The sequence below is a fragment of the Acetobacterium malicum subsp. dehalogenans DSM 11527 genome (assembly GCF_000472665.1).
GTDB classification, from domain to species: domain Bacteria; phylum Bacillota; class Clostridia; order Eubacteriales; family Eubacteriaceae; genus Acetobacterium; species Acetobacterium malicum.
Window position 1 is genome coordinate 1 of the sequence record NZ_AXAC01000037.1, and the last position, 44,195, is coordinate 44,195.

The following is a 44,195-nucleotide window of genomic DNA, read 5'->3' on the forward strand; positions in this document are numbered from 1 at the left end:
ATTCCATATCTCTATTATCCAGGAATAGGGTTCAATATCCAAGTGATTTAAAAAACTAACTAAACACTTTGTGTTTAAATTTATTATACGAGGAGGATACATCGTGAATTTATTTCTGCAACAGCTGATCAACGGGCTTAACGTAGGGAGTATCTATGCGCTCATCGCAATCGGTTATACCATGGTATACGGCATTATTAAACTTATCAACTTTGCCCATGGTGAAATCATGATGTTCGGCGCATATTTTGCATTCATTGCTGCTACCAGCTTTCATTTGCCGGTTTGGGCGGTGCTTTTATCGTCAATGATTATTATGGCCATTATTGGTGTAGCTATTGAATTTATTGCCTATCGGCCGCTTAGAAATGCGCCCAGGTTATCAGCACTGATTACTGCCATTGGTGTGAGTTTGTTTTTACAAAATCTGGCACTGATTATTTTCAAACCAGATCCAAAGGTTATGCCAAAAATATTTCCCGAGACCATTTATAAATTAGGTGAAATCGAAATCAGCTCAACCACTCTGATTACCATAGGTTTGTCATTATTTTTTATGGTTTTACTGGATCTTTATATCCGAAAAACAAAACAGGGTCGTGCCATGCGTGCCGTATCAGAAGACAAGGATGCTGCGATTCTGATGGGTATTAATGTAAATCGAACCATTTCACTTACCTTTGCTGTAGGTTCGGCTTTGGGTGCGCTGGGAGGGGTTCTTTACAGTGTTGCGTATATCCAGGTTTACCCGACCATGGGGGTAATGCCGGGACTTAAAGCTTTTATTGCCGCTGTTTTAGGCGGTATCGGGATCATTCCTGGGGCCATGTTGGGTGGATTTATCATTGGGATGGTCGAAACAATGACAAAAGCATATCTTTCAACAACCTGGGCAGATGCCATCGTTTTTGCAATTTTGATCATTGTTCTTCTTTTCAAACCAACCGGTATTCTGGGTAAAAATACGAGAGAGAAGGTATAGACGATGGATCATAATAAGAAAAAAGCATATTTAGTCAATACAATTGCCGTTGTTGTGCTCTATCTGGTATTCTTTGTGTTAATCCAGACAAAAACCATGAATAACTATTTTGTCGGAATTGCAATTATGACCTGCATTATGATTATCATGGCCATGAGTTTGAATATCGTCGCCGGATTCTTGGGTGAGATGGCTTTGGGACATGCCGGTTTTATGGCCATTGGGGCCTATGCATCAGCCAGCTTTTCAATGGCCTTGATCGATAGCGGATTGCCATTGCCCCATCTGGTCATCCTTATTCTGGCTATGATTGTCGGTGGTATTGTTGCCGGAGTTTTTGGATTCCTGATCGGGACACCGACACTGAGACTACGAGGCGATTATTTGGGGATTGTGACTATCGGCTTTTCTGAAATTATTCGGATCTTCTTTATAAATTTTGGGCCGACCGGGGGAGCAGCAGGATTAAAAGGAATTACCAGACTAGTCAACTTTCACAATGTTTATTGGGTCACAATTGTCATTGCATTTTTAATCTTCACTTTGGGTCGTTCTAAACAGGGCCGCGCGATTATTTCGATCAGAGAAGACGAGATTGCTTCAGAAGCTGCTGGAATCCCAACTACCCGATATAAGGTATTGGCGTTTTCACTGGCCGCGTTTTTTGCAGGTGTTGGTGGCGCTTTGTATGCTCACTACCAATCATTTCTAGAACCCAGCAAGTTTGGCTTTATGTTTTCAATCGAAATGTTTGTTATCGTTGTTTTGGGCGGGCTGGGAAGCTTAACTGGTTCAATCATTTCAGCCATTGTGCTGACGGTGCTGCCGGAAATGCTCCGTAGTTTCGCCGAGTATCGGTTATTGGTATATTCGCTGGTGCTGATTATTATGATGATTTTCCGACCTCAGGGAATTTTCGGACGATCTGAGTTTTCGTTGACAGCCTTTATTGAATCACTGATCCAACGTAAGAATATCAAAAATTCCATTGGCGGAGGTGAAGCATCATGACCGTGTTATCAGCAAAAAATATCACCATGCAATTTGGTGGTTTGACAGCCGTCGATCAATTTAATCTTGAGTTAAGTGCCAATGAACTGGTTGGTTTAATCGGACCCAATGGTGCCGGAAAAACAACGATTTTCAATATGCTTACCGGGGTATACGTACCAACCGTGGGCGAAATCGTTCTTAATGATCAAAGTATTATTAAGAAAACGCCTCACGAAATCGTCAAATTGGGTGCCAGTCGAACTTTCCAGAATATCCGCTTATTTAAAGACCTGACAGCCGTTGAAAATGTAAAAATAGCCTACCATAATTTCATAGACTATAATATGATTCAGGGGATGTTCAGAACAAAAAAATTCTGGGATGAAGAAAAGAAGGCTCAGGAAGAATGTATGAAACTGCTGGATATTTTTGATATGGGCGAGTATGCTGATACACTGGCAAAAAACCTCCCTTATGGCCAGCAGCGAAAACTTGAAATTGCCAGAGCGCTGGCTTCTGATCCAAAAGTATTGATGTTAGATGAACCAGCAGCGGGAATGAATCCCAACGAAACGGCTGAACTTATGGAAACCATCCACTTTATCAGGAATAAATTTGATATTACCGTTTTGCTTATTGAACATGATATGAAATTGGTTATGGGGATTTGTGAACGAATTATTGTTGTGGATTATGGTAAAACTATTGCAGAAGGCACTCCGGATGAAATCAAGAACAACCCTGACGTTATTCGTGCTTATTTAGGAGATTAGGAGGCCGCAGATGCTTAAAGTAAAAGATTTAAATGTACATTATGGGAAAATTCATGCCATCAAGGGAATTAGTTTTGAGGTGAATGAGGGTGAGATTGTTACGCTTATCGGAGCTAATGGTGCCGGTAAAACCACCATTCTTCAAACCATTTCGGGACTGTTAAAGCCAAGTGAAGGAATGATATCCTTTGAGGGTGAAAATCTCAACAAGGTTCCAGCACATCAGATCCCGGTTATGGGAATTGCCCATGTTCCGGAGGGACGGCGAATTTTTGCAGAAATGACAGTTTTTGAGAATCTCCAGATGGGAGCCTATATCAGAAAAGATAAGGATCAAATTCAGGAAGACATGGAAAAAATATTTCTGAATTTCCCGCGACTAAAAGAACGAATCAAACAAATAGCCGGAACCTTGAGCGGCGGCGAGCAGCAAATGCTGGCCATGGGCCGGGCATTGATGACGCGACCCAAGCTGATTCTTCTGGACGAACCATCGATGGGTCTGGCACCGCTGCTGGTTGATGAGATTTTCAACATGATCCAAACAGTTAACGATGCTGGAACTACCGTATTGCTGGTGGAACAGAATGCCAACAAAGCTTTACACATTGCCAACCGCGCTTATGTATTGGAAACCGGATATATTAAACTTTCTGGCAATGCCAGAGATCTGCTGGTAAACCCGGAAGTCCAGCAAGCCTATTTGGGTGGCTGATTGAAAAAACTGTCTCGACAGAGGCAGTTTTTTAATGGGATGCTTCATCTTTGTTAAATTTGACTGCATAACGCCCAGAACTTTCTTAAACACCTTAATTTTCATCCTTGATATGAAAATATACCTATGATATACTGTTAAAATTGAATGTGAATATAATTTATAGTGAAAGATACGGAGGATAACATGAGTGCTACAGTAGAAAGTATTGAAAAAAATATTGCAACCTTAAAAATTGAAATTAGTCCGGAGGAATACTCACAGGCTGTTAAAAAGTCCTATGATAAAAATAAGAAACGTTTTTCGGTTCCTGGCTTCAGAAAAGGAAAAGTGCCTAAACAGGTGATTGAATCTTATTATGGAAAAAACGTATTTATGGAGGATGCTATCGACTTTGCCTTTGCACCAGCCTACACAAGTGCATTGGAGGAAACCGAGATTAAACCGGTAACCCGACCTGATCTTGAGAATATTGAAAAGATCAGCGAGGAAGAGGGCGCTACCTTTATTGTCAAAGTTGGGGTAAAACCTGAAATTAAACTGGGCGAATATAAAGGGGCTGAAGTTGATTCTTTAGAAGCTGTAATCACAGCTGCAGAAATTGCTGAAGAGCTGGCTAAAATGCAGAATCAAAATGCCCGACTGGTTACTTTGGAAACAGGCGAAGTCAAAGACGGCGCGACAGTTACCATCGATTATGAGGGGTTTTTAAATGATGAACCTTTCATTGGTGGAAAAGATACGGATCATGATCTGGTTATCGGCAGTGGAGCCTTTATTCCAGGTTTTGAAGAGCAGTTAATCGGCGCCAAAATCGGCGAAGAAGCAACTGTTAATGTAACCTTCCCGGATGAATACCATGCCGAAAACCTAAAAGGTCAAGCGGTGGTATTTAAAGTGGCGGTTAAGAGTATCAAAGAAAAAGAATTACCGGAGTTAGATGACGATTTTGCCAAAGACACCAGTGAATTTGATACATTGGAAGAACTCAAAGCAGATATTGAGGCTCGTTTAAAAGCTGCTAAAACAGCTGAGCTGAGAAAAGCGGCAGAAATTGCAGCCGTTAATTTTGCGGTGGAAAGCTCCGAAATCGATGTACCCTATTTAATGATTGAAGAAGAAGTAGACAATAATTTACAGAACTTCGAATCACAGATGAAACAACAGGGAATCTCTTTAGACGACTACTTTAAGTTTACCAATGTCAATCGCGATGAGTTCAGAGACAATCTGAAAGAAGATGCGGAAAGAAATATTAAAACTGAATTAATCCTTTCAAAAATAGGTGAAATGGAAGCATTAGAAGCAACGGAAGAAGAAATCGATGAAGAAATAAAAGTATTTGCTGATGCCTATGGTCACGATTTTGAAGAATATAAAAAAGGTCTTCAGGAAAGAATGTTAGACTATATCAAAGCAAATATTATCAGAAGAAAGACAGTGGAAATGCTCGTAGATGCGGCTATTACTAAAATTTCTGAGTAATTATAAAGAAAGCAGGAAAATGTATTCATGCTAACAAGTAAAACAACACAATCGTTAATTTCCAACAACCTGGTACCGATGGTCGTTGAACAGACCGGCCGGGGAGAACGATCATACGACCTGTTTTCAAGGTTGCTGAAAGAACGGATCATCTTTTTAAATGGCGAAATAAATGAAAATCTTTCTTCGCTAATTGTTGGACAATTGATTTTTTTAGAGGCTGATAATGCTGAAAAAGATATCCAGATCTACATCAATAGTCCTGGTGGATCAGTCACTGCAGGTCTTGCGATCTATGACACCATGAACTATATCCGCTGTAACGTGTCCACCATTTGTGTGGGCATGGCGGCATCCATGGGCGCTTTTTTATTAGCTGCTGGCGAAAAAGGAAAACGCTTTTCTCTGCCAAACAGTGAAATTATGATCCATCAACCGTTGGGCGGTGCTCAGGGACAAAGTACAGATGTAGAAATATATGCCAAGCGTCTGATAAAAACACGAGAAAAATTGAATTTAATACTTAGCGAGCGGACAGGCCAACCCCTGGAAACTATTGCTAAAGATACTGATCGCGATAATTTTATGGATCCTGACGAAGCGAAGGCCTACGGATTGATTGATGAGATCATTGTGTCGAGATAGGAGGCTTAAAAATGGCAAGAAATGAAGACAGCATCGAAAATGCTCGATGTTCCTTTTGTGGTAAAAGCCAATCTCAGGTAAAACGAATGGTTGCAGGACCAGGCGTTTATATTTGCAATGAATGTATTGAGCTCTGCGAAGAAATTATGGATGTGGATACCATGCCAGACGATATCGTCTTTGATGATGTCCCCAAACCGAAAGAAATCAAACAAAAACTGAGTGAATATGTGATTGCTCAGAATCGCGCCAAGCGGGCGCTGGCGGTGGCCGTTTATAATCATTATAAGCGGATTACGGCAATGGATGAAAATGATGCTGAAGTCGAATTGCAGAAAAGTAATATCCTTTTAATTGGACCAACCGGTTCTGGAAAAACCCTGCTGGCGCAAACACTGGCCCGGGTTTTGAATGTACCTTTTGCAATTGCCGATGCAACCTCACTAACTGAAGCCGGCTATGTCGGTGAAGATGTCGAGAATATTTTGTTAAAGCTTCTTCAGGCTGCGAATTTTGATGTTGCCAAGGCCGAAAAAGGTATTATCTATATCGATGAAATTGACAAAATAGCCAGAAAAGGCGATAATCCGTCCATCACTCGGGATGTCAGCGGCGAAGGTGTCCAGCAGGCCCTGCTAAAAATTTTAGAGGGTACGGTAGCTAACGTTCCACCTCAGGGTGGACGTAAACATCCTCACCAGGATTTCATCCAGATTAACACAAATAATATTCTGTTTATTTGTGGCGGCGCATTTGATGGTATGGATAAGGTAATTGAACAGCGAACGGAAAAAAGCTCAATGGGATTTGGAGCGGATATTCGCAGTTCCAAAGAAAAAATTGAAGACGATAATCTGAGCTCTGTTCAACCTCAGGATCTACTCAAGTATGGTCTGATTCCTGAGTTTATTGGACGAATCCCAGTAATTGCTTCGCTCGAACATCTGGACGAAGAAGCGCTGATTCAAATATTGACAGAACCGCGAAATGCATTAGTGAAACAATATATAAAAATGTTCCGGATCGAGGGAGTCGAGTTGGAATTTCATCAGGATGCTTTGGTGGCCATTGCTAAAAAAGCGATGGATACTAAAACCGGGGCCAGAGGTCTTAGGGGGATCATTGAGAATATAATGCTTGACATTATGTTTGAAGTGCCTTCAAATGAGCACATCGAAAAAGTTATCATAACCAAAGAAGTTGTTGAAAAGCAAGTTGAACCGATTATGATTTTGGGACAGAAAAATGATCACAAAAATGAAAAGAATGATGTAGTATCTTAGATTTTATTATATGGCCGTTCAAAAGACCAACTACTCTTTGGTATTTATTACCGTGTATTTGAAATTTTGTTCGGCTTTTTTTTAAAAGTTTGGGTATATAACAGACGTAGGCTAAAAAATATATAAACATAGAGAATACCATTTTTAAATAAGAGAGGTAAGGAGTTGATTAATTTGAGTATCGAAAAAAAAGAAATTCCAGAAGAGAATACTGACCATATGGGTATGACTGAACCGGAATTATTTGTTCAGGAAAAAGAAACCTTACCATTAATACCGCTACGTGGAATGAGTGTATTTCCTGGCATGGTGGTTCATTTTGATGTGGGTCGTGAAAAATCTGTTAAAGCGTTGGAAGCTGCAATGGAACGCGACCAAATGGCATTTTTGGTCACTCAAAAAGAAGTTATTAAAGAAGACATCAATCCAGATGACTTTTATAATATTGGGTGCCGCGTCAAGGTTAAGCAATTACTTAAAATGCCGGATAATCTTGTCAGAGTACTGGTAGAAGTACAGGAAAGACGGGAAATCGTTGAATTTGAAAGCTTGGATCCTTATTTTCTGGTAACAACCAGACCAGTACGTTCGGTTTATTATGATACAAAAGAAAATCGAACATTAATTCGAATGATTCGAGAATCATTTGCGAATTATATGAATGTTACCAGAAAGGTTGCCACAGATCTGATTTTGGCAATGGACTCACTGGATGATCCGGATCAGCTTATCGATATTATTGGCGCAAATTTATTCCTCGATCTGGAAGACAGTCAACGTCTGATTCAGGAAACAGACGTTAATAAACGTTTAGTACTGACCTACGAAATTTTAGTCGAAGAAGTGGAAATGATCAAAATCGAACACAATATCGACGAGAAAGTTCGTAGCGAAATGTATAAACACCAGCGCGAATATTACCTGCGTGAACAGATAAAAGTAATTCAAAGTGAATTAGGTGAAGGCGACGTGCAAAATGAACTGGACGTTTATCGGGAACGTCTGGCCGCGCTGGAAGTTCCGGATGAAGTCCGGGATAAGGTTTTGGGCGAACTAAATCGACTAAATAAAGTGCCGCAGGGTTCTTCTGAAGCAGGATTAATTCAAACCTATGTCGAATGGATACTGGATCTTCCCTGGAATACTTTAACTGAAGAAACCATTGATGTTTCAATCGCCCGAAAAATATTAGACGAAGACCATTATGCTTTAAAGAAGGTCAAAGAGCGGATCTTGGAATATATTTCAGTGCTCCAGCTTTCAAAAAGCCTGAAGTCGCCAATCATCTGCCTGGTGGGACCTCCGGGGGTTGGAAAAACGTCCATCGCTAAATCCATTGCCCGGGCATTAAACCGCAAATATGTCCGGATGTCACTCGGTGGAATGCGGGATGAAGCCGAGATAAGAGGCCATCGTCGTACCTATATTGGTGCTATTCCAGGACGAATTATTTATAACATCAAAAAATGCGGAACCAGAAATCCGCTGTTCCTGTTGGATGAAATTGATAAACTGGGACAGGATTTCAACGGTGATCCCGCATCAGCGCTGTTGGAAGTGTTGGATCCAGAACAGAACAATACCTTCACCGATCATTATCTGGAACTACCTTTTGATTTATCCCAGGTATTGTTTTTGACTACTGCTAATTCGTTATCAACAATTCCCAGACCGTTGTTGGATCGTATGGAAATTATTGATGTCAATGGCTATGTGGAAAGTGAAAAGGTTGAAATTGCTCAGCGTTATCTGATTCCCAAACAGTTGGAAATTCATGGACTAAAAAAATCAACCTGTAAATTCAGCGAAGCGGTGATAAAAAATACCATTGAGTATTACACTAGAGAGTCAGGAGTCCGGGAGCTGGAGCGAAAAATTGCCCAGATTTGTCGGGTTGCTGCTAAAGAAATTGTGGAACACAAGAAAAAAAGCATCAGCATAACGCAGAAAAATCTGGTGAAATTCTTAGGAAAGCACCGTTATTCCTTTGATACCGTTGGTGATAAAAAGGAAGTGGGTCTGGTCAATGGATTGGCGTGGACACCGGTAGGGGGAGATACCCTGCAAATTGAAGTGATTGTTGTGGATGGTACCGGGAAAATTGAAATTACCGGACAGCTGGGTGACGTGATGAAAGAATCAGTTAAAGCGGGCATCAGTTATATTCGCTCCCAGGCAAGTGTACTGGGAATCGAATCTGATTTTTATTCAAAAAAAGACATTCATCTTCATGTGCCGGAGGGAGCCGTCCCTAAGGATGGCCCATCGGCAGGAATTACGGTTACAACGGCACTGATTTCATCACTTACCAATAAGCCGGTACCGCAAAATCTGGCAATGACCGGGGAAATAACCCTAAGTGGTCGAGTTTTGCCGATTGGTGGACTACGGGAAAAACTGACGGCCGCCCATCGGGCCGGAATCAAAGAAATTATTTTACCAAAAGAAAATGAAAAAGACCTGGAAGATGTTCCAAATGTGGTTTTGGAGGCTTTACATATTCAGTCTGTTTCAAAAATGAGCGAGGTCACCGAAATCGTCTTTAAACAACTGCAATAGTACGATCGACCAAACTCTCAGGAAATGGAGATATTAATGAAAGTAACAAAAGCGGAGATTGTCATCAGTGCTGTGGCGGAAGCCCAGTATCCGGATGACAATCTACCAGAAATAGTGCTGCTTGGGCGCTCTAATGTCGGTAAGTCAACCTTTGTCAACACCCTGATCGAGCGTCGAAGTCTGGCCCGAACCAGTTCGCAACCGGGAAAAACCCAAACCATGAATTTTTATCGGATCAATGATCTGTTTCATTTTGTGGATATGCCTGGTTATGGCTATGCTAAAGCATCAAAAACGGAACGGGAAAAATGGGGAAAAATGATTGAGAAGTATCTGCGCAATCGGGAAAACGTTGCGATGATTTTCCAACTGATTGACTCCCGTCATGATCCTTCTGAGGATGATCTGTTGATGTATGAATGGTTGGTCCACTATGGTTTGAATCCGATGATTATTGGAACCAAAGCAGATAAGATCTCAAAAACAAACCAGAAAAAGTCGATTAGCCGCATTGCTAAGTTGCTGAATCTGAGAAGCTCCCGGGAAGTGATTCTGTTTTCAGCAGAAACAAAGCTGGGAAAAGAAGAAGTCTGGGAACACATTGAAAAAGTATTAGATTAAATCAGAGGCTTCCTTTAAACAGGAAGCTTTTTCCAGTTCTGAAATGGTGCAAAAAAAGAGGGAAAATGATTAGAGAAAAAATTGCTGCAAAAATAACTGAAAAGAAGATTCGGGAGCTGGCAGATCAAACTGGAATAGATCTGCTCGGTTTCTTTTCAGTAGAACCACTACGGGAATGTCTACCCTATCTGACCAGGCGCCATCGCGAGGGCTATTCCACCGGTTTTGAGGGTGGCGAACCCGAGGACAGAATTGACTATTTCCGCGCGTTTCCAGCTGCCAAAACCGGAATCGTAATTGGTGTCAGCAATTATCAGAGTTTTGCGACAGAAGCGGATTATCAGGTCCGGGGTCAGTTGGCTTCGGTTACCTGGGGTGAAGACTATCATCGGGTGCTGGGGCGAAAAATGAATGCGTTAATGGACGCCATCAATCATGAAATCAAAACTAAGGGAAGTTCACCAGTACATTACCAGGCATTTGTTGATAACAGTCCACTGGTTGATCGGGGATCAGCATACCGGGCCGGTTTGGGTTTTTTTGGAAAAAATAATTGTTTGATTAATCATCAATTGGGCTCTTTTTTCTTTATCGGACAAATTCTGGTGGACTGTTACTTTCAATTTAAAACCCCTCAATTAGTAAAAAATGGTTGTGGTACTTGCCGGCTTTGCCTGGATGCCTGTCCTCAAAGGGCACTTGGGGCAGGTTTCAGTTTGGAACCGTCAAAATGCATTTCATATTTGACACAAAAAAAAGTGCTTTCCGCTGATGAAGAGAAACGGATCAGCACCTATCTATATGGATGTGATATCTGCCAGAAAGTGTGTCCTTATAATCAGCATCTTGAACAAACGAGAGAACCAGCATTTTGGATCGAGGCTGAGACCGCCGCACCAGTGCTGGAAGATATTCTAACACTAACAAACAAGGGCTTTAAAACACGATTTGGAAACACTGCAAGTGGATGGCGGGGAAAAAAAAATCTTATCCGGAATGCCCAGTTAATTTTAAAAAATAAAAAAAAGACATGATTAATTGAAGATTAAATGCTATAATAACTGAGTTAAAGAACTTTATATATTTATTTTAATTAAACATGGAGGAAAAATGGTACGAGATCGCTTTGCACCGAGTCCAACTGGAAATGTTCACGTTGGAAGCTTACGGACAGCACTATATAATTATTTATATGCAAAAAAAATGGGCGGGGAATTTTTGCTCCGTCTTGAGGATACTGATCAGACCCGGCTTGAACATGGTGCTGTAGAGAATTTGCTGGATGCTCTGAACATGACCGGTGTGATTCCGGATGAAGGCTTAATAAAAGAAAAGGGCAACGTGATCCAAAAAGGCCAGCATGGACCTTATATTCAGTCCCAACGGTTGGATATTTATAAAAAATATATTGACCAACTCTTGGAACAGGGACAGGCTTATTATTGCTTCTGTACCAAAGATCGACTGGAAGAAGTCAGAAATGCCCAGAAGGAAAAGAACGAAACGCCTAAATACGATGGAAAATGCCGTGCATTAACGAAGGAAGAAATCGCAGCAAATATTGAGGCAGGATTGCCCTATACGGTCCGATTAAAATTACCGAAAAACCATGTGATTACCTTTGATGATCTGGTTCGGGGCGTTATTGAAATGAATACCAACGATTTGGATGATCAGGTGCTGCTAAAAGCAGATGGCTTCCCGACATACCATCTGGCGGTAGTCGTTGATGATCATCTCATGGGGATCACCCATGTCATCCGTGGGGAGGAGTGGCTGCCATCCACACCAAAACACGCCTACCTTTATGAGTGTTTTGGATGGGAGATGCCCCATTTTGTCCATTTACCCAATATCCTGAATGATGACCGGAAAAAGCTCAGTAAACGTCAGGGTGATGTATCAGTTGGCGATTTTCTGGCAAAAGGGTATTTGCCGGAAGCGTTGATCAATTTTCTGGCTTTATTAGGTTGGAGTCCAGAGAATGAGCAGGAAATATTTTCGATGGAGGAATTGATTCAAGCTTTTGATCTTTCCAGAATCAATAAATCCGGTGCAGTTTTTGATCGGGCCAAGCTCAATTGGATGAATTCCCACTATATCAAAGAATTACCGATTGAAGCATTGGTTATGCAGCTGACACCTTTTCTGATAAATGCCGGGGTAATAACTCAGGAAGAAGTGGCCGCAAAACAGGAATGGCTATTCAAAGTGGCCGAGATTTTAAGAGAGCGGATTGAATACTTTGCTCAGGCACCTCAGGAACTGGAAATGATATTCAAAAGTGATTTTATCATTGAAGATGAAGAAGCACTAGTTTTATTAAGTGAAGAATCATCGAAACGTCTCTATCAGGCCCTGATTGCAAAAATCGAAGCAACGGCAGTGCTAGATGCTGCTCGAGGTAAAGCCATTTTGAAGGAAATTCAAAAAGAAGAAAAAATAAAAGGTAAAATGCTTTTTATGCCGAGCCGGATTATGATAACGGGTGAAATGCATGGACCGGATCTGACGTTAATTATGGATGTGCTGGGAAAAGATGAGGTTTTAAGCCGGATCAAGTCAGTAGCATCGATTATGCAATTATAAATTAATTAGACAAGGAGGAAAGTACATGAGTAAGCAAAAAACAAATAGTAAGACGAAAAGTGGAATGCTATTGATCCTGATCACGCTGTTTATTGCGTTAGTGGGATATGTACTCTTTAGTGGGGTATCAGTAGGAGTCTATGACATCGGTAATGTCAGCAATAACATCAATTACGGATTGGATTTAACAGGCGGGGTAAATGTAGTGCTGGAAGCCCAGGCAACTGATGATGACCCAGTTACGGCTGAAAAAATTGAATCAGCGATGCTGACCATTCGGCAACGAATTGATACCCTGGGTGTTTCGGAACCGACCATCACCAAACAAGGTGATAACCGCATCCGGGTTTCGATACCATCAGTAAGCGATCAGGAAGAAGCTTTGGATCTGATTGGAAAAACGGCACAGTTGGAATTTGTGGGTCCTGACGGAACGGTTATTTTAACTGGTAAAGACGTGGTGGATTCCAAGGGCGTTATGCAGACCGATAGTACAGGCTTAGAAAAAGCAGTAGTTACCTTAAAATTCAGCGAGGAAGGCACCAAACTTTTCGCAGATGCCACCCAAAAATATATTGGCCAGGCGATTCAGATCAAACTCGATGACGAAATCATTTCTTCACCAACCGTCAATGTGGCGATTACTAACGGAGAAGCGGTTATTGAAGGGATTGGCGACATCGAAGAAGCAGGCAATCTGGCTTCCCTGATTCGTGGTGGCGCGCTGCCGGTTAAGCTGGTACCAATCGAAGTGAGAACAGTTGGACCAACATTAGGTCAAAATTCTCTGGATAAGAGCATCTATGCTGGTATGATCGGGATTGGACTGGTTCTCATTTTTATGTTGATTTTTTACCGGGGTTTGGGAATCATTGCTGATATGGCACTGATTATCTTTATCATTATTTTCATGATCATTTTAACGGCGCTTAATGTCACCCTGACGCTTCCCGGTATCGCGGGATTAATCCTCACCATTGGGATGGCAGTAGATGCTAATGTAATTATTTTTGAACGGATCAAAGAGGAAGCCCGGTTAGGTAAATCCTTGCTGACGGCCATCGACGCCGGCTTTTCACGAGCATTTTCGACAATCCTGGATTCAAATGTCACTACCTTAATTGCTGGTTTTGTCCTTTTCTTTTTAGGAAGCGGCAGCGTCCAGGGTTTTGCGGTCACATTAATTTTAGGTATTTTAGTAAGTATGTTCACCGCCGTTGTGATCACGAAACAACTGGTCATTTTACTTGTAAAAACTGAATTATTTAAAAGCAATACATTCTATGGAATATAGAGAGGAGACCATAATGAAAAAGAACATTCAAGTAGCAGAAAAAAGCAAAATATGGTTTGCCGTCTCATTGATCCTTATTGCCATCAGTATTGGCTCTTTATTTATCAACGGGCTGAATTTTGGCATTGACTTTATCGGCGGAACCATCGTAACGATTGAACTGAATACACCCTTTGAAACCAGTGACGCCAAGGCGTTAATTGAAGAGTATGATACCAGTGCTGACGTAACCTATGCCGGGGAAGCCAAAACACAGGTAATTATTTCGACTAAAAAAGATTTATCGACTGAAGAACGGCAGGCACTATTTTCTAAATTTCAGGAAAAATATAATTTAGAAGATACTGACCTGTTATCGATTGATACGGTTAGTCCGTCAATCGGAGCGGAAATGGCCAACAGTGCCATGATTGCCGCGGTTGTCGCGGTCTTACTGATGCTGGTATATATTACCTTCCGTTTTGAGTTTATGTTTGGTTTGGCAGCTGTCATTGCCTTAATTCATGACCTGATCATTGTATTGGGGGTCTATTCGATCTTCCAGATTCAAGTCAATTCGCCACTGATTGCGGCAATGCTGACGATATTGGGTTATTCTATCAATGATACCATCGTTGTCTTTGACCGAATTAGGGAAAATCGACCTAAATTTGGCAAATACGATTTTGCCAGTTTAGTTGATACCAGCGTAACTCAAACCTTACGACGAAGTATTAACACGTCTTTCACCACCCTGTTGGCAATCGGAGCATTGTATGCTTTTGGGGTGCCGGCAGTTCAGGATTTCGCACTGCCATTAATGGTGGGGATTGTCAGTGGAACCTATTCATCGATCTTTATTGCCAGTGCACTTTGGTGTAAAATCAAAGAATTTCAAGCCAGTAAGAGAGCGGCGGTTAAAAATTAATTAAAAAACAAACTTGAACTAGTTACAAAACGTTTGGCGTCAAGGAGGCAACTCCCTGACGCTTTCGTTTTAAGGTGCTAAACACATCAACAATATTATCGATTAATTCAATTTTGAGGTGAATATGTCAATTACGACGAAATGGGTATTAAGAAAAAACAAAAGCAGTCATTTAAGTCCATCTGAGTATGAAAAGTTAAAAACCCAGATGATGGATGATCTAAAGTTAGGGGAGCGAACGGCTGAGATACTGATCAATCGGGGCATGACCTCGATTGCGGAAACTCATCGCTATCTCAATCCCACGTTGAATGATCTTCATGATCCATTTCTATTTGATGATATGGATAAAGTTGTGGAGCGGATCGCCAGAACCAAAGTGGTAAATGAAAAAATATGTCTTTTTGGTGATTACGATGCCGACGGTACAACCGGGGTATCGATCCTGTTCAGTTTTCTAAAAAGTAATGGCTTTAATGTTACCTATTTTATTCCCAATCGCTTAATCACTGGGTATGGGCTGCATATCGATCCCTTGCAGGACTTAATTGATGCGGGGGTAGGACTACTGATTACCGTCGATAATGGAATTTCGGCCAATGATCAGATCGATTTTTGTAATCAGCACAATCTCGATGTTATTGTCACGGATCATCACGAGTGTCACGGGACGTTACCAGCAGCATTCGGAATTATCAACCCCAAGGTACCCGGCTCAAACTATCCCTTTAAAGAATTATGTGGTGCCGGAGTGGTGTTTAAACTGGTTCAAGCACTAAGTGCCCGTTTAGAGTTAGCCTTTGATATCCAAAACGCCGTGGAATGCGTAGCTTTGGCGACAGTAGCCGATCTGGTGCCCTTACAGAATGAGAATCGCAGTCTGGTTTCGGCGGGACTGGATTATCTTAACACTAAACCCAAAAATCCTGGCATTCAAGCTTTAATTGAAGTCAGTGAACTGACGCAGTTAAAAGCCTGGCATTTTGGCTTTGTGTTGGGTCCCAAGATTAACGCCGCCGGACGCTTAGGAGAGGCCAATCATATTGTGGACTTGTTAACTGGAACCGATTCAGTAAAGTTGATGGCGTTGGCTCAATTCTTAAGTGATGAGAATCGCAAACGTCAGGATCTGGAATCAGCCATTTTAGAAGCTGCGCTTGCGCAGGTCGAAACCCAGTCGCTAAATAAGGATGATATCATTATCGTGGTTGGGGAAAACTGGCACTCTGGTGTGATTGGAATTGTGGCTAGCCGGATTCAGGAGAAATACTACAACCCGGTGATCGTCATTAGTGTCGAAGATGGGGTCGGGAAAGCATCCTGCCGTAGCGTTGAAGGGTTTAATATTTTTGCGGCGTTGCAATCCTGCGGCGAGTATTTCAGCAGTTTCGGTGGTCACGATCAAGCCGCTGGTTTTAGTATTAAAGCTGAGAATATTAATCCAATGATTGAAAAAATCAAAGAATATGGTGAATCCGTCGGAATAAAAAAGCATTTAATCAAGAAAATTCCCTATGATGCGACAATTGAAGCAGGAGAAATTACTTGGGAGCTATTTAATGCCTGTTCTCATTTTGAACCTTGCGGCCTTGGTAATCCCGGGGTACAGTTTGTCATCAACAAACCAGATATTGTTTCAATGGGCACCATGGGGAAGGAAAGCAATCATCTGCGTCTCAGCATGAGCAATGATATCAGAGGAGTTGGTTTTGGCTTTGGCGACTTTTATCATTCCCAACCGGATTTGGTCGTCAATGGTTTCCAGGGAGTTGAGATACTTTGTCGCCTGGATGTCAATGAATACCGGGGCAATAAAACGCTGCAATTGTTGATTAAAGATATCAGACTGAATCCAATCTGGAATTCTAAAATGGCAATGTACCTGGTAAAAATGATTGCCCGATCCGAAAACCCCAAAGCAGAAGTTGATTTGGCAGCCGATAACATTAATCTTGAAGACTTGCGTTTGTTGCGGGAGACCGTTAAACGAGTTTATCTTTTGCTGAAAAAGGCAGCTGGAGGCGGGGTCCCAATTCTATCAGAAAAGGACCCTCAACTTTCGCCATTTCATGTGTTAATGGCATGTGAGATAATGAGGGAGGCCGGGCTAATTGCCTATGGACTTAAGGATGGGTTGGTTTTTTCCAAAATAATAGAAACAAGGGAAAAAAAGGATATTCAAAACACGAAACTAATGATAAAATTAGAAAAAATGATTAGTGATTGATAAGGGAGATTTAAAATGGATCTAAAAGAAAATATCGGCATATATGAAGATTTTCCAAAAGCAGGCATTAGCTTTAAGGATATTAACAGCCTGATTTTAAACCCAAAGGCTTTTCAGCACGTCATTGACGAAATGGCTAAGGTTGCCAAAGCACTCGATGCAAATATCATTGTGATTCCGGAAGCCAGAGGTTACATCTTTGGCACACCGCTGGCTTATTTAATTGGAGCTGGTCTGGTGCCGGTACGAAAGCCGGGTAAATTACCCGGTGAAGTCTCATCAGAAGCTTACGATCTCGAATATGGATCAAATATTGTCGAAATTCAAAAAAATGCCATCAAACCGGGCGATCGGGTTATCATTGTGGATGATTTACTGGCCACTGGGGGAACAATGATGGCGGCCACCAAACTGATTGAAAATCTTGGTGGGGAAATATCAGGAATTATCACACTGATTGAACTCACCGAATTAGGGGGCCGCGACCTCCTGAAAAACTATTTTGTACACTCGATTGTGACCTACCCCTACTAAAAAGCACCCATTAATTAAAAAGGCAGAAACGATATGGATAATGACGCAGTAAGAGGAAAAATTGACAATGTAATAAACCTGGTAAAAGCAAACAATCCAGACGCTCAAACAGAGATGATCTATAAGGCCTATGATCTGGCCAGGGAAGCCCATAAAGATCAGAAACGTCTGTCTGGAGAGGACTATGTAATTCATCCGGTTTCTGTTGCTTATATTTTGGCTGAAATGCAAATGGATACAGAAACAATTGTTGCTGCCATTTTACATGATGTAATTGAAGATACAATCTATTCCTACGATTATATTAAAGAAGAATTTAATCAGGATATCGCGGATCTAGTCGAAGGTGTCACAAAAATTGGACGGATTGGGTTTCAATCGAAAGAAGAAAGTCAGGCCGAAAACCTTCGTAAGATGATTTTGGCGATGTCTAAAGATATTCGGGTTATCTTAATTAAGCTGGTTGACCGGCTCCACAATATGCGGACTTTAGAATACATGCGGGAAGCAAAGCAGGTTGAGAAAGCTAAAGAAACGCTCGATATTTATGCGCCGCTGGCTAATCGCCTGGGGATTTCCACGATCAAATGGGAACTGGAAGATCTGGCCTTAAAATATCTGGATCCCGAGGGATATTATGATTTAGTTCAGAAAATAAAAATAAAAAAAAGTGCCCGAGAAGCCTATATTGCCGATGTGATTGATGTTTTATCCCGGGAGATAGAAAAAGTCGGTACGCACGCAGAGATATATGGTCGATCAAAACATTTTTATAGCATTTACCGGAAGATGAAAAGTCAGAACCGCAGCTTTGATGAAATCTATGATCTGATCGCAGTTCGGGTTATTGTCGATTCGTTAAAAGATTGTTATGGGGTGCTGGGGGTGGTTCATTCCCAATGGACGCCGATTCCTGGACGGTTTAAGGATTATATTGCTATGCCTAAACCCAACCTCTATCAGTCGATTCATACAACGGTTATGGGCCCCAAAGGCGAGCCGTTTGAAATCCAGATTCGAACCAGAGAAATGCATGAAACGGCAGAATACGGGATTGCCGCACATTGGAAATATAAAGAAGGCCGAATGGATGCCAAGGACAACAAATATGAAGTGCAGATGTCGTGGCTGCGCCAAATGCTTGAGCTCCAGCGAGACTCGGAGGATGCTGGGGAACTGGTCGAAACCATCAAGGTGGATCTCCTTAACGAAGAGGTCTATGTCTTTTCGCCCAAAGGTGCGGTGGTACCGCTGCCAGCCGGATCATGTCCGCTGGATTTTGCCTACCGGATTCATAGCGATATCGGAAATAATTGCGTTGGGGCGCGGGTAAACAATAAAATTGTGCCGCTGAACAGTCCTTTAAAAAGCGGGGACATTGTCGAAGTCATGACCTCCAAGAATTCTAATGGTCCCAGCCGCGACTGGCTGAGCTTTGTTAAGAGTCCCCATGCCCGGAATAAGATTAAGCAGTACTTTAAAAAAGAAGAAAAAGACGAAAATATCCAAAAAGGGCGAAGTATTCTGGAACGGGAAATCAAACGCGAGGGTTTACAGCACTCAAATCTATTAAACTTGAACAATCTCGAGCTTTTAGCAGAAAAGTGCAGCTATAAGGGCCTCAATGATTTTTATGCCGCCATTGGCTATAACGGCATAAAAATAGGAACTGTTTTTCAAAAAATGAAAATGTTGTTTCCCAAGGAATTTCCAGAAGAAGTTGAAGAAATTGTTCTCAAAAAACCAACCAAAGATACCAAGAAAACTAGCAGCACCGTGATCGTTGCCGGACATAACGAAATTGATGTCCATTTTGCCAAATGCTGTAACCCGGTACCCGGTGATAAAATCGTCGGCTACATTACCAAAGGTCGGGGCATCTCGGTCCATCGGGCAGATTGTTCCAATGTTTTAAATCTCACCGATCCCAACCGGATTGTGGAAGTCGAATGGAATAAATACAGTACCGGTTCATTTACGGCAGAAATACACATTAAAGCCAGGGAATCCCCGGGAACGATTATTCAGATTTCAAAGACCTTCCTGGACATGGGCATTCCGGTGACAGCGCTGAATGCCAAAAATGAGAAAAATGAGTATGATTTCTTTGCGGCTACCCTTGAGGTAAAAAGCCGTCGGGAGCTGAATTTGCTGATCAAGAACTTGAATAAAATAAAGGAAATTACCCAGATTTACCGAGTATAAGGAGTAGTTATGAGGGCAGTGATACAGCGGGTGTCATCTTCGGAAGTACGGATCAACAACGAGACGGTGGGAAAAATTGCCCATGGTCTCAACGTTTTGCTGGGGATTAAGGATGACGATACCGAAGCCGATATGGATTATATTATTAATAAACTGGTCAACTTGAGAATATTTGAAGATGCCGATGGCAAAATGAACCGCTCCATTCTAGATGTGGATGGGGAACTATTGTTGGTTTCTCAATTTACCCTTTACGGTGATTGCCGAAAAGGAAGACGGCCCGGCTTTACACGTAGTGGGCCGGTGGATCAGGCAGAAAAGAAATACGCTATTTTTGTTGACAAGCTAAAAAGTCAACCGATAAAAAAAATTGAAACCGGTGTTTTTCAGGCTGAGATGGAAGTTTTAATCATTAACGACGGTCCGGTCACCTTGTTATTGGACAGTGAAAAGAATTTTTAGATAAATTAAGGGGCGAACATATGGAAGTAATAAAAAAATCCCTGGGACAGATGGGAACAAACTGTTATCTGATATGGGATGAAAAAACACTGGAAGCAGCGGTCATTGATCCCGGCTTTGAGGACCAGCGGATTAGTCAAATCATTAATGAAAATAAGCTGCAGGTTAAGTATATTTTGCTGACCCACGGCCATTTTGACCATCTCGGTGGGGTTAATCAGATCAGACAATCAACTGGCGCGAAGGTGCTCATTCATGAAAATGATGCTGATTGTCTCCTTGATCCGAGACGCAACCTTTCGGTATTGGCAGGCATGTCGATGGTGTTGGAACCGGCCGACGGTTATTTAAATGAAAATGAGACCATTACCTTAGGTACGGTTGTTATTCGGGTGATCCATACACCAGGTCACTCAAAGGGTGGTATCTGTCTTTTGGCAGAGGATCAGCTTTTTGCTGGAGATACCCTTTTTAACACCTCGATCGGCCGGACAGACTTTGCTGATGGCGATTTAAACGAATTGCTGAATGGGATTGAGGCGAAACTCTTTATCCTGGACGATGCAACCACTGTTTATCCAGGGCATGGAGAGAATACAACGATTGGTTACGAAAAAATCAACAATCCTTTTTTAAAGGGACGTTTCTAGGAGAGTGCAATGAGAGTACTGCGTTTTGATTTAGAACGACCGGAGTTGGAATATTATTTTCACGAATTATATCAGGCTTTCGACCCGGGTGTAAAAAACATTTTGTCAGGAGCAGCAGAAGGCGTATTATCCCAGAAGAATGAGGAAAACAACGTTATTCTCAGCCTAACGTGGGAAGATGGAAAAACATTAACCCGGGCCTATCAATTCAAAAACAATGATGAACCTCTTGAAAATAGTATTTACAAGGGGTTTCTTTATGATCTTTTATCTGAATACTTTAATAAACAGCTGGAATGGGGAACACTGACCGGAATCAGACCGGTTAAAATGGCGCAAAACTATGTTAAACTGGGCTGGAGTCCAACGAAAATCAGAAATAAATTTAGAGAAGACTATCGGGTCAGCAATGACCGCAGCGACTTATTGATACAGATCGCAAAAAAACAGGCTGATTTTATTCCCGGCGAACTCGAATGTGGGGTTCAACAGCGGATCAGTTTATATGTGGGGATTCCCCTCTGTCCTTCCAAATGCGACTATTGCTCCTTTGTATCGACTATCATCGATAAAAAGGGTGAAAATTTGCAGTGCTACTTTGATCATTTACTGGTTGAAATCGAGAAAACTGGCGAAATACTAAGAACTGGCGATTTGCGAATTGATACCTTGTATATTGGCGGTGGAACACCGACTGTATTAAGTGCCAGTCAGTTAGATACCCTGATGTCAGCACTGGAAGAATGTTTTGATTTATCCCATCTCAGGGAATATACCCTGGAAGCAGGCCGACCGGAAACCATAAACCGGGAAAAGCTGGAAGTCGCAAAAGCTCATGGCGTGGAGCGGATTTGCCTGAATCCCCAATCCATGAACCCGCAAACACTATTAAGCGTCGGAAGACCCTGGGAAGCGGGGCTGATCGAGAAACAGGTAGCACTCATACAATCCTTCGGGTTCAAAACCTTGAATATGGATCTGATTGTCGGATTGGGAAATGAAACCCAAGATGATTTTTTACGATCCCTGGAAGCTGTTATCGCGCTCGAACCTGAAAACATAACCATCCACAATTTATCGATTAAAAAGGGCTCCAGAATAAAAGATCAAAACGGAATTGTCGTTAAAGAGGGATACGGGGAAGACTTTTATCAAGCGGTCAAGAGCCGATTGAGTGGTGAAGGGTTCGAACCCTATTATCTGTATCGCTTAAAATATACCAGAGATAACAGCGAGAATATTGGCTATGCCAAGCCGGGACACGAAGGGATTTACAATATTCTGATGATGGCCGAATGCCAGTCCACCATTGGCATCGGAGCCGGGGCGACCGGAAACCTTTATGATCCGATTACTAATAATATTACCAAAGTCTTTACGGTTAAGGATGTGAAGACTTATAATGAGCGGTTTGAGGAGATTGTGGAGAAGAAAGGTCATGCCTACCATAAACACTATCGTGGTTGATAGACTTGCATTCACTTTAGGCGATTATAAGTACATTGACTTTATGTAAAAAAGTTTGATATACTACTACTAATAATTTCTTAAGACAGTTAAATAGAAGCGACAAGGGCAAATTCAGCGAAAGTTGGGGACGCAAAGCATAGAATCTAAGGTTTGCAGAATTTAGTAAACTATGATAGTCAAGCTACCATTAATTTTGGTAGTTTTTTTTGTTTTCAAGGCATGTTCTCGATCAAATGTCTTCTAAGAAGCTGTGCGCCCTTGATAAATGGGGATCTTAATTTTGGGATTATGCGATAGGAATAGCGGTTTATCACTGTGACAGGTGGTTTTTACCTTGTTATATAATATTAATTAGAAAAATAGGCGACAGGTTATTTTTGGCAAGCAAATAACGGTTTTTAAAGGAATAATAAAACCTTATTATAGAATTTTAAGCAGTAATTTGAGATAAATGGTTTCATAAGAGAGTGGGGCTTATAAAATGGTAAAAAACGAAGAAAACAATAAAAAAGTTCTAACTCAGTTTATACTTGTACATCGAGTAAAAATTATTTTCTCCAATACTGATGCAAAAAAAATAAAACGAAACAAAGATAAACTGGTTGGAAGTAAACACGTTGATAATAATATTGACAGGAGTATTAGATGTAAGAAGGTTTTGGGAAGATCATATGAGATAATGAACCGGAGCGTTAGTGGTGAAACTTCTAATAAAGAGCATAAGATAATAATTGATCATATCAACGATTTAAAAAAGACCATAGCAAGAAATACTGAATCAATTGAGATACTTAATAAAAATATGGTAAGTAGAAATTCTACAGTCACATCAGAGAAGCAGCTTAGCAGAGATAAAAAGCATCTATCGCAAAGAATCGAGGAAATCAGTACGAAGATAGATGAAATCATGGAACTCGTTAATGCGCGCGACCAGAACTGGTCTGAGTCATTTCAGACAGCTGAGAAAAAACTGGGTATTCTTGAGACTGCATTAGCAAATAAAGAAAACCACGTACAGGCATTAAACAATCTACATCAAAGGGTGCGCTTGGAGCTTGAAGAGACAGAAAAGAAATGTAAGCTCAGCGAAAGGCGTTATGACAAATCGGTCCAGAAAAATATAACACTGCTAGATCAAATTGAAAAAGCCGAAAAAAAATTAAATAACGAAAAACATAAGATCAGTGAAGTGGAGAATGAATACCAGAAGATTCTTTTAATGAGTAACGAAGAAAAAAAGAAACTGGTTGATCGTCAGAGTGAAACGCAGCGGGCAGAAGAAAAACTGGCTTCAATTTATCGGGAAATTGATCTGGCATTAAAGCAACTTGATCAGAAAAGAACAAACCAAAAAACCGATCTGAGGGCCTATTTCCAGCCAGTAGAAGAGAAAGAAATAAAAATGTCGGACAAGAAAAGTCCGGTCAGCAAAAAAGTTCTTCAGCAAATAGAGGAGGATGAAAAAGACCAGCCTGAAGATATGCCCCTATTTCTTAAACAAATGGGTGAGGATGAAATAAAACAATCGTCGCCGCCACTGAACCAGGCGATTAATCAGGAAGAGGTGGTTAAGGATAAAGAAAAGCCATCGGAATCTGAATCACCGGCAGCGGAAATAATTCCTGATGATGGGGAGTCTGTTTTTAAATCAGAACCCTGGTCCGACGGCGTTTGCGAAGATGATTCGGTGCTTTTAGCAGATGAAGAAGCATTTGAAAAAAGTGTAAGTTCAGAAACCAAACGTATTTCGGAAGATGCGCATTATCCATCTGAACAGCGTACGTTTGAAACCTCAGAGAATAAAAACAAACACTCGCAGACAATCATTGAATTGGCATCTAAAGATCGGCTGATTCGCGTCATACGAACTGAAAAAAAATTTCTGATCTCTTTATATAAGGCGATTGTCTTGTCGAATAAACTAGGCAGCCTTCTGTTTGCCGATTCACATAATGGAACTGAGGGCTATTTGGTTCGCTCTCTGTACTTTGATTCGGTCGATGACCGGGATTATTACGAAAAAGAAGATGGTCTGCTGATGCGAAAAAAAATCAGACTTCGGGTTTATTCACCGGATGATGAGCTGGTAAAACTTGAAAAAAAGGAAAAACATGGTGATAACCAGTGCAAGCGGACCCTGAATATTTCCAGAGAAACGGCCAAGCAGATGATTTTGGGAAATTATGACGAACTTTTTAAAAATCCCCATCCCTTTGCTCAGGAATTATATCATGATTTGGTCACTGGGAGCTATGTTCCGAAATGCATGGTCGAGTATCAGCGAAAAGCATTCATTGTACCAGAAAATGATACGCGTATCACGATTGATTCAAATATTTATGCGTCTGAAAGCAGTTATGATCTTTTTAGGGAATCTTTTAACGGTTATCCGGTCAGTCATTGTGACGATGTGACACTAGAAGTCAAGTATAACAACTTTTTGCTTTCCTATGTCAAGGATTTACTTGACTCCTGTCAGAAAACTCAGGTTTCATATGGCAAATATTACCTGGGAAGAAGTGTTGGGCATGGGAAATATGCTTTGTTTGTATAAAGAAGACGAGAATCAGTAAGAATTTTGAATCTGGAAAAAACATATCAGATAGAAAAGGAGAAGTGATGAATGAGAGAAGAATTATATAATTATTTGGTGTTAAATTCAAGTGTACTGACTTTGCAGGAAGTCTTTCTTAATTTTTTCATCGCAGTTGTACTCAGTATCATGATTTTTGTATCCTATCGGATTTCTCATTTAAGAGCAGTGTATAGTGTCCGATTTAACATTTCGTTGCTAATGTTAACTTTAATTACGACGCTGGTGATGAGTGTTATTGGCAATAATATTGCGCTTTCACTTGGGATGGTTGGCGCCCTTTCGATTGTTCGGTTTCGAACAGCAATAAAAGATCCAAGAGATACGGCCTACATCTTTTGGAGTATAGCAGGCGGAATCTGTTGTGGCGTTTCAGAATATATCATAGCCTTAATTGGGACACTGATCATTTTTATGGTGATGCTTTTTTTTGGAAAAATCCAGAATAATGAACGCTATCTTTTGGTGATAAGAGCAAATCGTGAACAAAGCAAGGAAATTGAAGAACTGATTAATGCTGCTTATGCAGGAAAAGCTATGTTAAAAGTCAGAAACTCTACGAGCCAAAGTGTTGAATTTATATATGAATTATCACAGCAAATCATAAAAACGTATGCAAAAGACGTTAATATTGCCGAAAATCTCTATCAACTGGAGGGTGTCAATAGCGTCAATCTAGTTTGTCAGAATGATGAAATTAATCAATAAATTGCAATTAAATAGATTATTTAAGGAGTAGAATGTGGACAAGCTACTGATCAAATTACCGGAATTAAGCGGTGATTCTCTTTTTTCCCAGAATACATTGAATTTTCTGTTGGTGTTGTTGTTATTAGTTGCAGGGATATTGTTGTGTTTTGTCGGTTATAAGTATTTACAGGCCTTTACACTTTTTGCATCAGGTTGCTTTTGTGGAATGATTGGAATTAAGATTGCTGATGAGATGACCACCAATCTGATTATTCAGATGTCCATTTTTGTGATATTCACATTTGTTGGGGTCTGTCTTTTGTATTTACTATCGATCATTCTGGCATCCATCATGCGGCAGATTAAAATACAGAATTTTATCTTAAAAAAAATGTATGTTTTTACGGCGGTGATTGGTGGTTTTATCATTGGTGGCTTAATCTATTTCCGTATTTACCAGGATATCTGCTTAGCCAGTATCATTGCACTATTTATGACAATAACCGGAGCTGTCTATGGGAAAAGAAAAATGGCTAAGCAACGGTTATTCCATACCTATGCTGATTTGTGTGAAATGGAGCCATTGGAGTCATGATCAATGTGTTTTTTAAGGTTTTGAAAGGATTAACATGGGTGAACAAACAAGCAATCTTTTGATAGCAACAGTCCTTCCATTAATGGATATTCTTTTGAATTTTCTGGCTGCGGCAATAATCAGCGTTCTGATTTATATGACCTATCTTAAAACGCATTCAGGAACATTGTACAGCAAACATTTTAGCAGTTCGCTGATCATTATAATTTTTGTAGTTACATTCATGATGGCAGTAATTCAAGGTAATCCGACGGTGTCAATTGGATTAATTGGCGCTTTATCAATTGTCCGTTTTCGTACAGTGATAAGGGATTCAAGAGATATTGTTTTTTTACTGTGGTCAATCGCGGCAGGAATTTTGTGCGGCAATTCAGAATATTGGATTGCAGCGATCGGTAACTTTGTTATCTGTTTAGGTCTGTTGCTGTCAGGTTCAATCAAAAACTATGACCGTTTCTTAGTGATAATCAAGTTTAATCAAGAAGCAACTGAGATGTTAGTCAATACCATTTCGGCAATGTTTGAAGGGAAAGAGCTATTACGCTTTGAAAATAAAGCAGTTCAGGAAAATCGTGATGAATATTTTTATGAAGTGTCGGCTGGAATGCTTGAAAAAGTCGAAATGGTCAATAAATCCCTTGAAGAAGTCCTTTTTAGGATACAAGGTGTCCACTCGGTAAAAGTTATCAGGCAAGAAGATGAGATCAGGCAATAGGAGATAACAATATGTCACAGAGAAACAGAGGGGGGTTAATAATTCTGGCGATAGTGTGTGTACTGCTGCTTTGTGCGGTGGAAATCATTCGCAATGTCGTCAATCAACAAGAAGGAGATCTGAAAAAAAGTGGCTATTGCAGTTTGAAAGCCGATGAATCGACAGAGGATCCACTAGCTTATATCAATGACGATTTTTCTGTCAAAGAAGGGTTTCATACAAATCTGCCGATTGTTATCCTGACTATCGATGGGGAATTGTCGGAGTACAAGCGTTTTGTTGATAGTCAGGAAATGGTTGATGAGCAAGCAATTCCCTATACAAATGGCAGCATTAAGATTATCGATTCGGATAAAGAGCAAAAGTATTTAACCGATCAGGTTGTTTATCAGAGTAATTTAAAAATTAAAAAACGCGGTCATACCTCCTTTACTTACGATAAATCGCAGTATCTGATGAAAACGGAAATATCTGATGGGATCAGCAATGATGCTGATATATTGGGAATGGGACAGGGAAATGAATGGATTCTTAATGGTAGTATGGCTGATAAGAGTATGATCCGTAATTATTTGCCATATCGGATTGCATCCGAAATTGGCGGCAATGAAATGGCTCCGGATTCGCGATTTTGTGAAGTGTTGATTGAAAAGAATGGCCGTTACGAATATGGTGGTGTTTATCTGCTGATGGAAACGGTATCCCGCGGCGAAGATCGAATTGATATTGAATCGTATAATGAAAAGAATGGCTATACGAGTTATATTATCAGACGCGACCGCTTTACCGCATTTGATGTGATGCTGGAGACATATAGCCGCTTAAATGGCTATTCGCCTGAGTGGGTTGGGGTCAAATATCCGTCAGAAGCAAAGTTGACGGAAGCAAGCAAAAACTATATTCAGGAAGATTTTTCAAAAACAGAACAGGTGATTTATTCTCAAAACGCATCAGTTTTAAGAACTTATGATCGCTATATTGAGCTGGATACCTATGTCGACTATTTTTTAATTAATGAGTATTTTGGTAATTATGATGCCGGCGAACACTCAACCTATATGTTTAAAGATACGGGCGGAAAACTGCATGTTGGGCCGGTATGGGATTTTGACCAGGCAATGAACAATTATTTTATGGACGAAATGGATCCAGATACTCTGGCATTTCAGACAAAGCCGATTTTTACACAACTGGCCAAGGATAAGAAATTTATTGATGCACTAAAAAAACGCTATGCACAGTTGCGCAAAGGGGTTCTATCTAAAGAGCATGTCTTTGAAGTGATGGATGAAGCAGTCAATTATTTAAAGTCGGCAAGAGTAAGAGAATGGACTCGTTGGAAAGCGGATTATGAAGATGGTTCTTTTACAAATATGCATAATTATTATCTTCAGGATTATGAAAAAGACAATGCCACGATCAGTCGATTCAATGATAATTATGATCAGGAATTGTACAATATCCGCACCTATTTGCATAAGCATGGAACAGCAATTTCAATTGAGATACCAAAACTCTATGACCTGGCAGACTGTGATACTTCGTTGAAGAGTGAAAATGAATTGTTGTTTTTAATTGTGATGATCCTGTTTTTGGTGCCATCAATTATAATCAATCGACAAAAATAATATTGAGGAGCAGTAGTAATGATAATAAGTCTTGGTCTTATCATCACATCAGACATGGTTGCTGAAAGACACTATTTTTTCGAAATCCTGCATGAGCCGTTAATTCTCTGGGGACTTCGAGGGATCTGTATAATCACCGCACTGAGTGTCTTCCTGATCTATGTAAAAATGAGAAAAGAGGATAGAAAATAGAAAATGTTATTTTCAAGTATTGTATTTTTATTTTATTTTCTTCCGGCGGTTTTTTTGCTTTATTTTTTACTCTCTTTCTCAAGAATGCTTCAAAATATTTTGTTGTTACTGGTAAGTCTTATCTTTTACGCCTGGGGTGAACCAGTCTATGTCTTTTTAATGATTGGATCGATCATATTCAACTCATTGATGGGCTATCTGGTTGAGCGGTTAAAGGGGCGAAAGCAAAAGAAAACCGTCGTGGCCGTTGCAGTGATAATTAATTTAAGTGCGCTTATAGTCTTTAAATATTCCGGCTTTATTTTAGAAACTCTCGGTCTGATTCAAGCGGGAACCTTAGATTTACCGTTACCAATTGGTATTTCATTCTATACCTTTCAGGCCCTTTCATATGTTATTGACGTTTATTGGGGAAAGACTAAATCGGAGAATCCTTTTTATGTCGGTCTTTATATCGCTTTTTTTCCGCAGCTGATTGCCGGACCGATTATTCAATATAGCACAATAGCAGATCAAATCCGCAATCGAAAATCATCGTTTGATATGGTGGCACTGGGACTATGCCGTTTCACAACGGGATTAGGTAAGAAAGTGCTGTTAAGCAACAGTTTTGCCGCGATCGCCGATAATGTTTTTCAATGGTCGGCGATTGGGACAGAAAAAGTGGCGGTTCCGGCGACCTTAGCTTGGTTGGGAAGTATTTCTTATACGCTGCAGATTTATTTTGATTTCTCGGCATACTCGGATATGGCTATTGGCTTAGCCTTATGTTTTGGCTTTAAATTTGGAGAAAATTTTAATTATCCTTATATCGCCACATCAATTTCAGACTTCTGGAAGCGGTGGCATATTTCCCTGACCGACTGGTTCAGAGAGTATGTATATTTCCCGCTGGGTGGAAGTCGCGTCAATAACCAGGATCTTATGGTCAGAAACATGTTTATCGTTTGGCTGTGCACTGGTATTTGGCATGGCGCAAACTGGACATTTATTTTCTGGGGCCTTTACTATTTTGTTTTTCAGTTAGCTGAACGTTTTTTTGAGTATCCCGAAAAAATTAAGAGTCGTTTTATCAAACACTTTTATACGCTGATGGTTGTTAATGCCGGTTGGGTTATCTTTCGATCGGACGATTTGTATCAGGCCGGGCGCTTCTTTATCAATATGCTAGGGATGAACAATAACGGTTTTTACAGTGATTTGGCAGTCATGCTGATTCATGAAAACTGGGTATTTTTATTGCTGGGACTGGTTTTTTCAACCCCAGTTGCCCGAAAAATGAATGAAATGATTTATGGGAATGTTAATTCATTAGTTAATAAAGCATACACCTTGTGTTACCCAATCATTATGTTTCTAATCTTGATTATTTCAGTTAGTTATTTGGCCAGTGGAACCTATAATCCGTTTATTTATTTTAATTTTTAATGTCAATATCAACAAAGAGGGGTTGCCAGGTACTTGGCATGAATCAACAATGAGTATGGATGAAAGAAAAATAAAAAAAAAATACTTTTTAAAAAAACGCTTATTTGCTCTGATATTCTTAGGGACGATTTTTTCTTTTTCAATTATAAATGGACTAGAAAATTATCAGCTGATAAAGGAAAAAATAACAGAAAAATTAAATCATGAGGAATATCTTCCAAGTGAAGCAGTCGCTTTAATTGAGACAACAATCAACGAAAATTTATTAGGAAGAGTGAATTTTATCGAAACCTACGGTTTTATACAGGTCTTGCTTAACAAAAAAGAATGTAATAACTTTACATATATTAAAGATGAAGAAGGTTATTTGCATTATGCGACTTTTTACAGGGAGGCTGATACACAATTATTTGACTATGCATTGCGGGTCAAGCGCTTACAGGATTATGTTGAAAAGAATGGGACGAAAGTTCTGTTTGTTATTCCGCCCAGCAAGTATGATAAGAAATTGACCGAATTCGGAACAGGGATGCCAGTAAATGATCCCAATCCGGTTGTCGATGAAATGCTGTTTTATCTAAATCGGATGGGAATTGAAACGTTGGATATGCGGGAGTTTTTGCCTGGTGATCAAATATCTTACGAGGAAACATTTTTTAAGACCGATCATCATTGGACAATTCCCGCAGCTTTTTACGCGACTGATGCAATAAAGAACAAAATTAATGAAAGTTTTGGTGAAAACTTAGATCCAAATAATTATTATTCGAATATCGATAATTATGATCAGGTAACTTATTATTCAGGAATGCTTGGCTCGATGGGCAGAAAAACCGGCGCTAATTTCTGTGGAATTGAAGATTTTACCGCTTTATGGCCCAAATATGAGGGATCATTTAAAAGAGAGAGCATGTTTGAAAATGGGAATATTGTTAAAAAAGAAGGCAGCTTTGTTGAGGCTCTAATGGACACGGAGGTTCTAACTGAAAATACTGATTTGTATACGGATTCACAGTATTCCTTATACTTGAATGGTTTATGTATTTATGAAAAAATACTAAATGAAAACAATCCTGATGGGGCCAAGATCTTTATGATTCGTGATTCCTATTTTTCACCGGTTATTTCTTTTATGATGCCGATGTGTAGTGAGATTGACGCGATTTGGTCACTCGAGGATACTCATCAATTAGATGTAGAAAAAAGTATTGTAGAAAATAAATATGATTATATAATTATTGAAGTCTACCCTTATAATATCAACAACAATGCCTTCAATTATTTCAAAGAACCATAGTTTACGAGGAGGGAAGCAGTGAAAAAAGTGAATAAAAAAACCAGCTTACTTTTGCATGAATGGAAAGGGAAAATCTGGTTTCTCTTAAATATGTTTTTCAGTATTCTATACTTGATCTGGCGGATCTTTTTTACAATCCCGATTGGTTATGGCACTATTTCGATTATTGCTGGTGTGGCTTTATTAATTGTCGAGGCGCTGGGGATGGTTGAAGCCTTTGTTCATTACGCTAACATGTATTCCGTCAGTGATAACCCGTTACCGGAAGTGCCACAGGAACGTTTTCCGGAAGTGGATGTTTTTATTGCGACCTACAGTGAAGACTGCGAGCTTTTATATAAAACAATTAATGGCTGCAAATACATGGAATATCCGGATAAGAAAAAAGTCCATATTTATTTATGTGAAGATAACCGTCGGCCGGAAATGCGGGAACTAGCGGAGCAAATGGGGATAAACTATCTGGATCGGCCAGATAACGAAGGGGCTAAAGCCGGCAATCTGAATAACGCGTTGGCCCATTCAAATTCACCTTATGTCGTTACATTTGATGCTGACATGATTCCGAAAAGTGATTTTTTAATGAAAACAATCCCCTTTTATGTTGATTGTGAAATAAAAAATGAAGGCCGAAAACCGCAAGACCAGATAAAATTGGGTTTTGTACAATCGCCACAAAGTTTTTACAACCCGGACTTATTTCAGTTTAATTTATTTTCAGAAGGACGCATTCCAAATGAACAGGACTATTTTTATAAAGACATTCAGGTCGCCCGAACAAAGACCAACAGTGTAATTTATGGCGGCTCAAATACAGTGCTATCCAGAGAAGCATTGAATGATGTAGGTGGTTTTTATACAGAAGCAATTACCGAAGATTTCGCAACGGGAATTCTGATTCAAAAAAAAGGTTATGTCAGTTTGGGTATTGGCGAGCCTTTGGCATCAGGCATGTCTGCAACTGATTTGCAGGGATTAGTTCAACAGAGGGTTCGTTGGGCCCGAGGAGTGATAGCAACAAGTAGAAAGATGCATTTTTTCACAACGAAAGAGCTTTCTTTCGCTCAAAAACTGAATTATTGGGCGTCAATGTGGTATTGGTATGCGCCAATAAAGCGTATTATCTATATTCTGGCACCAATTATGTATGCAACTTTTGGCTTCATGGTCTTTAAATGTACGCTTCCACAGGTATTGCTGTTCTGGCTGCCAATGTATATTAGCAGTAACATTAGCCTAAGAATGCTTAGTCAGAATATTCGAACGACTAAGTGGACAAGTATTTATGAGACAGTATTATTTCCGTTTATGTTATTACCGGTTGTACTGGAAAGTTTCGGGATAACGATGAAAAAGTTCAAAGTAACGGATAAAAAGGGTGCCCAGAATTCAAAAGGGAAAAATCTGGTTCATATTATCCCATTTCTGATTCTGATTGTATTATCGGTAATTGGCATTATTAATTGTGTGCGGATCATGTTTGACAGCAATTCCTTTGGACCGATTGTTGTTCTGTTCTGGTTAATCAATAATTTATTTTTGTTGGTAATGTCCTTGTTTTTTGTCGATGGACGGATCCCCTATCGAAAAGCAGAGCGTGTTTTAGTGGAGATGGAGAGTGAGATTGATAATGGCATTCAAAAAATGAAAGGGGTTATCCGTGATATTTCTGAAACGGGTGTTTCGATATTGCTTAATAAGCCGTATTATCTTGAGGCGGAAGCGGAGGTTGATGTCAGCTTAAGAAGCGAAAACTATTATGCCGAACTAAAGACGCGGATCGTGTTTGTAAATCAAATTGGCAAACAGTGGAATTATTCGATGAAAATTCTGGATTATAAAGATACCTATAACGAGTACTTGCAAATGATTTATGATCGGATACCGGTTTTGCCAACTGAGATAAAAAAAGACAGCGGCAGTTTTGAAGATTTGAAAATCAACACAAAAAAACGTGTGGCGGCACCTTTTTTTCAAAAGAGAAAATATCCTAGAATAGCCTTAGATACAACCGTTAACTATTATGTGAAGGATAAAAATGATGAAAAAGAGATGAGTGACTTTTCTTTCAAAGGAAAGCTGAAGCTGTGTGACTTTAACTATTGTTATGCGAGTTTTGACGAGGCTCTTATGCCAAAGCAAATCGTTGTTGAAATTGTTAATGGGATTTATTTTAATTGTTGCTATGAATCTAAACTGCAAAATGGAAAAAAATTGTATCTGGTCGAGAATATTGATGAGATCATAACAGATCCACAAAAAAATGAAAAACTTGTGCAATGGCTTCGTAATATCAATACGATCGCGATACAAAAACAGGATGTGCATTATAAAATGAGTGCCCAAAAGAAAAAAATGAAAAAAACAGAAGCAGTGTTTGATGAAAATAGTTTAGTTTAGAATAATTGAAAAGGAATAAATAACCATGAATCGAATAATGCGAAATGTTCTTTGTTGCATGACAATAACAACAATTCTTTTGACAATTAGCGGGTGTGCTTTCATGAAAAACGAAGAATTGCGTTTTGTAGCGCGAATGGGAAATGGCGTTAATCTTGGCAATTCTCTAGATGCAACAAATTTGTGGACCTATAAACCGGCGGCAAAAGAATTGGACTATGAAACGTTTTGGGGAAATCCGCCAATTGAAAAAAAACACTTCCAGGCAATTTATCAAGCAGGCTTTCAAACCGTTCGCATTCCGGTAACTTGGGAAGATCATCTCAATTCAAATGGAGATATTTCCGAGGTGTGGATGGATCGGGTTCAGGCAGTTGTGGATATGGCTCTTGAAGAGGGCTTGTTTGTTATTATTGATACCCATCACGAAAGCTGGTTGGATTTGCAAGTCAAAAATGAAACGCAAATCGCTGAAAAACTGACCAAAGTTTGGCAGCAGATTGCGATCCGTTTTAAAGACTATGATGAGCGTCTGCTATTTGAAGGAATGAATGAACCCCGTTTAAGAGATAGCGATGTTGAATGGACAGCTGGAACAACGGAAATGCGTGAGCTGGTCAATCGCTTAAATTCGGTATTTATTGAGACCGTTCGCTCGATTGAAGGAAATGAAAAACGTTATTTGCTGATTGGTGCTTATGCAACAAGTAGTTTTTCGGAGGCACTGGAAAGTTTGACTGTTTTAGGAGAACATCTTATTGTTTCCGTACATATGTATAGTCCGTATCAGTTTTGTCAAAATGATGAAGGCACAGACGAGTGGAGTGAACTGAATGTGGAGGATACAAAGGAAATTGATGAAGCATTTACACAGTTGAATGAAAAATTCATTAAAAAAGGAATACCGGTCATTTTAACTGAATTTGGCTGTACAAATAAACAGAATTTAGAAGCACGAGTTGATTGGGTGCAATATTATGCACAAAGTGCAAAAAACTATGGGATTGCCTATATTTGGTGGGATAACGGAAGCGATTTTGCACTTTTAGACAGAGATACTGGACAATGGGAACAGCCAGAAATCGTCAGAATACTTGTGGAAGAGTGAGAGCATTGACGTTATCAAAAATAGTTAAGGAGCATAGGAATTGTCAATGCCAGTTTACTATAACATTTGCAGTTATCAACAAATATTATAATGAAATATAGAAACATTAAGAAGTCTACCTTTCAGCGCTGTTTTTCTGTTTTCTTTCTTGACATCATCCCAAGTTCTTCATTATAATATAAAGGTTAAGAAGATAAAATAAATAACTATATACATCGGAGGTAGAATGAATACTTATTATAGAAATACCATGTGTGGAGAATTACAAGCAAGTAACGTTGGTCAGGTAGTTGAACTGGCCGGCTGGGCGGATAATCGTCGGAATCTCGGCGGGGNACTTTTTATTGATTTAAGAGACCGCTCCGGTAAAATTCAGCTTGTTGTCAATGAAGAACGACCTGAAGCCTTTGAAATTGCAGAAAAGGTCCGAAACGAATATGTTTTGTCGGTTAAAGGCAAGGTCGTTTTACGAAGTCCAGAAAATGTCAATCAAAATATCCCAACCGGTGAAATCGAAGTCGAGATCATGGAAATAAAAATCCTCGATTCGTCAGAAACGCCACCGATTTATATCGAAGATAACGATCAGACCAATGAAGCAGTGCGACTTAAATATCGGTACCTTGATCTGAGAAAACCGAAATATCAGAAGATTCTGAGAACCCGGCATCAGGCAGCTGCTATTGCCAGAAATTTCCTGAATGAAAAAGGTTTTTTAGAAGTTGAAACACCAATGCTGGCCAAACCAACCCCGGAGGGAGCCAGAGATTTTCTGGTCCCATCCCGGGTACAAAAAGGGAAATTCTTTGGACTGCCCCAATCACCGCAGCTATACAAACAGATTCTCATGATTTCTGGCGTTGACCGTTATTATCAGATTGCCAAATGCTTCCGTGATGAAGATTTAAGACAGGATCGCCAGCCGGAGTTTACCCAAATCGATATGGAAATGTCTTTTATTGATAAAGATGATATCATTGGCATTAACGAAGAAATGATAGCAAAAATCATGAAAGAAATCAAAGGGGTTGAGGTCCAAACACCGATGGTAAGAATGACTTACCAGGAAGCAATGGATCAATATGGTTCGGATAAGCCCGACACCCGGTTCGGATTAAAATTGATTGATTTGTCAGAAATTGTTGAGAACTCTGAATTCAAAGTATTTTCCGGTGCGGTAAAAAAAGGTGGAAGTGTACGAGCTATCAATGCCAAAGGCGCTCAAGATAAATTAAGTAAAAAAGGCATTAAAGGTCTGGAGAATTTCGCTAAAATTTATAAGGCCAAAGGTTTAGCCTGGATCGATGTTTCCGAAGAGGAGATGAAATCGCCAATCCTGAAATTTATTTCAGAAGAAGAAAAAGCAGCAATTTTTGAAAAAACTGATGCCAAACCAGGTGATTTAATCTTCATTATCGCTGATACCAACGAAATAGTTTGTAATGCTTTGGGTCAATTGCGACTGGAATTGGCACGTAAACTGGAATATGACTTCAAAGACCAATATAATTTCCTCTGGGTAACTGATTTTCCGTTACTGGAGTATGATCCCGAAGCCGGCCGATATACTGCTAAGCATCACCCCTTTACCATGCCACTGGCTGAAGACTTACAGTATTTGGAAACAGATCTGCTAAAAGTCCGGGCGGACGCCTATGATATGGTTGTAAACGGAGTCGAACTGGGAGGTGGAAGCATTCGTATCCACAACCAGGATATTCAGGAAAAAGTATTTACAGCACTGGGCTTTACCCAGGAATCAGCATGGGAGCAATTTGGATTTTTACTGGAAGCCCTTAAATATGGAACACCGCCTCATGGTGGACTGGCATTTGGTTTAGATCGTCTGGTGATGCTGCTCACTGATAATGATAATATCCGCGACGTAATTGCTTTCCCGAAAACTCAAAATCATGGTTGTCTGATGATGGATGCGCCAGCCAGCGCCAGTCTGGATCAACTCATCGATCTGGGCATCTCTGTGGATGAATTGTAATGAAAGAAATAGGAACAGTTAAAGCGCTCAAGGGAAATAATGCGGAAGTTGAGATCAAACGTAATTCAGCTTGCGGTGATTGCGGAGCCTGTCATGTTAGCAAAGATCAGTCAGTGATGTTGACAATAGCTAAAAACTCCATTAATGCTCATAGCGGTGAAACGGTTGAGGTCGAGATGCAATTTGCCAATGTCTTTGTGGCCGCATTTATCATGTACGGTATACCGTTGCTGGCTTTTATTCTAGGAAGCTGTGTCGTATATTATCTGGTTGGAGCGTTAAACATTGGCTGGGATCAGGTTCTAACTTCGTTTTTAACAGGCATTGCGCTGACTGCAGTTGCTTATCTGGTGATCCGTTATTTCGATCGGCAGGGTCGATTTAACAGCAAATATCAACCGGTAATCATCGCTGTCGTAGAAAAAGCAGAAACCATTGCCACACCCATGGAAAAACGCATGGGAAATTAAATAATATGTGGTATCTGCGGGTTTTTGACGCAGATACCCTTAAATATTTATATATTTTAATGGGTTTAAATGAATTAAATAAAAAAAAGCTTGATTAATCCTTCATTTATCATTATAATATATTTACTGTCTGGGTGTAGCGCAGCTTGGTAGCGCGCTTGACTGGGGGTCAAGAGGCCGGAGGTTCAAATCCTCTCACTCAGACCATTTTTTATTAAGGTGAAAATATGGGACAAATTAAAAGAAAAAATAATAGACGAGTCAATTCTTTGAGAAAAATTGTTGTTGGCATCGTTTTTTTTTTATTGTAGCAATAATTTTTATTTCGAGTTATCGAGGTAACATGAGCATGCTGCTCGAAAAAAAAGAGTATACCGAGTCGTATAAAACAGAGATGTATTTTTTTAAAGATATTGATTATCGGGTCATAGATGATTTCCAGGCGGGTGATCTTTCCCTGCTGGAGGGTGAAAAAGCCAATGGTTATAAACCATTGACTAATACAGCTAAGGTTGTCAATACAGATTATTTAAATGAGCAAATCGCAGTAATTGACACAATTATAAAAGAAGAGTATTATAACAATTGGAGCCGGATAGTTGGCGACATCGTGTCCAACTATCGGGGGATTTCAAGTATTACCAACCAAATTGGCGAAACTGAACGGGAACGAAAAAAATTCTTAATCGAATCAGTCCAATATATGGGACTTGATTTGGCAGCTCTCCAACAAAAGCGACAAACCCTGGTGGGACTGCTTGGTGGAGAGACCAGAAATATTGCCCTAAACGAATTGGGTCTGCTCTCCAGTGGCTATGTATACACATCCATACAGCCGGTTGAAAAAGCCTTAAGTGAGAGTATGCTCCCATATATCAATACAACGTTTTTAAAAACGGCCAGCAAAGTCGATCAGGAATCAGAGGGGCTCTTAAAAGTTGTCAATAATGACCATATTTATGTTGCCTTTTCCATCCCCAGTGACATGACTATTATGGGCGAAGATGAGGTAGTAACCCTTAAAACGGAATTGATGGGTACAGCTGATAGTGGCATAAACCAGGATTATTATGAGTTTTTAATCAAGCGGGTCGATCAGCTTTACTATTTTCCCAAGCTGCGATTTGAATATGAAGATAAAGTTTACTCTGGTTACTTTGTTGATGTTGTCGATGAAGGTAACCAGAAAATCGCTGTACTGATGCTTAAGGATTACGTCAATGATTTTTCTGAGGTGGTAATTGGCAAGTCGGATATTTATATTCAGGACTATAGCGCTTATGAAATACCCAAAAGTGCCATTTATCAAAAAGATGAAGAAACAATGATTGATACAGTTACAAAAGGCTACTTCAGTGATTCCCTGCCGGTTGTTGTCGAAAAGTATAACAATGGCAATGCGGTCTTAAGAACTGTGAATAATCCAAACTTAAGCAGCGGGATGCGCATCAGTATTTATCCTTAAGGATGTGAAAAAGAGTGATTTCAGAAAATATTAGTCGAATTAAATCAGAAATTCCCGATCATGTTACACTTGTCGCGGTTTCAAAATATCAGAGTTTAGAAGATACCAAAGCGGTGCTGGATGCTGGTGTCAATGATCTCGGCGAAAGTAAGGTTCAGGATTTTCTAAAAAAGCACGAGGTTTTAGGCGATCGTCCCCGGTGGCATTTCATTGGACATTTGCAAAAAAATAAGGTGAAATATATTATTGGAAAAACATTTCTGATCCATTCGGTTGACTCAATTGAATTAATTGATGTAATTGAACGTGAAAGTAAAAAACAGGGAATCGTCACCGATGTATTGCTCCAATTAAATTTAGCCCGGGAAGACAGCAAGTCAGGAATTCTTGCTGAAAATCTGGATTTTATTTTAAAAGCATTGCCTGGATATCAGTTTGTCCGTGTCAAAGGATTGATGGCAATGGGACCATTAACCGAAAATAATAACACGATTCGTGAGATTTTTGTGGAATTAAAAAGAATTTATGATAAAATAAAAGAGGAATCTGTGGATGCGACGATTCAGATGAATTATCTGTCCATGGGTATGACTGATGATTATACCATTGCAATAGAAGAAGGCTCCAATATGATAAGAGTTGGACGCAAAATATTTAGTTAGTTAGGAGATATACAATGGCAGCAGAAAAATTTAAGGATAAAATTATTAAGGTTTTTGGCATGGAAGTAGACAATGAGGATGGATATGACGAGATTTACGAAGAAGATGTTTATGACGACGATGTCGAAGATACAAAAAGTGCCTTCAGTGCGCCAAAAGCAAAGAAAACAACTCCTTCAAGACGAAGTGAATTATCCCTTGACGATGGTCCAGAAGTTTTAGTGTTGGAACCTGAAGTTTTTAAAGATGCTCCAAGTATTTGTAATAAAATTCGGAACAATAAGACTGTAGTTTTGAATTTGAAAAATACCGATTATGAAAATGGTCGCAAGATTTTTGATTTTTTAAGTGGCGCTCTATTTGCTTTAGATGGATCAATTAACAAAATTGCCGATAATGTATTCATTTTAGCTCCCAAAGCGGTCGCTGTTTTAACCAATCCTCAACACGATGATTTGGATTTTAACGCCCCGATTTTAGAGTGGGATGAGGATATGGAATAGGTCGTTTATGATCCAGGGAATTCTTATACAAGCGGGTAATTTATTGTTTGAATTGGTCACACTGTTAATTTTTGTCAACATAATTTTCAGTTGGGTGAATCCTGATCCAAATAATATTTTCGTTAAGACCATTTATGGCTTAACTGAACCGATTTTGTCGCCATTACGACGATTTACAATCATTGGACCATTGGATTTATCAGCATTTGCCGCCATTCTGTTAATGCAGATTGTGCTGTTTCCGCTTTATAAAATGGTCGTAATGTTTATTTTCTAAAAATTAATTCAAGTATTAACATGTTGAAGGGATGTCTTATGACAGATAAAAAAGATATTTTTTTATTATCACGCATAGCTGATGCGTGCGATAAAAATTTTGAACCCCGATTCTTTGATTTTTATGATGAAGTGTTTCAACAAAAAATAGCGGACGCCATTAAGTATAGTGGTGTCCCTTATCTATTTTTTGGAGGACACCCGGATGCAGAGCGAAAGATGTTATGTATTTATCCGGATTATATATCGTCAGAGGATCTGGAATGGCCTATTTTTGCCATCGAATTCGAAAAAACGATTTCCATTGATCATCGCAACGTGCTGGGGGAACTGATGCATCTGGGGATAACCCGGGAGAGTATTGGTGATATTGATGTAGGCGAAAATCAGGTACAGATTATTGCTCATCAACGACTACAGGATTTTTTGTGGATCAATTTAACTCAGGTAAAAGGCCGAGAAATAAAAACAACGATCAAAAATTATCAGCAGATTCAGAGTTTTGAAAAAAATTTCAAACGGATATCAATAGTGGTTGCTTCGAACCGGCTTGATGGGATCATTAATAAAATATGGGGGTTTTCTAGACAGAATAGCCTAGTTTTAATCAAACAGGGTAAGGTACGGGTGAACTATACAGAGATCAATAAAAATGATTTCCGGTTGAAATCTGGTGACATTATTTCATTGCGAGGAAAAGGCAAGGCAAAAATAATTGATATGGATGAGCGGACAAAAAAAGGCAACATTCGTTTAGAAGTGGACCGATATATATAACTGATTAAGGGAGGGTTAAATGACTAAAGAACGTAATGAATATATTGTGCCTGAAAAAATCGAGCAACGACTGGATCATTTTTGTTGCGCTTTGCCGGGGGATTATTCAAGAGAATATGTTAAGCGACTAATTTCAACCGGGGATGTTTTGGTTAACGGGCAGAAAAAGAAAGCCAGTTATCATGTTAAACCAGGGGAGACAATCACCTTGATGATTCCGGAACCAGTACCGTGTCACATGGAAGCAGAAGACATACCGCTTGCCATTGTTTATGAAGATGATGATGTCATCATCGTTAATAAGCCTCAGGGGATGGTTGTTCATCCGGCGCCGGGGAACAACAGCGGGACCCTTGTTAATGGGTTGCTTTATCATACAAAGAATCTGTCAAATATTAATGGGGTGATGCGACCAGGGATCATTCATCGGATCGATAAGGATACCTCGGGATTGTTGATGATTGCCAAGAATGACATCGCGCACCGAAGTTTGTCCGAGCAGCTTAAGGAGCATAGTATCCTCAGACAGTATTATGGTCTGGTAAAGGGTAATGTCAAACCCAACCGTGGCACGGTGGATATGCCCATTGGCAGACATGAACAGCTCAGGATAAAAATGGCAGTGGTGGAAAAAAACTCAAAATCGGCGATTACGCATTTTGAAGTAGTTAAGCGATATGCTCAGTATACCTTACTCCGTTTTCAGCTGGAAACCGGTCGGACCCACCAAATTAGGGTGCATATGGAAAAAATAGGTCATCCGCTGGCAGGAGATCCATTGTATGGCAAAGGAGACAAGAATAACCCCTTTAAAACTACTGGTCAATGTCTCCATGCTCATACTCTGGGTTTTAGCCATCCCAGAACCGGTCAGCGGCTTGTGTTTAGAGTTCCGGTTCCGCCTGAGTTTAAATCAATATTGAAAAATTTAAAATAGGCTAAATTGAATGGATGATGGCTTCCATTGCTTCAACTCCATCCTGTGTTGGGGTTACATACATGGTGTTTTGGTTGGTGAAAATAACCATACCTGGTTTTGCCTTGTTTGGTTTCTTCAGGTACTTAAACTCAAGATAGTCAACAGGAACATTGCTGGAGCCTCGTGATTTGCTGTACCAGGCGGCCAGATTACCTGCTTCCAGGAGGGTCTTCTCGGTGATGAAGCGTCCGCCTGCCACAATCAGTACGTGGGAACCAGGGGCATCTTTGACATGAAGCCAGCAGTCTTCGCTTTTACCCATTTTTGTGGAGATAAAATCATTCTGATAATTGTTCTTGCCAACAAAAATATGGAACCCTTCAGATGAAATAAAATGCAGGGGCTGTGAAGGTGTCTGTTTTTTCTTGTCTTCTTTAGAAAGTGCTTTTTTATTAAATTCGGAATGGAGAAATTCGTGACGAATTTCATCCAGTTCGGCCAACTCAGTGGACTGATCCAGGCTGTTGACCAGGCTCTCCAGATAATAAACTTTTTCTTCAGTTTCTAAAATATAGCCGACCAGATGTTTCAGGGCTATTTTGCTTTTGTTATATTTTTTATAGTAGTGTTGAGCATTCTGGGCCGGGGTTCGGTTGACTTTTAGGGGAATATCAATAGTCTGACAGTCGGGATCATAATAGTTAATCAGTGTTGCAATTTCCTGACCTTTTTCAATGGCATAGATATTGGCGGTGATTAAATCGCCGTAAAGCTTAAACTTCTCGCTTTTGTGAGATGCGTCCATATCCTGATGGAGGTTATCCAGCTTTTTAATATTTTTTTTAACCAGTATATCAAGCTGCTGACGAAGATTGGCCGACCGTGTTTTGAAGCGCAGGGCTTTATCGCGTTTAAAATAATAAGCTTCGAGCATCTCTGAAATAGATGGGTAGGATTCACTCCGATGATCGGCCCGCAAATAATGGAGGTCGACAGTCGAAAAATCCACTATTTTTCGACCAAGATAGATAATAACCGGTTCAGCTTGCTGTTCAATCTCGGTAATAACCTGAATAAATCCTTCCCATAAAAATTGTTTTTGCTTTTTGGAGAGGTCGGCTACGCGGTAATTTGGATCGATGCCACTTCGGAAAGCAACCTCTTTACCAATGTTAGGGCTGATACCCAAAAAAGCCTGAATAAAGAACTTTTCCACCGTTGCTTCACCATAATTGGCTAACAGCGCATTGAATTTTTCGGTTTCGATATTGAAAAATCCATGACGGTTATTTTCTGGGGGATAAATATAGTCACGACCAGGAAGGATCTGACGGTAACGGCTGGAAGTCGAACCTACTTTTTTCATCGAATCAAGGATTTTCATCGATTCGTCAACCAGGATAATATTGCTGTTGCGACCCATTATTTCAACCAGCAATTTTCGGACAACCGTTTCATTAAAATCATTTTTTGACGAAATCGATATTTCCATGACACGATCCGTTTCGTGCTGGGTGATGTCAACAATCGTACCATTGAGAATATATTTCCGCAATACCATGCAAAAACTGGGTGGTGCACTGGGATTCTCTTTGATCTTTTCAGTCATGTAGGCGCGCGGATTGCTGGCGTTGGCCGAGAGCAAGACATGATGTTTTTGATTTCCCAGGTTAACCAAAAGTCGGATTTCATCGATTTCCGGTTGATAGATTTTTCGTATGCGACCTCCAATTAAGAGGGTTTTAAATTCTTCTATTAAGTGATACAGGGTAACGCCATCATAAGCCATATAGTAATGCTCCTCGTATAATAAATTTAAACACAAAGTGTTTAGTTAGTTTTTTAAATCACTTGGATATTGAACCCTATTCCTGGATAATAGAGATATGGAATAAGGATCTATCTGAATTAAGGCTGTATGCTCCTGTAGCATGACTACATTGAAAGACTGTCTCCCAGCCATCAGTTGTACTGCAAACTCACAAGCTGTATCGCTTGCCTTTCGTACTGAAGATTAGTAGCTTCGGGCAGCTTATGTTTGGCAAGCATCGAATACTCATATGCGAGGTTGTTGCCATACTGTCGGT

Annotated in this window: 38 protein-coding genes, 1 tRNA gene and 1 riboswitch; of the genes, 38 read left to right on the top strand and 1 reads right to left on the bottom strand. The window is 40.0% G+C overall.

The features are described from left to right. Positions 1–181 precede the first annotated feature (181 nt). The 38 genes from A3KS_RS0114230 to A3KS_RS0114420 all read left to right on the top strand — a co-directional run bounded on the left by A3KS_RS0114230 (position 182) and on the right by A3KS_RS0114420 (position 42,126). Positions 182–982 carry a branched-chain amino acid ABC transporter permease gene (locus A3KS_RS0114230; RefSeq protein ID WP_242834775.1) on the top strand — a complete coding sequence of 267 codons (801 nt, stop codon included), beginning with the start codon at positions 182–184 and terminating at the stop codon, positions 980–982. Between the two features lie 3 nt (positions 983–985). Then, a complete protein-coding gene (locus tag A3KS_RS0114235) occupies positions 986–1,993 on the top strand; it encodes a branched-chain amino acid ABC transporter permease (protein WP_026395475.1) in 1,008 nt (335 codons plus the stop codon). Beyond that, complete coding sequence (locus tag A3KS_RS0114240; RefSeq protein WP_026395476.1) at positions 1,990–2,748, top strand: ABC transporter ATP-binding protein; 759 nt, start codon at positions 1,990–1,992, stop codon at positions 2,746–2,748. The genes A3KS_RS0114235 and A3KS_RS0114240 overlap by 4 nt, the downstream gene beginning before the upstream one ends. 10 nt (positions 2,749–2,758) lie before the next feature. Beyond that, positions 2,759–3,463 (top strand): ABC transporter ATP-binding protein, encoded by a 705-nt coding sequence (locus A3KS_RS0114245; RefSeq protein WP_026395477.1) that lies wholly within the window; start codon positions 2,759–2,761, stop codon positions 3,461–3,463. Positions 3,464–3,649: 186 nt separating this feature from the next. Next, positions 3,650–4,948, top strand: a complete 1,299-nt coding sequence (gene tig, locus A3KS_RS0114250) for a trigger factor (RefSeq protein ID WP_026395478.1) — start codon at positions 3,650–3,652, stop codon at positions 4,946–4,948. Positions 4,949–4,975: 27 nt separating this feature from the next. Beyond that, on the top strand, positions 4,976–5,593 hold the full coding sequence (gene clpP, locus A3KS_RS0114255; RefSeq protein WP_051355902.1) for an ATP-dependent Clp endopeptidase proteolytic subunit ClpP: 618 nt from the start codon (positions 4,976–4,978) through the stop codon (positions 5,591–5,593). A gap of 11 nt (positions 5,594–5,604) precedes the next feature. Further along, positions 5,605–6,876, top strand: a complete 1,272-nt coding sequence (gene clpX, locus A3KS_RS0114260; RefSeq protein WP_026395480.1) for an ATP-dependent Clp protease ATP-binding subunit ClpX — start codon at positions 5,605–5,607, stop codon at positions 6,874–6,876. 174 nt (positions 6,877–7,050) lie between these two features. Further along, positions 7,051–9,435 (top strand): endopeptidase La, encoded by a 2,385-nt coding sequence (gene lon, locus A3KS_RS0114265; protein WP_051355903.1) that lies wholly within the window; start codon positions 7,051–7,053, stop codon positions 9,433–9,435. 36 nt (positions 9,436–9,471) lie between these two features. After that, the gene (gene yihA, locus A3KS_RS0114270) at positions 9,472–10,056 is read left to right on the top strand and encodes a ribosome biogenesis GTP-binding protein YihA/YsxC (protein ID WP_026395482.1); all 585 of its coding nucleotides are present in this window, start codon (positions 9,472–9,474) and stop codon (positions 10,054–10,056) included. Between the two features lie 65 nt (positions 10,057–10,121). Beyond that, positions 10,122–11,090, top strand: a complete 969-nt coding sequence (queG, locus tag A3KS_RS21400; protein ID WP_051355904.1) for a tRNA epoxyqueuosine(34) reductase QueG — start codon at positions 10,122–10,124, stop codon at positions 11,088–11,090. A 76-nt stretch (positions 11,091–11,166) separates the two neighbouring features. After that, positions 11,167–12,645 carry a glutamate--tRNA ligase gene (gltX, locus tag A3KS_RS0114280; protein ID WP_026395483.1) on the top strand — a complete coding sequence of 493 codons (1,479 nt, stop codon included), beginning with the start codon at positions 11,167–11,169 and terminating at the stop codon, positions 12,643–12,645. Between the two features lie 25 nt (positions 12,646–12,670). Beyond that, positions 12,671–13,939 (top strand): protein translocase subunit SecD, encoded by a 1,269-nt coding sequence (secD, locus tag A3KS_RS0114285; protein WP_026395484.1) that lies wholly within the window; start codon positions 12,671–12,673, stop codon positions 13,937–13,939. A gap of 13 nt (positions 13,940–13,952) precedes the next feature. Further along, complete coding sequence (gene secF / locus A3KS_RS0114290) at positions 13,953–14,846, top strand: protein translocase subunit SecF (RefSeq protein WP_035356393.1); 894 nt, start codon at positions 13,953–13,955, stop codon at positions 14,844–14,846. A 124-nt stretch (positions 14,847–14,970) separates the two neighbouring features. Next, a complete protein-coding gene (gene recJ, locus A3KS_RS21405; RefSeq protein WP_051355905.1) occupies positions 14,971–17,073 on the top strand; it encodes a single-stranded-DNA-specific exonuclease RecJ in 2,103 nt (700 codons plus the stop codon). 15 nt (positions 17,074–17,088) lie between these two features. Continuing rightward, a complete protein-coding gene (locus A3KS_RS0114300; protein ID WP_026395486.1) occupies positions 17,089–17,607 on the top strand; it encodes an adenine phosphoribosyltransferase in 519 nt (172 codons plus the stop codon). A 33-nt stretch (positions 17,608–17,640) separates the two neighbouring features. Then, entirely contained in the window at positions 17,641–19,812 is a 2,172-nt protein-coding gene (locus A3KS_RS0114305) for a RelA/SpoT family protein (protein ID WP_026395487.1), read from the top strand. 9 nt (positions 19,813–19,821) lie between these two features. Then, the gene (gene dtd, locus A3KS_RS0114310; protein WP_026395488.1) at positions 19,822–20,274 is read left to right on the top strand and encodes a D-aminoacyl-tRNA deacylase; all 453 of its coding nucleotides are present in this window, start codon (positions 19,822–19,824) and stop codon (positions 20,272–20,274) included. 20 nt (positions 20,275–20,294) lie between these two features. Next, complete coding sequence (locus tag A3KS_RS0114315; RefSeq protein ID WP_026395489.1) at positions 20,295–20,924, top strand: MBL fold metallo-hydrolase; 630 nt, start codon at positions 20,295–20,297, stop codon at positions 20,922–20,924. 9 nt (positions 20,925–20,933) lie between these two features. Beyond that, positions 20,934–22,391: a coproporphyrinogen dehydrogenase HemZ gene (hemZ, locus tag A3KS_RS0114320; protein ID WP_051355906.1), complete on the top strand. Its 1,458-nt coding sequence runs from the start codon at positions 20,934–20,936 to the stop codon at positions 22,389–22,391. A gap of 97 nt (positions 22,392–22,488) precedes the next feature. Then, positions 22,489–22,583, top strand: a riboswitch (cyclic di-GMP riboswitch). Positions 22,584–22,875: 292 nt separating this feature from the next. After that, a complete protein-coding gene (locus A3KS_RS22765) occupies positions 22,876–24,948 on the top strand; it encodes a VTC domain-containing protein (protein ID WP_051355907.1) in 2,073 nt (690 codons plus the stop codon). A gap of 69 nt (positions 24,949–25,017) precedes the next feature. Continuing rightward, complete coding sequence (locus tag A3KS_RS0114330) at positions 25,018–25,695, top strand: DUF4956 domain-containing protein (RefSeq protein WP_026395492.1); 678 nt, start codon at positions 25,018–25,020, stop codon at positions 25,693–25,695. 34 nt (positions 25,696–25,729) lie between these two features. Next, positions 25,730–26,272, top strand: coding sequence for a hypothetical protein (locus A3KS_RS0114335; protein WP_026395493.1), 543 nt, complete (start codon positions 25,730–25,732; stop codon positions 26,270–26,272). Positions 26,273–26,306: 34 nt separating this feature from the next. After that, positions 26,307–26,987, top strand: coding sequence for a DUF4956 domain-containing protein (locus tag A3KS_RS0114340; RefSeq protein WP_026395494.1), 681 nt, complete (start codon positions 26,307–26,309; stop codon positions 26,985–26,987). Between the two features lie 11 nt (positions 26,988–26,998). Continuing rightward, the gene (locus A3KS_RS0114345; RefSeq protein ID WP_026395495.1) at positions 26,999–28,615 is read left to right on the top strand and encodes a CotH kinase family protein; all 1,617 of its coding nucleotides are present in this window, start codon (positions 26,999–27,001) and stop codon (positions 28,613–28,615) included. An 18-nt stretch (positions 28,616–28,633) separates the two neighbouring features. Then, on the top strand, positions 28,634–28,807 hold the full coding sequence (locus tag A3KS_RS23575; RefSeq protein WP_156913299.1) for a hypothetical protein: 174 nt from the start codon (positions 28,634–28,636) through the stop codon (positions 28,805–28,807). A 102-nt stretch (positions 28,808–28,909) separates the two neighbouring features. Then, positions 28,910–30,235, top strand: a complete 1,326-nt coding sequence (locus A3KS_RS0114355; protein WP_278247316.1) for an MBOAT family O-acyltransferase — start codon at positions 28,910–28,912, stop codon at positions 30,233–30,235. Positions 30,236–30,284: 49 nt separating this feature from the next. After that, the gene (locus tag A3KS_RS0114360) at positions 30,285–31,532 is read left to right on the top strand and encodes an alginate O-acetyltransferase AlgX-related protein (protein ID WP_026395497.1); all 1,248 of its coding nucleotides are present in this window, start codon (positions 30,285–30,287) and stop codon (positions 31,530–31,532) included. 18 nt (positions 31,533–31,550) lie between these two features. After that, positions 31,551–33,932 (top strand): glycosyltransferase family 2 protein, encoded by a 2,382-nt coding sequence (locus tag A3KS_RS21410; RefSeq protein WP_051355908.1) that lies wholly within the window; start codon positions 31,551–31,553, stop codon positions 33,930–33,932. A 103-nt stretch (positions 33,933–34,035) separates the two neighbouring features. Beyond that, positions 34,036–35,040: a glycoside hydrolase family 5 protein gene (locus tag A3KS_RS0114370; protein WP_051355909.1), complete on the top strand. Its 1,005-nt coding sequence runs from the start codon at positions 34,036–34,038 to the stop codon at positions 35,038–35,040. Between the two features lie 226 nt (positions 35,041–35,266). After that, positions 35,267–37,036, top strand: a complete 1,770-nt coding sequence (gene aspS / locus A3KS_RS0114375) for an aspartate--tRNA ligase (RefSeq protein WP_026395499.1) — start codon at positions 35,267–35,269, stop codon at positions 37,034–37,036. Further along, positions 37,036–37,506 (top strand): SoxR reducing system RseC family protein, encoded by a 471-nt coding sequence (locus A3KS_RS0114380; protein ID WP_026395500.1) that lies wholly within the window; start codon positions 37,036–37,038, stop codon positions 37,504–37,506. The genes aspS and A3KS_RS0114380 overlap by 1 nt, the downstream gene beginning before the upstream one ends. Positions 37,507–37,636: 130 nt before the next feature. Then, positions 37,637–37,713, top strand: a tRNA-Pro gene (locus A3KS_RS0114390). A 142-nt stretch (positions 37,714–37,855) separates the two neighbouring features. Further along, positions 37,856–38,971 (top strand): hypothetical protein, encoded by a 1,116-nt coding sequence (locus A3KS_RS0114395; RefSeq protein WP_026395501.1) that lies wholly within the window; start codon positions 37,856–37,858, stop codon positions 38,969–38,971. Between the two features lie 14 nt (positions 38,972–38,985). Then, entirely contained in the window at positions 38,986–39,633 is a 648-nt protein-coding gene (locus tag A3KS_RS0114400) for a YggS family pyridoxal phosphate-dependent enzyme (RefSeq protein WP_026395502.1), read from the top strand. A 14-nt stretch (positions 39,634–39,647) separates the two neighbouring features. Beyond that, entirely contained in the window at positions 39,648–40,136 is a 489-nt protein-coding gene (locus A3KS_RS0114405; RefSeq protein WP_026395503.1) for a cell division protein SepF, read from the top strand. Positions 40,137–40,143: 7 nt separating this feature from the next. After that, positions 40,144–40,413, top strand: a complete 270-nt coding sequence (locus A3KS_RS24305) for a YggT family protein (protein ID WP_051355910.1) — start codon at positions 40,144–40,146, stop codon at positions 40,411–40,413. A gap of 38 nt (positions 40,414–40,451) precedes the next feature. Further along, complete coding sequence (locus A3KS_RS0114415) at positions 40,452–41,189, top strand: YlmH family RNA-binding protein (RefSeq protein WP_026395504.1); 738 nt, start codon at positions 40,452–40,454, stop codon at positions 41,187–41,189. Between the two features lie 19 nt (positions 41,190–41,208). Next, positions 41,209–42,126, top strand: coding sequence for an RluA family pseudouridine synthase (locus A3KS_RS0114420; protein WP_026395505.1), 918 nt, complete (start codon positions 41,209–41,211; stop codon positions 42,124–42,126). 1 nt (position 42,127) lies between these two features. Here A3KS_RS0114420 and A3KS_RS0114425 read toward each other — a convergent pair whose 3' ends face one another. After that, positions 42,128–43,897, bottom strand: coding sequence for an Rqc2 family fibronectin-binding protein (locus A3KS_RS0114425; RefSeq protein WP_026395506.1), 1,770 nt, complete (start codon positions 43,895–43,897; stop codon positions 42,128–42,130). Positions 43,898–44,195 lie beyond the last annotated feature (298 nt).

Bases quoted from the DNA above. Each gene is read 5' to 3' on its own strand.
- secD (WP_026395484.1), top strand. From the start codon at position 12,671: ATGAGTAAGCAAAAAACAAATAGTAAGACGAAAAGTGGAATGCTATTG.
- A3KS_RS0114420 (WP_026395505.1), top strand. From the start codon at position 41,209: ATGACTAAAGAACGTAATGAATATATTGTGCCTGAAAAAATCGAGCAA.
- A3KS_RS22765 (WP_051355907.1), top strand. From the start codon at position 22,876: ATGGTAAAAAACGAAGAAAACAATAAAAAAGTTCTAACTCAGTTTATA.
- queG (WP_051355904.1), top strand. From the start codon at position 10,122: ATGATTAGAGAAAAAATTGCTGCAAAAATAACTGAAAAGAAGATTCGG.
- A3KS_RS0114380 (WP_026395500.1), top strand. From the start codon at position 37,036: ATGAAAGAAATAGGAACAGTTAAAGCGCTCAAGGGAAATAATGCGGAA.
- A3KS_RS24305 (WP_051355910.1), top strand. From the start codon at position 40,144: ATGATCCAGGGAATTCTTATACAAGCGGGTAATTTATTGTTTGAATTG.
- A3KS_RS0114405 (WP_026395503.1), top strand. From the start codon at position 39,648: ATGGCAGCAGAAAAATTTAAGGATAAAATTATTAAGGTTTTTGGCATG.
- A3KS_RS0114370 (WP_051355909.1), top strand. From the start codon at position 34,036: ATGAAAAACGAAGAATTGCGTTTTGTAGCGCGAATGGGAAATGGCGTT.
- A3KS_RS23575 (WP_156913299.1), top strand. From the start codon at position 28,634: ATGATAATAAGTCTTGGTCTTATCATCACATCAGACATGGTTGCTGAA.
- A3KS_RS0114235 (WP_026395475.1), top strand. From the start codon at position 986: ATGGATCATAATAAGAAAAAAGCATATTTAGTCAATACAATTGCCGTT.
- A3KS_RS0114360 (WP_026395497.1), top strand. From the start codon at position 30,285: ATGAGTATGGATGAAAGAAAAATAAAAAAAAAATACTTTTTAAAAAAA.
- A3KS_RS0114315 (WP_026395489.1), top strand. From the start codon at position 20,295: ATGGAAGTAATAAAAAAATCCCTGGGACAGATGGGAACAAACTGTTAT.
- A3KS_RS0114240 (WP_026395476.1), top strand. From the start codon at position 1,990: ATGACCGTGTTATCAGCAAAAAATATCACCATGCAATTTGGTGGTTTG.
- A3KS_RS0114300 (WP_026395486.1), top strand. From the start codon at position 17,089: ATGGATCTAAAAGAAAATATCGGCATATATGAAGATTTTCCAAAAGCA.
- hemZ (WP_051355906.1), top strand. From the start codon at position 20,934: ATGAGAGTACTGCGTTTTGATTTAGAACGACCGGAGTTGGAATATTAT.
- A3KS_RS0114340 (WP_026395494.1), top strand. From the start codon at position 26,307: ATGGGTGAACAAACAAGCAATCTTTTGATAGCAACAGTCCTTCCATTA.
- A3KS_RS0114230 (WP_242834775.1), top strand. From the start codon at position 182: ATGGTATACGGCATTATTAAACTTATCAACTTTGCCCATGGTGAAATC.
- gltX (WP_026395483.1), top strand. From the start codon at position 11,167: ATGGTACGAGATCGCTTTGCACCGAGTCCAACTGGAAATGTTCACGTT.
- A3KS_RS0114345 (WP_026395495.1), top strand. From the start codon at position 26,999: ATGTCACAGAGAAACAGAGGGGGGTTAATAATTCTGGCGATAGTGTGT.
- A3KS_RS0114245 (WP_026395477.1), top strand. From the start codon at position 2,759: ATGCTTAAAGTAAAAGATTTAAATGTACATTATGGGAAAATTCATGCC.
- A3KS_RS0114330 (WP_026395492.1), top strand. From the start codon at position 25,018: ATGAGAGAAGAATTATATAATTATTTGGTGTTAAATTCAAGTGTACTG.
- A3KS_RS0114425 (WP_026395506.1), bottom strand. From the start codon at position 43,897: ATGGCTTATGATGGCGTTACCCTGTATCACTTAATAGAAGAATTTAAA.
- clpP (WP_051355902.1), top strand. From the start codon at position 4,976: ATGCTAACAAGTAAAACAACACAATCGTTAATTTCCAACAACCTGGTA.
- secF (WP_035356393.1), top strand. From the start codon at position 13,953: ATGAAAAAGAACATTCAAGTAGCAGAAAAAAGCAAAATATGGTTTGCC.
- A3KS_RS0114305 (WP_026395487.1), top strand. From the start codon at position 17,641: ATGGATAATGACGCAGTAAGAGGAAAAATTGACAATGTAATAAACCTG.
- A3KS_RS0114395 (WP_026395501.1), top strand. From the start codon at position 37,856: ATGCTGCTCGAAAAAAAAGAGTATACCGAGTCGTATAAAACAGAGATG.
- tig (WP_026395478.1), top strand. From the start codon at position 3,650: ATGAGTGCTACAGTAGAAAGTATTGAAAAAAATATTGCAACCTTAAAA.
- recJ (WP_051355905.1), top strand. From the start codon at position 14,971: ATGTCAATTACGACGAAATGGGTATTAAGAAAAAACAAAAGCAGTCAT.
- clpX (WP_026395480.1), top strand. From the start codon at position 5,605: ATGGCAAGAAATGAAGACAGCATCGAAAATGCTCGATGTTCCTTTTGT.
- dtd (WP_026395488.1), top strand. From the start codon at position 19,822: ATGAGGGCAGTGATACAGCGGGTGTCATCTTCGGAAGTACGGATCAAC.
- A3KS_RS0114415 (WP_026395504.1), top strand. From the start codon at position 40,452: ATGACAGATAAAAAAGATATTTTTTTATTATCACGCATAGCTGATGCG.
- yihA (WP_026395482.1), top strand. From the start codon at position 9,472: ATGAAAGTAACAAAAGCGGAGATTGTCATCAGTGCTGTGGCGGAAGCC.